General features: G+C 66.4%; 48 protein-coding genes (1 of these 48 running past the window's edge). 29 read left to right on the forward strand and 19 right to left on the reverse strand.

Annotation, left to right across the window (positions count from 1 at the left end; all coding sequences use genetic code 11):
* Positions 1-935 (forward strand): electron transfer flavoprotein-ubiquinone oxidoreductase (locus M3A49_RS34850; RefSeq protein ID WP_266232946.1); only part of this gene is annotated, 935 nt, incomplete at its 5' end.
* Between the two features lie 96 nt (positions 936-1,031).
* Here the strand turns inward: M3A49_RS34850 and aroC are convergent.
* From aroC to M3A49_RS34865, 3 genes are all read right to left on the reverse strand, one after another.
* Positions 1,032-2,132, reverse strand: coding sequence for a chorismate synthase (gene aroC / locus M3A49_RS34855; protein ID WP_254356984.1), 1,101 nt, complete (start codon positions 2,130-2,132; stop codon positions 1,032-1,034).
* A gap of 80 nt (positions 2,133-2,212) precedes the next feature.
* On the reverse strand, positions 2,213-4,198 hold the full coding sequence (locus M3A49_RS34860; protein WP_266232947.1) for an MFS transporter: 1,986 nt from the start codon (positions 4,196-4,198) through the stop codon (positions 2,213-2,215).
* A 105-nt stretch (positions 4,199-4,303) separates the two neighbouring features.
* Positions 4,304-4,759, reverse strand: coding sequence for a CBS domain-containing protein (locus M3A49_RS34865; RefSeq protein WP_158757482.1), 456 nt, complete (start codon positions 4,757-4,759; stop codon positions 4,304-4,306).
* A 295-nt stretch (positions 4,760-5,054) separates the two neighbouring features.
* Here M3A49_RS34865 and M3A49_RS34870 point away from each other — a divergent pair, with 295 nt between their 5' ends.
* The 3 genes from M3A49_RS34870 (at position 5,055) to M3A49_RS34880 (ending at position 7,653) form a co-directional block, all read left to right on the forward strand.
* Entirely contained in the window at positions 5,055-6,401 is a 1,347-nt protein-coding gene (locus tag M3A49_RS34870) for an O-acetylhomoserine aminocarboxypropyltransferase (protein WP_266232987.1), read from the forward strand.
* Complete coding sequence (locus M3A49_RS34875) at positions 6,398-7,237, forward strand: alpha/beta fold hydrolase (protein ID WP_266232948.1); 840 nt, start codon at positions 6,398-6,400, stop codon at positions 7,235-7,237. Before M3A49_RS34870 ends, M3A49_RS34875 begins: the two co-directional genes overlap by 4 nt.
* Before the next feature lie 95 nt (positions 7,238-7,332).
* Positions 7,333-7,653 (forward strand): Mpo1-like protein, encoded by a 321-nt coding sequence (locus M3A49_RS34880; RefSeq protein WP_266232949.1) that lies wholly within the window; start codon positions 7,333-7,335, stop codon positions 7,651-7,653.
* Between the two features lie 45 nt (positions 7,654-7,698).
* Here M3A49_RS34880 and M3A49_RS34885 read toward each other — a convergent pair whose 3' ends face one another.
* Positions 7,699-9,000, reverse strand: a complete 1,302-nt coding sequence (locus tag M3A49_RS34885; RefSeq protein WP_266232950.1) for a YihY family inner membrane protein — start codon at positions 8,998-9,000, stop codon at positions 7,699-7,701.
* A 218-nt stretch (positions 9,001-9,218) separates the two neighbouring features.
* On the opposite strand from M3A49_RS34885, the gene wrbA reads away from it, so the two are divergent.
* The 4 genes from wrbA to M3A49_RS34905 all read left to right on the forward strand — a co-directional run bounded on the left by wrbA (position 9,219) and on the right by M3A49_RS34905 (position 12,666).
* Positions 9,219-9,836: an NAD(P)H:quinone oxidoreductase gene (gene wrbA, locus M3A49_RS34890; RefSeq protein WP_254356980.1), complete on the forward strand. Its 618-nt coding sequence runs from the start codon at positions 9,219-9,221 to the stop codon at positions 9,834-9,836.
* Between the two features lie 68 nt (positions 9,837-9,904).
* Positions 9,905-10,249: a DUF2069 domain-containing protein gene (locus tag M3A49_RS34895; RefSeq protein WP_051481968.1), complete on the forward strand. Its 345-nt coding sequence runs from the start codon at positions 9,905-9,907 to the stop codon at positions 10,247-10,249.
* A 143-nt stretch (positions 10,250-10,392) separates the two neighbouring features.
* Positions 10,393-11,829 carry an FAD-binding oxidoreductase gene (locus tag M3A49_RS34900; protein ID WP_266232951.1) on the forward strand — a complete coding sequence of 479 codons (1,437 nt, stop codon included), beginning with the start codon at positions 10,393-10,395 and terminating at the stop codon, positions 11,827-11,829.
* A gap of 30 nt (positions 11,830-11,859) precedes the next feature.
* Positions 11,860-12,666, forward strand: coding sequence for a metallophosphoesterase (locus tag M3A49_RS34905; RefSeq protein ID WP_266232988.1), 807 nt, complete (start codon positions 11,860-11,862; stop codon positions 12,664-12,666).
* Between the two features lie 22 nt (positions 12,667-12,688).
* On the opposite strand, the gene M3A49_RS34910 is transcribed toward M3A49_RS34905, so the two are convergent.
* Together M3A49_RS34910 and M3A49_RS34915 are read right to left on the reverse strand one after the other, a co-directional pair.
* Positions 12,689-12,832: a hypothetical protein gene (locus tag M3A49_RS34910; RefSeq protein ID WP_199272076.1), complete on the reverse strand. Its 144-nt coding sequence runs from the start codon at positions 12,830-12,832 to the stop codon at positions 12,689-12,691.
* A 161-nt stretch (positions 12,833-12,993) separates the two neighbouring features.
* The gene (locus M3A49_RS34915; RefSeq protein ID WP_266232952.1) at positions 12,994-13,932 is read right to left on the reverse strand and encodes a LysR family transcriptional regulator; all 939 of its coding nucleotides are present in this window, start codon (positions 13,930-13,932) and stop codon (positions 12,994-12,996) included.
* Positions 13,933-14,088: 156 nt separating this feature from the next.
* Here M3A49_RS34915 and M3A49_RS34920 point away from each other — a divergent pair, with 156 nt between their 5' ends.
* The 6 genes from M3A49_RS34920 (at position 14,089) to M3A49_RS34945 (ending at position 22,067) form a co-directional block, all read left to right on the forward strand.
* Positions 14,089-15,717 carry an efflux transporter outer membrane subunit gene (locus M3A49_RS34920; protein ID WP_266232953.1) on the forward strand — a complete coding sequence of 543 codons (1,629 nt, stop codon included), beginning with the start codon at positions 14,089-14,091 and terminating at the stop codon, positions 15,715-15,717.
* Between the two features lie 11 nt (positions 15,718-15,728).
* Entirely contained in the window at positions 15,729-17,975 is a 2,247-nt protein-coding gene (locus M3A49_RS34925; RefSeq protein ID WP_266232954.1) for an FUSC family protein, read from the forward strand.
* Positions 17,965-18,165: a DUF1656 domain-containing protein gene (locus tag M3A49_RS34930; protein ID WP_028208049.1), complete on the forward strand. Its 201-nt coding sequence runs from the start codon at positions 17,965-17,967 to the stop codon at positions 18,163-18,165. Before M3A49_RS34925 ends, M3A49_RS34930 begins: the two co-directional genes overlap by 11 nt.
* 40 nt (positions 18,166-18,205) lie before the next feature.
* Positions 18,206-19,069, forward strand: a complete 864-nt coding sequence (locus M3A49_RS34935) for an HlyD family secretion protein (RefSeq protein ID WP_266232955.1) — start codon at positions 18,206-18,208, stop codon at positions 19,067-19,069.
* A gap of 264 nt (positions 19,070-19,333) precedes the next feature.
* Positions 19,334-19,969 (forward strand): hydrogenase maturation protease, encoded by a 636-nt coding sequence (locus M3A49_RS34940; protein ID WP_266232956.1) that lies wholly within the window; start codon positions 19,334-19,336, stop codon positions 19,967-19,969.
* Positions 19,970-20,168: 199 nt separating this feature from the next.
* On the forward strand, positions 20,169-22,067 hold the full coding sequence (locus M3A49_RS34945) for a propionate--CoA ligase (RefSeq protein ID WP_266232957.1): 1,899 nt from the start codon (positions 20,169-20,171) through the stop codon (positions 22,065-22,067).
* A 19-nt stretch (positions 22,068-22,086) separates the two neighbouring features.
* Here the strand turns inward: M3A49_RS34945 and M3A49_RS34950 are convergent, their stop codons facing one another.
* Together M3A49_RS34950 and M3A49_RS34955 are read right to left on the reverse strand one after the other, a co-directional pair.
* Positions 22,087-22,905 (reverse strand): 5'-methylthioadenosine/adenosylhomocysteine nucleosidase, encoded by an 819-nt coding sequence (locus tag M3A49_RS34950; RefSeq protein WP_266232958.1) that lies wholly within the window; start codon positions 22,903-22,905, stop codon positions 22,087-22,089.
* 43 nt (positions 22,906-22,948) lie between these two features.
* Positions 22,949-25,330: a UvrD-helicase domain-containing protein gene (locus tag M3A49_RS34955; RefSeq protein WP_266232959.1), complete on the reverse strand. Its 2,382-nt coding sequence runs from the start codon at positions 25,328-25,330 to the stop codon at positions 22,949-22,951.
* A 258-nt stretch (positions 25,331-25,588) separates the two neighbouring features.
* On the opposite strand from M3A49_RS34955, the gene M3A49_RS34960 reads away from it, so the two are divergent.
* Both M3A49_RS34960 and galU read left to right on the forward strand, forming a co-directional pair.
* On the forward strand, positions 25,589-28,456 hold the full coding sequence (locus M3A49_RS34960) for a valine--tRNA ligase (protein WP_266232960.1): 2,868 nt from the start codon (positions 25,589-25,591) through the stop codon (positions 28,454-28,456).
* Positions 28,457-28,535: 79 nt separating this feature from the next.
* Entirely contained in the window at positions 28,536-29,417 is an 882-nt protein-coding gene (gene galU / locus M3A49_RS34965) for a UTP--glucose-1-phosphate uridylyltransferase GalU (RefSeq protein WP_028208043.1), read from the forward strand.
* Positions 29,418-29,500: 83 nt separating this feature from the next.
* Here the strand turns inward: galU and M3A49_RS34970 are convergent, their stop codons facing one another.
* The 4 genes from M3A49_RS34970 to M3A49_RS34985 all read right to left on the reverse strand — a co-directional run bounded on the left by M3A49_RS34970 (position 29,501) and on the right by M3A49_RS34985 (position 32,855).
* Entirely contained in the window at positions 29,501-29,728 is a 228-nt protein-coding gene (locus M3A49_RS34970) for a sulfurtransferase TusA family protein (protein WP_028208042.1), read from the reverse strand.
* A gap of 118 nt (positions 29,729-29,846) precedes the next feature.
* Positions 29,847-30,902: a Gfo/Idh/MocA family oxidoreductase gene (locus tag M3A49_RS34975; protein ID WP_266232961.1), complete on the reverse strand. Its 1,056-nt coding sequence runs from the start codon at positions 30,900-30,902 to the stop codon at positions 29,847-29,849.
* 47 nt (positions 30,903-30,949) lie between these two features.
* Positions 30,950-31,972 carry an inositol 2-dehydrogenase gene (gene iolG / locus M3A49_RS34980; protein WP_266232962.1) on the reverse strand — a complete coding sequence of 341 codons (1,023 nt, stop codon included), beginning with the start codon at positions 31,970-31,972 and terminating at the stop codon, positions 30,950-30,952.
* Positions 31,965-32,855 (reverse strand): MurR/RpiR family transcriptional regulator, encoded by an 891-nt coding sequence (locus tag M3A49_RS34985; RefSeq protein ID WP_266232963.1) that lies wholly within the window; start codon positions 32,853-32,855, stop codon positions 31,965-31,967. The genes iolG and M3A49_RS34985 overlap by 8 nt, the downstream gene beginning before the upstream one ends.
* 275 nt (positions 32,856-33,130) lie before the next feature.
* On the opposite strand from M3A49_RS34985, the gene M3A49_RS34990 reads away from it, so the two are divergent.
* From M3A49_RS34990 to iolB, 7 genes are all read left to right on the forward strand, one after another.
* A complete protein-coding gene (locus tag M3A49_RS34990) occupies positions 33,131-34,192 on the forward strand; it encodes a sugar ABC transporter substrate-binding protein (protein ID WP_266232964.1) in 1,062 nt (353 codons plus the stop codon).
* 237 nt (positions 34,193-34,429) lie between these two features.
* Positions 34,430-35,593, forward strand: coding sequence for an ABC transporter permease (locus M3A49_RS34995; protein ID WP_028208037.1), 1,164 nt, complete (start codon positions 34,430-34,432; stop codon positions 35,591-35,593).
* A gap of 13 nt (positions 35,594-35,606) precedes the next feature.
* A complete protein-coding gene (locus M3A49_RS35000; protein ID WP_254356964.1) occupies positions 35,607-36,416 on the forward strand; it encodes an ATP-binding cassette domain-containing protein in 810 nt (269 codons plus the stop codon).
* 37 nt (positions 36,417-36,453) lie between these two features.
* Complete coding sequence (locus tag M3A49_RS35005; protein WP_266232965.1) at positions 36,454-38,454, forward strand: bifunctional 5-dehydro-2-deoxygluconokinase/5-dehydro-2-deoxyphosphogluconate aldolase; 2,001 nt, start codon at positions 36,454-36,456, stop codon at positions 38,452-38,454.
* Positions 38,451-40,451: a 3D-(3,5/4)-trihydroxycyclohexane-1,2-dione acylhydrolase (decyclizing) gene (gene iolD / locus M3A49_RS35010; protein WP_266232966.1), complete on the forward strand. Its 2,001-nt coding sequence runs from the start codon at positions 38,451-38,453 to the stop codon at positions 40,449-40,451. The genes M3A49_RS35005 and iolD overlap by 4 nt, the downstream gene beginning before the upstream one ends.
* Positions 40,452-40,475: 24 nt before the next feature.
* Positions 40,476-41,390, forward strand: coding sequence for a myo-inosose-2 dehydratase (gene iolE / locus M3A49_RS35015; RefSeq protein ID WP_266232967.1), 915 nt, complete (start codon positions 40,476-40,478; stop codon positions 41,388-41,390).
* A complete protein-coding gene (gene iolB, locus M3A49_RS35020; protein ID WP_254343056.1) occupies positions 41,387-42,190 on the forward strand; it encodes a 5-deoxy-glucuronate isomerase in 804 nt (267 codons plus the stop codon). Before iolE ends, iolB begins: the two co-directional genes overlap by 4 nt.
* Before the next feature lie 74 nt (positions 42,191-42,264).
* Here the strand turns inward: iolB and M3A49_RS35025 are convergent, their stop codons facing one another.
* Positions 42,265-43,947 carry a methyl-accepting chemotaxis protein gene (locus tag M3A49_RS35025; protein ID WP_266232968.1) on the reverse strand — a complete coding sequence of 561 codons (1,683 nt, stop codon included), beginning with the start codon at positions 43,945-43,947 and terminating at the stop codon, positions 42,265-42,267.
* A gap of 540 nt (positions 43,948-44,487) precedes the next feature.
* Between M3A49_RS35025 and M3A49_RS35030 the strand changes: the two genes are divergently transcribed.
* From M3A49_RS35030 to M3A49_RS35040, 3 genes are all read left to right on the forward strand, one after another.
* Entirely contained in the window at positions 44,488-45,744 is a 1,257-nt protein-coding gene (locus M3A49_RS35030) for an MFS transporter (protein ID WP_266232969.1), read from the forward strand.
* Between the two features lie 195 nt (positions 45,745-45,939).
* A complete protein-coding gene (locus tag M3A49_RS35035) occupies positions 45,940-46,425 on the forward strand; it encodes an adenosine-specific kinase (RefSeq protein ID WP_266232970.1) in 486 nt (161 codons plus the stop codon).
* Positions 46,426-46,431: 6 nt separating this feature from the next.
* On the forward strand, positions 46,432-47,355 hold the full coding sequence (locus M3A49_RS35040) for an ATP adenylyltransferase family protein (protein WP_266232971.1): 924 nt from the start codon (positions 46,432-46,434) through the stop codon (positions 47,353-47,355).
* Positions 47,356-47,418: 63 nt separating this feature from the next.
* Here the strand turns inward: M3A49_RS35040 and M3A49_RS35045 are convergent, their stop codons facing one another.
* The 3 genes from M3A49_RS35045 to M3A49_RS35055 all read right to left on the reverse strand — a co-directional run bounded on the left by M3A49_RS35045 (position 47,419) and on the right by M3A49_RS35055 (position 49,765).
* Complete coding sequence (locus M3A49_RS35045; protein WP_266232972.1) at positions 47,419-47,859, reverse strand: acyl-CoA thioesterase; 441 nt, start codon at positions 47,857-47,859, stop codon at positions 47,419-47,421.
* A 52-nt stretch (positions 47,860-47,911) separates the two neighbouring features.
* A complete protein-coding gene (locus M3A49_RS35050; protein ID WP_028208026.1) occupies positions 47,912-48,442 on the reverse strand; it encodes an NUDIX domain-containing protein in 531 nt (176 codons plus the stop codon).
* Positions 48,443-48,535: 93 nt separating this feature from the next.
* On the reverse strand, positions 48,536-49,765 hold the full coding sequence (locus M3A49_RS35055; protein ID WP_416339075.1) for a YbfB/YjiJ family MFS transporter: 1,230 nt from the start codon (positions 49,763-49,765) through the stop codon (positions 48,536-48,538).
* Positions 49,766-49,862: 97 nt separating this feature from the next.
* Between M3A49_RS35055 and M3A49_RS35060 the strand changes: the two genes are divergently transcribed.
* On the forward strand, positions 49,863-50,801 hold the full coding sequence (locus M3A49_RS35060) for a LysR family transcriptional regulator (protein WP_266232974.1): 939 nt from the start codon (positions 49,863-49,865) through the stop codon (positions 50,799-50,801).
* An 84-nt stretch (positions 50,802-50,885) separates the two neighbouring features.
* Here M3A49_RS35060 and alaS read toward each other — a convergent pair whose 3' ends face one another.
* The gene (gene alaS, locus M3A49_RS35065) at positions 50,886-53,510 is read right to left on the reverse strand and encodes an alanine--tRNA ligase (protein ID WP_266232975.1); all 2,625 of its coding nucleotides are present in this window, start codon (positions 53,508-53,510) and stop codon (positions 50,886-50,888) included.
* Positions 53,511-53,836: 326 nt separating this feature from the next.
* Between alaS and M3A49_RS35070 the strand changes: the two genes are divergently transcribed.
* On the forward strand, positions 53,837-55,057 hold the full coding sequence (locus tag M3A49_RS35070) for a CaiB/BaiF CoA transferase family protein (RefSeq protein WP_266232976.1): 1,221 nt from the start codon (positions 53,837-53,839) through the stop codon (positions 55,055-55,057).
* 42 nt (positions 55,058-55,099) lie between these two features.
* Here M3A49_RS35070 and M3A49_RS35075 read toward each other — a convergent pair whose 3' ends face one another.
* Positions 55,100-55,663, reverse strand: coding sequence for an RBBP9/YdeN family alpha/beta hydrolase (locus M3A49_RS35075; protein ID WP_266232977.1), 564 nt, complete (start codon positions 55,661-55,663; stop codon positions 55,100-55,102).
* Between the two features lie 150 nt (positions 55,664-55,813).
* Between M3A49_RS35075 and M3A49_RS35080 the strand changes: the two genes are divergently transcribed.
* Complete coding sequence (locus M3A49_RS35080) at positions 55,814-57,532, forward strand: glutamine--tRNA ligase/YqeY domain fusion protein (RefSeq protein WP_266232978.1); 1,719 nt, start codon at positions 55,814-55,816, stop codon at positions 57,530-57,532.
* A gap of 90 nt (positions 57,533-57,622) precedes the next feature.
* Here the strand turns inward: M3A49_RS35080 and M3A49_RS35085 are convergent, their stop codons facing one another.
* Positions 57,623-57,671: the 3' end of an NUDIX hydrolase gene (locus M3A49_RS35085; RefSeq protein WP_254356948.1), read on the reverse strand. It continues 401 nt past the right edge of the window; only the last 49 of its 450 coding nucleotides appear in the window; its start codon lies off the right edge, out of view; the stop codon is at positions 57,623-57,625.

Here is a 57,671-nt window from a genome sequence, read left to right on the forward strand (position 1 = left end):
GGCCGCTGGAAAGCGACACCTACGGCGGCTCATTCCTGTACCACATCGACCACAACCAGGTGATGGTGGGCTTTGTCGTGGGTCTGGCGTACCAGAACCCGTATCTCTCGCCGTTCGAGGAATTCCAGCGTTACAAGACGCATCCGGAAATCCGCAAGTACCTCGAAGGCGGCAAGCGCGTGTCGTACGGCGCGCGCGCGATCACGGCGGGCGGCCTGATGTCGCTGCCCAAGCTCGTGTTCCCGGGCGGCGCGCTCGTGGGCGACGACGCGGGCTTTTTGAACGCCTCGCGTATCAAGGGCAGCCACGCGGCGATCAAGACCGGCATGCTGGCCGCGGATGCGGCATTCGAAGCCGTGCAGGCAGGCCGCCAGAGCGATGAACTCGCGGCTTACCCGGAAGCGTTCAAGCAGTCGTGGCTTTACACGGAGCTGTACAGGGCGCGCAACTTCAAGCAGTGGATGAGCAAGGGTCTGTACCTGGGCACGCTGATGGTGGGCATCGAGCAGAAGCTGCTGGGCGGCAATGTGCCGTGGACGCTGCATCACCAGCATCGCGACCACGAGATGCTCAAGCCCGCTTCGCAGTGCAAGCCGATCGAGTATCCGAAGCCTGACGGCAAGCTCACGTTCGACCGGCTTTCCTCGGTGTTCATCTCGAACACGAACCACGAAGAGAACCAGCCTGCGCACCTGACGCTCAAGGACGCGAGCGTGCCCGTGAACGTGAACCTGCGCACCTACGCGGGCCCCGAAGCGCGCTTCTGCCCGGCCGCGGTGTACGAGTTCATGAAGAACGACGACGGCAGCGACCGCCTGCAGATCAACGCGCAGAACTGCGTGCACTGCAAGACCTGCGATATCAAGGACCCGACGCAGAACATCGTGTGGGTCACGCCCGAAGGTGGCGGCGGCCCGAACTATCCGAACATGTAAGTCAGGCAGGCGAAAAAAAGCCGCTTCAGGTGTGAGCCTGAAGCGGCTTTTTTGTTGCCCGCGCAACGCGTGCGGCTTACGCCGCACCGATCGACATCACTCGTCGCTGGCTGCGATCTTCGGCGTCGTCACGACGACGTCGGCATTCTGCGCGCGGTGGCGCAGCGCGTGATCGATCAGCACGAGCGCGAGCATGGCTTCGGCGATCGGTGTCGCGCGGATGCCCACGCACGGGTCGTGGCGGCCGAAGGTCTCGACCGTTGCGGGCTCGCCCGTCTTGTCGATCGAGCGCCGCGGCGTGCGGATGCTCGAGGTCGGCTTGATGGCGATTGAGACGGTGATGTCCTGCCCCGTCGAAATGCCGCCGAGCACGCCGCCAGCGTGGTTACCGTGGAATCCATTGGGCGTGAGTTCGTCGCCGTGCACCGAGCCGCGCTGTGCGACGCTCGCGAAGCCTGCGCCGATCTCCACACCCTTCACCGCGTTGATGCCCATCATGGCGTGCGCGATGTCGGCATCGAGCCGGTCGAACAGCGGCTCGCCCCAGCCCACCGGCACCCCGCTCGCCACCACGTTCACGCGCGCGCCGATCGAGTCGCCGTCCTTGCGCAACGCGTCCATGTAGTCCTCGAGCTGCGGCACGACGTCGGCGTTGGGCACGAAGAACGGGTTCTCGTGCACGTGCTCCCAGCTCACGAACGGCACGTCGATCTCGCCGAGCGCGCGCATGTAGCCGCGCACTTCCACGCCGAAGCGCTCGCGCAGCCACTTCTTCGCCACGGCGCCCGCCGCGACCGTGGGCGCCGTGAGGCGCGCCGACGAACGGCCGCCACCGCGATAGTCGCGAATGCCGTATTTCTGCCAGTAGGTGTAGTCGGCGTGACCGGGACGGAAGGTCTCGACGATGTTGCCGTAGTCCTTGCTGCGCTGGTCGGTATTGCGGATCAGGAGCGCGATGGGCGTGCCCGTGGTGCGCCCTTCGAACACGCCCGAGAGAATCTCGACCTTGTCCTCTTCCTGGCGCTGCGTCACGTGACGCGACGTGCCGGGGCGGCGGCGGTCCAGGTCGATCTGGATGTCGGCTTCGGTGAGCGCCATGCCGGGCGGGCAGCCGTCGATGACGCAGCCAATGGCCGGGCCGTGGGATTCGCCGAAGGTGGTGACGGTGAAAAGCGTACCGAGCGTGTTGCCGGACATGGCGGTCGTCCAAAGTGAATCGGGTAATCCAATATTATGCCAGCCCGCGCGCGGCGACGCCCGACCGGGCGGTTGGCCCGTCAGCGCCGCGCGCCGCGCAGTTCCGCCACCGTCTCCTGCAAGCGCGCCAGCGTGGCGTCCGCCGCCGCGATCGGCTCGCCCACCGCGAGCGTCAAACGGCTGGTCAGCCCGCGTCGCAGTGGCCGCTCCTGGCCGGACCCCGCAAAGCGCGAGAACGTACTGCCCCAGAGCCCGCGCAACGCCATCGGCACGACCGGCGCGGGCGAGCGCTTCAAGATTTCGCTCACGCCGTGGCGGAACGGGTTCATCTCTCCGCTGCGCGTGAGCTTGCCCTCGGGAAAAATGCAGACGAGGTCGCCCTCGGCCAGTGCGGCCGCGCACGCGTCGTAGGCAGCGGCGAGCGCGGCCGGGTCCTCGTGCGCTGGCGCAATCGGAATCGCCTTGGCGTGGTGGAACACCCAGCCGAAGAACGGCGAGCGGAAGATCTGCTGATCCATCACGAAGCGGATCGGCCGCGGGCTCTCGGCCATGATGACGATCGCATCGACATAGCTCACGTGATTGCAGACGAGCACTGCCGCGCCCTCGGCCGGTATGCGTTCGGTGTGCACGAGCCGCACGCGGTAGACCGTATGCACGAGCACCCACGCCACGAAGCGCAGCAGGAACTCGGGCACCAGCGTGTAGATATAGGCCGCCACGACGATATTGAGCAGCGCCGTGGTCAGAAAGATGCCGGGAATGCCGACGCCCGCGGACGTGAGCGCCATCGCCATGAGCGCCGAGACGATCATGAAGAGCGAATTGAGGATGTTGTTCGCGGCGATGATGCGCGCGCGGTGGCTGGGCGCGCTGCGGCTCTGGATCAACGCGTAGAGCGGCACGCTGTAGAAGCCGCCGAACATGGCGAGCAGGAACAGGTCGGCGAGCACGCGCCAGTGCGCGGCGGTGCGCAGGAATTCGCCTACCGAAAGCAGATGGGACGCGGCAGGCAACGCATGGCTTGCAAAGAAGAGATCGATGCCGAACACGCTCATGCCGATCGAGCCGAGCGGCACGAGGCCCACCTCGATGCGCCGCCGGGAGAGCCGCTCGCAGAGCAGCGAACCCGAGCCGATGCCGAGCGAAAACATCGCGAGCAACACGGTCACGACGTCGGGGTCGGCTGACATCACGTCCTTGGCGAAATTGAAGAACGAGGCGAGAAACGTCGCGCCCACGAACCAGAGCCACGAGATGCCGAGCAGGCTCAGAAACACGGTGCGGTTGCCATGCGCGAGACGCAGGTTGCGCCAGGTCTCGGAAACCGGATTCCAGTTGATGCGCAGGTCCGGTTGCGACGGCTCGCACGGCGGCACGAAAGCCGAAGCCACGCGCCCCACGAGCGCGATCGCGATGCACATGCCGCCGAGCCACCATGCGCCGAGTGGCGGCCCGACGTCCGCGTGCGCAGACGCGCCATCCATCGCCCCGATACTCGCCGCCACGCCCCCGGCGATCGTGCCGAGCAGAATCGCGACGAACGTGCCCATCTCGACGAGCCCGTTGCCGCCAACCAGTTCATCGGGCGCGAGGCGCTGCGGGAGGTACGCGTACTTGACCGGCCCGAACACGGTGGAATGCACGCCCATCAGGAAGGTGCACGCATACAGCAGCGGCGCGCTGTGCATCCAGAAGCCGGCCGCGCCGATCAGCATGACCGCGATCTCGAAGGTCTTGACCCAGCGCGTGAGCATCGCCTTGTCGTACTTGTCGGCGACCTGGCCCGAGGTCGCGGAAAACAGCACGAACGGCAAGATGAAAATGGCCGAGATGAGGAACGCGACTGTCTTCGGATCGACGCCCGAAAAGCGCGCGGCCTGATAGGTGACGAGCGAGGTGAAGCCGATCTTGAAGACGTTGTCGTTCATCGCCCCGAGGAACTGCGTCCAGAAAAACGGGGCGAAACGACGCTGGCGCAGCAGCGCGAACTGCGAAGGGTGGTCACCCTCATGGTGCACTTTGCGCTTGTCACGCTGCGCCGCGGGCATCGGTCTATCGTTCATCGAACAGGAATCGCACTGACGGAATTCATGGGGGCCCAGACGCGAAAAAGCGCGCCAGACGCGCGCTTTTTCATGCTGACCGACCAGGCGTTAGAGGGGCTACGCTCAGCGCGCCGGCTGACGCTCCTCTTCGGGCCAGTCGCGAATATAGGCCTTGAGCAGCTTGTTCTCGAAGCCCTGCGCTTCGACCACGGCCTTCGCCACGTCGTAGAACGAGATCACGCCCATGAGCGAGCGGCTTTCCATGACCGGCAGGTAGCGCACATGGTGCTCGAGCATCATGCGGCGCACTTCGTCGACCTCGGTTTCCGGCGTGCAGGTGATGGGATGATCGTCCATGACCTTGCGGATCGTCGTGGTGCCGACGCTGCCGCCGTTTGCGCGCAGCGTGAGGATGATCTCGCGGAACGTGAGCATGCCGACCAGATCGCCGTACTCCATGACGACGAGCGAGCCGATATCGTGCTCGGCCATGGTGTTGACTGCCTCGTGCAGCGCAGTGTCGGGCGTGACGGTGTAGAGCGTGTTGCCCTTCACCTTGAGGATGTCGCTGACACGCATGATGTGTCTCCAGGAATGCCGCTAGTAATGGGGGAAATGCTGAAAAGATGCCTACCTGATTCGATCCTAGCGGAAAGATTGTTAAAAGGAAAGCCGCGCGGCGGGCGCTCCACGGCGCACCGAAACGTCTGCCGAAAGCCGTGGCGAGGGGTTTTGCGGCACGAATCCGGCCACGCGGGACGCGCTCGATCAGGCCCGAAAAAGGCCCGGCCGGGCGTCCCCGCGCCCCGCCGCCGGTGTTACGATGCCCTTCACCCTCGACACCAGGCCGGTTCGCGCCGGCCGCGCCGCCACGATGTCATCGAATCCCGCGTCAAATCCCGATAGCCGCTTCGACACGCTCGCGCTGCATGCGGGCGCGGCGCCCGACCCCGCCACCGGCGCCCGCGCGACGCCGATCTACCTCACCACCTCGTTCTCGTTCCGCGACACCGACCACGCCGCCGCGCTCTTCAACATGGAGCGCGCGGGCCACGTGTACTCGCGCATCTCGAACCCGACCGTCGCCGTGTTCGAAGAGCGCGTGGCTGCGCTCGAAGGCGGCGCGGGGGCGATCGGCACTGCGAGCGGCCAGGCGGCGCTGCATCTCGCGATCGCGACGCTGATGGGCGCGGGCTCGCACATCGTCGCCTCGGCGGCGCTCTATGGCGGCTCGCACAACCTGCTGCACTACACGCTCAAGCGCTTCGGCATCGAAACGACCTTCGTGAAGCCCGGCGACCTGGACGCCTGGCGCGCGGCGCTGCGGCCCAACACGCGCCTGCTGTTCGGCGAAACCCTCGGCAACCCGGGCCTCGACGTGCTCGACATCGAAGCTGTCGCCCAAATCGCCCACGGACATGGCGTGCCGCTCCTCGTCGATTCGACGTTCACCACGCCTTACCTGCTGCGCCCTTTCGAGCATGGCGCGGATCTCGTCTATCACTCGGCCACCAAGTTCCTCGGCGGCCATGGCACGACGATCGGCGGCGTGCTGGTCGATGGCGGCACCTTCGACTTCGAAGCGTCGGGCCGCTTTCCCGAACTCACCGAGCCCTATGCGGGCTTTCACGACATGGTGTTCAGCGAGGAAAGCACGGTCGCTCCCTTCCTGCTGCGCGCGCGCCGCGAGGGCCTGCGCGACTTCGGCGCGTGCCTGCATCCGCAGGCCGCGTGGCAACTGCTGCAAGGCATCGAAACGCTGCCGCTGCGCATGGAGCGGCATGTGGCGAACGCGCGGCGTATCGTCGAATATCTCGCCGCGCACGAGGCGGTCGAATCGGTCGCGTGGCCGGAGTTGCCGAGCCATCCCGATTACGGGCTTGCGAAGCGTCTGCTGCCGCGCGGCGCGGGCGCCGTGTTCAGCTTCAACCTGCGCGGCGGCCGCGCGGCAGGCAAGCGCTTCATCGAATCGCTCACGCTGTTCTCGCATCTGGCCAACGTCGGCGACGCGCGCTCGCTGGTCATCCACCCCGCCTCGACTACGCATTTCCGCATGGACGCCGCCGCGCTTGCCGCCGCCGGCATTGCGGAGGGCACGATCCGGCTCTCGATCGGGCTCGAAGACCCCGCCGATCTGGTCGACGACCTCAAGCGCGCGCTGAAGGCGTCGCAAAAAACGGGAGCGTCGATTGCCAGGCCCACCGGCAAGGAGGCGTCATGATCGTCGATGTCGCCGGCAAGCCGGTCTATGCCTACACGGCCTCGCGCGCGATCGACCGCGCTCTGCCGTTCGCGGTGTTCGTCCACGGCGCGCAGCACGACCACAGCGTCTGGGCGCTGCAATCGCGCTATTTCGCCAACCACGGCTTCAACGCGCTGGCCGTCGATCTGCCCGGCCACCTGCGCAGCACGGGCCCCGCGCTCACGAGCATCGGCGCGCTCGCCGACTGGCTCGCCGCGCTGCTCGACACGCTGAACGCCCCGCAGGCCTTCGTCGCCGGCCACAGCATGGGCTCGCTCGTCGCGCTCGAATTCGCCGCGCGCCATCCGGAGCGCGCGCAGCGCATCGCCCTGCTCGCCACCGCATTCCCGATGACGGTCGCGCCAACCCTGCTCGAAGCCGCGCGCGACCGCGAGCCGGAGGCGATCGCGCTCGTCAACGCGTGGTCGCACTCGACGCTCGCCGCCAAGCCGTCGAGCCCCGGGCCGGGCTTCTGGCTGCGCGGCATGAACCAGCGGCTCATGGAGCACGTCGCCGCGCGCGGCGAGCCGCAGCTTTTCCATACCGATTTCGCGGCGTGCAACGCTTATGCGGACGGCCTCATCAGCGCCGCGAAAGTCCGCTGCCCGGTGCGACTGATTGTCGGCAAACGCGACGCGATGACGCCCCCGCGCGCAGCGCGCGCCCTCGCCGAGGCCTTTGCGCAAGCGGGCACGCCCGTGGACACGGTCACGCTGGAGGCGGGCCACGCGTTGATGACCGAGCAGCCGGATGCGACGCTCGACGCGCTCTATGCTTTTGCAACGCAGCAAACGCCGCGTGTGGGCAACGGCTGACGGTTCACGCCAGCCCTGGTTGCACGGTCGTTCGGAACGCCGGAAAATGGCTGAATCAACCATCCCCTGCGTGCCCACGCAGAAAGGAGGAGGCGATGCAACCCACCACGCATACCGAGCATTTTTCGAGCTTCGCGCAGTTCTATCCGTTCTACCTGAGCGAGCACAGCAATATCATGTCGCGGCGGCTGCATTTCATCGGCTCGCTTGGCGTGATCGGCTTCGTCTGCATGGCGATCGCCACCGGCAACTGGCTCTGGCTGCCGCTTGCCATCGTGTGCGGTTACGGCTTCGCGTGGATCGGACATTTCAAGTTCGAGAAGAACCGCCCGGCCACCTTCCGCCACCCGATCTACAGCCTGATGGGCGACTGGGTCATGTTCGCGGATATCTGCCGCGGCAAGATTTCCCTCTGATCGAATCCGATGCGACGGCGCGCCTCTCATGGGCGCGCCGCATCGTCACGCCGCCGGATGCGGGAGCACCGGCGGATGTTCCTCCGTGAGCGCCGGGAAGCGTCGCGTCGCGAGCAGCGACGCGAGTGAAATCGAGAGCTTGTCGTTGTCGAGCGCACCCAGCAGCAGGTGCGCGTCGATACTGCTCGACTTGAGCTGATATGACAGTTCCTTGCGATCGATCGCGAAGCGGTCGAAGATGCGCGTCACCGAAATCCGCGCGGGATTGCCGATCAGCAGGAACAGCGTTTTCGCGCGCTCCTCCTGCTCGAGACGCCCCACGAGTTCATCCTCTTCGAGGCCGTCGATCAGGCGCGTTACCGTGGCCAGGTCGCGCCGCAGCAGCTGCGCGAGTTGTTCGGTCGTGCGGCCCGGCTCGCCCGCCTCTCGCGCATCGGCGAGACCCGCGAGCAGTTCGAGCGCGTCGAGCAAATCGCTGCCCGGAAAGCGCGGCCGGTCGAAGCGCCCGGTGCGGATTTCGGGCAGCGCCGAGGTGATCATCGCGCCCACGAGCGTGATGAACCAGCTCAGGTACATCCAGAGGAGGAACATCGGCGCGGCCGCGAAGGCGCCATAAACCGCCGTGTAGGTCGGAATGCGCCGCACGTAGTAGCCAAAGCCGCGCTTGGCCGCCTCGAAGGCGATCGCCGCGGCAATGCCGCCCACCAGGGCGTCGCGCCACTGCACGCGGCAGTTCGGCAGATACACATAGAGCATCGTGAACGCGAGCGCCGTAAGCGGCAGCGAGGCGCCGAACAGCATCCAGTCGAGGAGGCCCGAAACGTGCTGCTCGGTCGCGATCACGGCCGAACGCGTGAACACATACGAGGAGATCGACAGGCTCACGCCGATCAGGATCGGCCCGAGCGTGAGGATGGCCCAGTAGACGAGCACGCGCTGCGCGAACGGGCGCGCCTTGCGCACGCGCCAGATCAGGTTGAAGGCCGACTCCACGGTCATCATCGTCATGACCGACGTGACGAAGAGCACGATCATGCCCATCGTCGTGAGACCCTTGGCCTTCGAGGCGAACTCATTCAGGTACTTGAAGATCTGGCTGTTGATCTGCGCCGGCATGAGGTGGTCGGCGAGAAAGGCCTGCAGCGAGTTCTGGAACGAGGCGAAGATCGGGAACGCGGTGAAGAGCGCAAATGCGACCGTGGCGAGCGGCACGAGCGAGAGCAGCGTGGTGAACGTGAGGCTGCCCGCGACCTGCGGAATGCGATCTTCGCGACTGCGCCGCACCGCGAAACGCGCGAGGCGCTTCACGATGTCCAGATCGATCTTCACTGTCGACAGCACATCCATTGGCCCGCTTTCCTCGCCACCGTGATCACTTTGATTGCCGCGCTTTCTTGACGCCGCTTCTTCCTGCCGCGATTGACGCCGCGTTTTGCCGCAGATTCCGCGCGCACGCAGTGTACCTATTTGCGCATGCTTTGCACGTGACGCGCGCCTCGCTCGCCGCTGCGCCGCTGCGGCGGCAGACCCAACCCCTATAATATCCCGTCCACCGACGAGGCCCGATGAAACCGATTCTTGTGCTCTATTACAGCCGGCATGGCGCAACGCGCGAACTCGCGCGCGCCGTCGCCCAGGGTATCGACAGTGTTCCCGGCGCCGAAGCGCGCGTACGCACGGTGCCGCCCGTCTCGACGGTCTGCGAGGCCACCGCGCCCGACATCCCCTCCGACGGCCCGCCCTACGTCGAGCTGCGCGACCTCGAAGAATGCGCGGGTCTCGCGCTCGGCTCGCCCACACGCTTCGGCAACATGGCCGCGCCGCTCAAGTACTTTCTCGACGGCACCACGCCGCAGTGGCTTTCGGGTGCGCTCGCGGGCAAGCCCGCTTGCGTGTTCACGTCGACAGGCAGCCTGCACGGCGGCCAGGAAAGCACGCTGCTCTCGATGATGCTGCCGCTGCTCCATCACGGCATGCTGCTCGTGGGCATCCCCTACACGGAAAGCGCGCTCACGACCACGCAGGGCGGCGGCACGCCCTACGGCGCCTCGCATCACGCGCGCCAGGACGCGCGCGGCCACGGTTTGAGCGCCGACGAAAAGATGCTCGCGAGCGCGCTGGGCGTGCGGCTTGCGCGCGCGGCGCTCGCGCTCGCGACCACCGGGGAGGGCCAGCGGCTGTGAACACCCGTGTGGACGGCGTCACTGAGCCCATCGCCCAGCGTCGCGGCGCCGCGCTCGGCGCCTTTGCGATGCTCGCTGCGCTCACGCTGCTGTGCATCGCGTGGGAATGGCGGCTCGCACCGCTGCGCCCCGGCGGCAGCGCGCTCGTGCTCAAGGCCGTGCCGCTCGCCATCGCCCTGCCTGGCGTGCTGCGACGCAGGCTTTACACGCTGCAATGGGCGGCAATGCTCGTTCTGCTCTACTTCGCGGAAGGCATCGTGCGCGGCATGACCGATCCCGCGCCCGGCAACCGGCTAGGCTGGGTGGAAGTCGCGCTGGCTCTAGGCTTCTTCGCATGTGCGCTTGCCTATGTCGCGCCGTACAAGCGCGCCGCGAAACGTGCCGCAAAGCCCGCGAAGCGCGAGTCGGCCTAAGCGACTCCTTCCACGCCGCAACCGCCTTGTTCGCGAGCACTGCGTGAAGGCTATCGCCGTGTCAAACTAACCGTTTGAGCCTCGCGATTTCACGACAATCGCGCCGCGAGCAGCCCAGCCCAGGCGCGAATTTTCGAGACACCATGACCGACTCCACCCCGACCGCCTGCCAAGCCTTTCTCGACGCCTGTGTCGCCGCCATCGGCGTGCCGTACGTGCTGACCGACGCGCACGACACCGCGCCCTACCTCGCCGACTGGCGCCGTCGCTACCAGGGCGCGGCCTTCGCCGTGCTCTGCCCGGCCAATGCGCAGGAAGTCGCCGCTGTCGTGAAGCTCGCGCACGAGCATCGCGTGGCACTCGTGCCGCAAGGCGGCAACACGGGCCTCGCGGGCGGCGCGACGCCGGACGTGAGCGGCAACCAGGCGGTGCTGAGCCTGCGCCGCCTGAACCGCGTGCGCGAAATCGATCCACACAACAACACGATCACCGTCGAAGCCGGCGTAATCCTCGCGGAAGTGCAGGCGCGCGCAAAGGATGCGGGCCGACTGTTCCCGCTTTCGCTCGCGGCCGAAGGCAGCTGCACGATCGGCGGCAATCTCTCGACCAACGCGGGGGGCACCGGCGTGCTGCGCTACGGCAACACGCGCGAGTTGTGTCTCGGTCTCGAAGTCGTGACGCCGCAAGGCGAGATCTGGGACGGTCTGCGCGGGCTGCGCAAGGACAACACCGGCTACGATCTGCGCGACCTCTTCATTGGCGCGGAAGGCACGCTCGGCATCATCACCACCGCGGTGATGAAGCTGCATCCGCTGCCGGCCGCGCGCGTCACCGCGCTCGCCGCGCTCGGCTCGGCACATGCGGCGCTCGACTTCCTCGCGCTCGCACAGCGCTACGCCGGGCCGCTGCTCACAGGCTTCGAGCTGATGTCGGACTTCTGCATGGCGCTCGTCGGCCGTCACTTCCCGCAACTGCGCTATCCGTTCGCGGAGCATCACGCGCAGGTGGTGCTGCTCGAACTGTCGGACAACGAAAGCGAAGAACACGCGCGCGCGCTCTTCGAGCGGCTCATGGAAGAAGCGCTCGAACAAGGTCTCGTGGAAGACGCCGTGGTCGCGGAAAGCCTCGCGCAGTCGCAGGCGTTCTGGAATATCCGCGAGCACATTCCGCTCGCGCAGGCGCAGGAAGGGTTGAACATCAAGCACGATATCGGCGTGCCGATCTCGCGCATCGGCCATTTCATCGAGGAAACCGACGCCGGAATCGCCCGCGCGGTGCCCGGAGCGCGCATGGTCACCTTCGGCCATCTCGGCGACGGCAATCTGCACTACAACGTGCAGGCGCCCGAAGGCGGCGACCCGAAGCGCTTCCTCGCCGAAAACGAGAAGACGCTGAACCGCATCGTCTACGACAGCGTGGATCGCCATCGCGGCACGATCAGCGCGGAACACGGCCTCGGGCAGTTGAAGATCGACGAGAACATGCACTACAAGAGCGAGGTCGAACTCGCGCTGATGCGCGCGATCAAGACCGCGCTCGATCCGCTGAACCTGATGAATCCGGGGAAAGTGCTGCGCTGAACGCGCGGGACGCAAGGAGCCGACATCGTGTTGAAGATCCGCGTGCTGTCCGACCTGCATCTGGAAAACGACGAGCCCGACACGATCCCGCATGCACAGGCCGATCTCGTCGTGCTCGCGGGCGACATCCACAATCATGGGCTAGGGCTGCGCTGGGCGGCGGAAACGTTCGATCCGCAGGTGCCGGTGGTGTACGTGCCCGGCAATCACGAGTACTACGACGGCGATCTCGGCGCGCTGGAAACGGCGATGCGCGACGCCGCCTCCACGCTCGACAACGTGCACTTCCTCAACGACGGCGTATACGTCGATCCGGCGGGCCACTTTCGCGTGCTCGGCACGACGCTATGGGCCGACTTCGCACTCTTCGGCGCCGATGATGCCGCGCGTGAGGCCGCCATTACGGCTGCGATGCGCGTGATGCTGGACTTTCGCGGATTGATCCAGGTGTCCTGGCCGGATAGCCCGCAAGCGCTCGCGCGCGACTTCACGCCGGCCGACTCGCTCGCGCTCCATGCGCGTTCGCGCGCGTGGCTCGAAGCGGAACTGGCGAAGCCCTTCGCGGGCGAGACGATCGTCGTCACACACCACGCGCCGCACAGGCAGAGCCTCGCGCCGCGCTACGCGGAAGATCGGGTGTCGGCGGGATTCGTGAGCGATCTCGACGCGCTGGTGCGCGCGCCAGTCGCGCTATGGATACATGGCCACACGCATACGTGCTTCGACTACACGGTCAACGGCACGCGCGTGGTCTGCAATCCGCGCGGCTATCGTGACCGCCGCACGGGGCAGCCGGAGAATCCGGCCTTTGCGTGGGACAAGGTGGTGGAAGTCTAGCGAGGCGAACGCGCCCGCAGCCTTAGTGCATGCGTGCGTCGTCGCGGCGCACGCGCAGCGTCACAGGCTGAAGCTGCGCGCGGCGCATGCGCAGCAGATCGCGCGATGCCGCGATGCCGATCAGGCCCATCATCACGGCGATGCCGATCATCAGATGCGTATCCATTCGAGTTCCCGGTGTTGGCAAAAAGAGGTTGCGTGAAACAGTCCCGCTACCTTACCAAGCCGCCGCGCCGCCGGGCGTAAGGAAGTGTTGCCATCTGCGCAAGCTGTAACAGACCGTCACAGCCCGCGCGCGCCCTTTGATCGGGCGCAAGCGCCGCCGCCTCAGGTGCGCGCGAACTGCCGCAGTTCGTTCTGATCCCGCGCGAGCGTCGAAGGCATGCTCTCGCGCAGCAGCTCGACCCATGTGCGGATCTTCGCGTCGAGATACTGACGCGACGGGTACACCGCAAAGACATTCATCTCCTGCGACTTGTACTCCGGCAGGATCCATTGCAGCGCGCCGCTGCGCAGACCGCTGATCGCCGAATAGATCGGCAACAGGCCCACGCCCATGCCCTCGCGCACGGCCACCGCCATCGCCTCCGCCACGTTCACCTGGAAGGTCGCCGGGCCGAGATCGACCGCGGTCTCGCCTTCGGGGCCCGTGAACTGCCACTGCGCGGTCGGGAACACGGGCGTCACCATCTGCAGGCAGGTGTGGTTCGCGAGATCGGCGGGCTTTTGCGGCACGCCGCGCTTTTCCAGATACGCCGGCGAGGCAACCGCGATGCTGAACGCGCTCGTGAGCCGCTGCGACACGAAACCGGAATCCGGCAGATCGGTTGCGACCACGAGGGCCACGTCGTAGCCCTCGTCGAGCAAATCCGGCATGCGCTGCGCGAGTGTGAGTTCCACGTGCACGTCCGGATAGAGTTGCTGATACTGCCCCACCGCCGGCACCACGTAGTGCTGGCCGAAGCTCGTCATCGCATGGACCTTGAGCTTGCCCGAAGGGCGCGCATGCGCGTCGCCGGCTTCCGCTTCGGCCTGATCGACGTAAGCCAGGATCTGCTCGCAGCGCTGCAGGTAGCGCTCGCCCGCCTCGGTGAGCGCGATGCGGCGCGTCGTGCGGTTCAAGAGGCGCGTGCGCAGATGCGCCTCCAGATCGGAAACCGCGCGCGACGCGTAAGCCGTGGTCGTGTTCAGGTATTGCGCCGCGCCCGTGAAGCTGCCCGCCTCCACCACCCGGACGAATACACGCATGTTTTGAAGCGTATCCATACCAATCCTCTTTCTGACACACGAATTGTTTCATATTTCGCAAGATCGATTGTCTCACGTTTCGTAAAAATGCCTTGCATCCTTACCGGTTATTCATCAATCGCGCAAAAAATATAATGACGCACAGTGATTCATAGCCAAGATAAGGAGTAAATCGTGCAGTCTCCGGTACCGAAAGGACTAGCCGCACTCACGGTTCTTACGTTCTCGTTGATAATCGCGGGCTGCGCCAGTACCGGGGGCATCGCACCGCAAGCGAAACAGGCCGAAGCCGCGCAACTCGACGCCGGCTCGGCGATCCGCGCGGCCAATACCGACGCCGGCTGGCCCGCCAGCGACTGGTGGCGCGGCTATAACGACCCTCAACTGAACGCCTGGATCGAAGCCTCCGTGGCCGGCAACCCCTCGCTTGCCGCCGCCCAGGCGCGCGTGCGCGAAGCGCGCTCGATGGTGGGCGTGGCCCAGGCGGGGCTCCTGCCGCAAATCAACGGCAGCATGTCCATCCAGCGCCAGCAATGGTCCGACAACGTCTACTACGGGCCGGGACCGCTCGCGGGCGCGAACACGTGGAACAACACGGCTACGCTCGGCCTGTCGTATCACCTCGACCTCTGGGGCCAGGACAAGAACAACGCCGAGCGCGCGCTCGACGTGGCCCACGCCAGCGCCGCCGACGCGCGCGCGGCGCAGCTCGAACTCGAAGTCAATGTCACGCGCACCTACATCGAGATGTCGATGAACTACGCGTTGCTCGACATTGCGAAGCAAACGCTCGGCCAGCAGCAGCGCATTCTCGCGCTCGCGCAAAAGCGCCTCGCGGGCGGCATCGGCACCCAGCTCGAAGTGAGCCAGGCGCAAACGCCGCTGCCCGAGTACGAACGCCAGATCGACGCGCTCGAAGAATCCATCGCGCTCGGCAAGAACCAGCTCGCGGCGCTCGCGGGCAAGGGCCCGGGCGCCGGTGAGTCGATCGAGCGCCCTGCGCTCTCGCTCGCCGCGCCCGCGGGCCTGCCCTCGGCATTGCCCGCCCAGTTGATCGGCTATCGCCCCGACGTAGTCGCGGCGCGCTGGCTCGTCGCCGCGCAGGCGCGCGGCATCGACGTCGCGAAGGCCGACTTCTATCCGAACGTGAACCTGCTCGTCTCGATGGGCGGCTACGCGGCGGCCGGCCCGCTGTTCCAGTTCCTCAAGTCGATGAGCGGCAGCTATGCGGCGGGCCCCGCGTTCTCGCTGCCGATTTTCGACGGCGGACGCCTGCGCGCGCAACTCGGCGCGCAGTCCGCCGCGTACGACATCGCTGTCGATCAGTACAACCAGACGATCGTCACCGCGCTCAAGGAAATCGCCGATCAAGTGGTGCGGATGCGCTCGCTCGCGACCCAGGAAGACGACGCGCACCGCTCGGTCGCCGCCGCGCAGCGCAATTACGATCTCGCGCAGGAAGGCTTCCGCCGCGGCCTGACCGACTATGTGAACGTGCTGATTGCGCAAACGCAGTTGCTGCGCGCGCAGGAAGGCGTCGCGCACATCCAGGCCGAGCGGCTGGCCGCGCACGCCACGCTCGTCGCGGCGCTCGGCGGCGGTATGATCGACGCCTCGAGCGATGCCGCAGCGAAAGGCCCGACCGAAGCCGAGCAACTCCCCGCGCACGGCAAAAAGACGCGCGACGTGCCGCTCATGCCCGCGGCGCTGCTCGCGCCGCGCGGCTCGCACGCTTCGTCCGGACCCGACGCCGCCGATGCAAGCGCGTCCGGCAACGCCAGCGCAACCGGCGCGGCGCACTGAGGCAGCCGACGATGCAAGCGTCCACCTCCTCACCCTCGCAGCCGGGCGGCCAAAGCCTCTACGCCGCGCTCGCCGACTGGGCACGTACCGACGGCCTCGTCTGGATCTATCTCTTCAAGGCGATTGCCGCTGCGCTGCTCGCGCTCGGCATCGCCATGAAGCTCGATCTGCCGCAGCCGCGCACGGCCATGACCACCGTGTTCATCGTGATGCAGCCGCAAAGCGGTCCCGTGTTCGCAAAGAGCTTCTACCGGCTGTGCGGCACGCTTGTGGGCCTCGTCGTGATGCTCGCGCTGATCGGCCTCTTCGCGCAGCAGCCGGAGCTCTTCATCGTCTCGACGGCGCTGTGGGTCGGCCTGTGCACCGCGGGCGCCGCGCGCAACCGCAACTTCCGCTCGTACGGCTTCGTGCTTGCGGGCTATACGGCGGCGCTGATCGGCATTCCGGCCTCGCAGCATCCCGACGGCGCGTTCATGTCCGCGATGACGCGCGTGGGCGAGATCTCGATCGGCATCCTTTGCTCGGGCTTCGTCAGCGCCGTGGTGTTTCCGCAGTTTACGGGCGAGTTGCTGCGCTCGAGCGTGCGGCGCCGTTTTTCGTCGTTCGTCGACTACGTTTCGGCGGCGCTTGCCGGACGTATCGATCGTTCGCACATCGAAGCGAGCAATGCGCGCTTCGTCGCCGACGTCGTGGGCCTCGAAGCGAGCCGCAGCATGGCCGTGTTCGAGTCGCCCGACGCGCGGATGCGCTCGGGACGTCTCGCGCGCCTGAATACCGAATTCATGACGGTCTCCACACGCTTTCACGCGCTGCATCAGTTGATGAACCGTCTGCGCGCGGATGGCTCCCCGGCCACCGTCGCTGCGCTCGAACCGTACTTCCGCGAGATCGCGCCGCTGTTCGCCAAAGCGGGCGAGCCGGTACTCACGGCCGCCGACGCGACGCATGTCTCGAAGCAGCTCGACGACTACCGCTCGGCGCTGCCGAGGCGCGTGCGCGCCACGCGCGCCGGACTCGAAGCGCAAGGCGATGCACGCCTGCTCGAGTTCGACACCGCCACGGAACTGTTCTACCGCTTCGTGCACGAGATGACCGAGTACACGGCCACCTACGCGTCGCTCGCCGTCGATACGCACTCGCGCGAAAAATGGATCGCGCGCTACGTGCCGAAGACGAACCTGATCGCGGCGGGCGTGGCGGGCCTGCGCGCCGCCATCGTGATGACGCTGCTCGGCGCGTTCTGGATCGCCACCGCGTGGCCGAGCGGCACGAACCTCGTGCTCAATGCCGCCGCGACCTGCGCGCTCGCATCGTCCGCGCCGCAGCCCTCGCGCATGGCGACGCAGATGGCGCTCGGCACCGTGCTCGCCTCGGTCGTCGGCATGATTCTCACATTCGGCGTGTTTCCGCATATCGACGGTTTTGTCATGCTGTGCGTCGCGCTCGCCCCTGCGCTCGCGTTCGGCGTGTTCCTCACGACGCGCCCGAAGTACGCGGGCTACGGCGTGGGCTACTGCATTTTCCTGTGCTTTCTCGCGGGGCCGGACAACCTCGTGCAGTACAACCCGAGCAGCTATATGAACGACGCGCTCGCACTCATCGCGTCGATGGCGGTCTCGGCACTGGCGTTCGCCGTGCTCCTGCCGCCTTCCACGCCGTGGCTGCGCCGGCGTCTGCTCGCCGACCTGCGCGGCGGCGCCGTGCAGGCTTGCCGCGCGCGCCTGAAGGGACTGCGCAACCGCTTCGAGAGCGGCGCGCGCGACCTGATGTTCCAGCTCTCGGCGATCGCCGGCAACGACGACGCGCAACGCCGCGACACGCTGCGCTGGCTCTTCTCGACGCTCGAAGTGGGCAACGCCGCGCTCGATCTGCGCCACGAACTCGCCACCTTGCCCACGCATCCGCAGTACGCGCAGGGGACCGCATGGCGCGTGGCGATCGACGCGACGCTCAAGGCCGTGAGCGCACTCTTCGATCGCCCGAGCGAGGCGCGCTACCGCGACGCGCTTGCGGCAACGGCGCGCGCCATCGACGCAAGCCAGGCCGTGCTGCAAGGCATGTGGAAGCCTGAAGCGACGAACGCCACCGAGCGTGGCGACGCGCCGCCGCGTGAAGAGCGCCACCAGTTGCAGCGCATCCAGAGCCATCTGCATTTCATCCGCACCGCGCTGATCGATCCGCAATCGCCGCTCGCGGCGTATGCGGGCAACGAAAGCGCGAACCCTGGCGTGAGCCAAGGAGCCAACCATGCCTCGTGACGTCGCGTTTCTCGACGCCTATATCCCGGCGATCGTGCTGCTCTTCATTCTGGGCGCGGCGATCACCTGGGTGCTCGATTCCGTACTGGCCCGAACCGGCCTCTACCGGGTCGTGTGGCACCCGTCCCTCTTTCGCGTGAGCCTGCTCGTGGTCGTGTGCTGCGTGCTCGGTCTCGCGGTCTATCACTAAATGCGTCACTGAATGCATCGCTGAACGAATCAACCGAATCATGACAATCCGCAACCTCATTGGCTTTATCGCGACGGCCATCATCTTCGTCGTCGCCATTCTGGTCGGGCGCGTCCTGTGGGTTCACTACATGGACGAGCCGTGGACCCGCGACGGCCGCGTGCGCGCCGAAGTGGTGAACATCGCCCCCGACGTCTCGGGCGCCGTGGTCGAGCTGCCCGCGAAGGACAACCAGTTCGTGCACAAGGGCGACCTGCTCATGCAGATCGATCCGTCGCACTATCAGATCGCCGTGGAGCAGGCCGAGGCCGCCGTGGCCGCGCGCAAGGCCGAGCTGACGATGCGCCAGGACGACGCGCGCCGCCGCGCCGACATGGACAGCGAAGTCGTCTCGGCCGAAAACCGCGAAAACGCCTCGCATACGGCGAACTCGGCACAGGCGCAGTACCAGCAGGCAATCGCCGCGCTCGACGCCGCAAAGCTCAATCTCGAACGTACCCGCGTGGTCTCGCCGGTGGACGGCTACATCACGAACCTGCAGGTGTTCCGTGGCGACTACGCGATCTCGGGCCAGGCCAAGCTTGCCGTGGTGGACAGCCATTCGTTCTGGGTCTACGGCTACTTCGAGGAAACCAAGCTGCCGCACGTGAAGGTGGGCAACAAGGCCGACATCAAGCTGATGAGCGGCGGCACGCTGGAGGGCCACGTCGAGAGCATCTCGCGCGGCATTTACGACCGCGACAATCCGCAAAGCCGCGAGTTGCTCGCCGACGTGAACCCGACCTTCAACTGGGTGCGCCTCGCGCAGCGCGTGCCGGTGCGCATCCACATCGACAAGGTGCCGGACGACATGGTCCTCGCCGCGGGCACGACCTGCACGGTGGTCGTCAAACCGGGCACGTGATGGAGCAGTGACAGCGCGTACCGCCAGCCGGGCTACGCAAAAGCGCACGCAAAAAGGGAACGCCAGTTTGACGTTCCCTTTTTTGTTGCTGTGCGCACACGGAGTGTTAGCGATTGCCGCACAGTGCGCCGACAGCGAATCGATGAGCATTGCAAAACATTGTCTTTATCACGTTAAAGCCTATCTCGATTGATCCATATCAACGGAAATTTGTCGAATTACTCGGATTATTCCTATTCCCCACTCTCCCAGCCAGCCATCAACGTGATCCTTCGCCTCCATCGACTTCACGAAATCGGCGCCATACCGCGGACAACGCGCGACGACGGCGCGGTGCGCGCCTTCGCGCGCCGCGCACTGACCGGGTTCGCGAAGCGCCAGGCCCACGCGCCGCAACGGGTGGTCGTGCTCGCCCTAGGCAATGTTCAATGGGGCGACGCCGGCGTGGGCGTGCTCGCGCTCGAGCGGCTGAAGGCGACCTGGCAATGCCCCGCGCAGGTCGAACTCGTGGAAGGCGGCACGTGCGGCAGTGCGCTGCTGCCCGTCGTCGAATCCACGCAGCGTTTGATCGTGCTCACCGCAATCGATTTTGGGCTCGAACCGGGCGCGCTGCGCGTCCTCACCGGCGATGCGGCGGCCGAACACCTCTACAGGCGCCGTCCGAGCCGGCCCGGCATGGGCTTCGCCGCCGCGCTCGCCTGCGCGCAGTTGAGCGGCCGCTCGCCGCGCGAAATCGTGCTGATCGGCGTGCAGCCGCAAGGCAGCGACTGTTACGGCGCGGGCTTGTCGAGTACGGTGCGCGCGCAACTCGATGCGACTGTCGATGCCGCACGGCTGTGGCTGCGCCGCTGGCGCGTCGCACCGCTGCCGCGTCTCGAGCATCCCGAAATCGGCGGCTGAGCGCCGCGCACGGGCTGCGCGGGCTTTGCGCGAGCCCGGCGGGCGCGCCGCATGCGCCCGTACGTGGAAATCCGCGGGAGAACCCGCGTTGCCCGCGCGCATTGCACTGCACTATCCTGAAAAACTGCGCCAGATCCGGCCAGCGGCATAGGCCGGTTGCGGCGGCAGCCTGCACCATCAGCACGGGAGGAAGGTAGTCATGCGTTACCGCGATTTTCACCGCGAGTCGGTCGCGAACCCCGACGACTTCTGGCGCCGCGAGGCCGAGCGCATCCATTGGGAGACGCCGTTCGACCAGGTGCTCGACCGCTCGAACCCGCCGTTCGCGCGCTGGTTCTGCGACGGCCGCACGAACCTTTGCTTCAACGCCGTGGACCGTCACCTCCCGTCACGCGCGCACCAGAACGCGCTCGTCTATGTCTCGACCGAGACCGGCATCGAGCGGCGCTACACCTACGCCGACCTGCACGCCGAAGTGAACCGCATGGCCGCCGTGATGCGCTCGCTCGGCGTCGCGCGCGGCGAGCGCGTGCTGATCTATTTGCCGATGATTCCCGAGGCCGTGTTCGCCATGCTCGCCTGCGCGCGCCTCGGCGCAATCCATTCGGTGGTGTTCGGCGGATTCGCCGCGCCGAGCCTCGCTGCGCGCATCGACGACGCGAAGCCCGTGCTGCTCGTGACCGCCGACGCCGGCGCGCGTGGCGGCAAGGTGATCGACTACACGCCGCTCGTGGACGAAGCCATGGCGCGCGCCGAATACGCGCCACCCAAGGTGCTGCTGATCGACCGCCAGCTCGCGCCCGAGCGGCTGAACGCGCCGTATCTCGTCGACTACGAGCCGCTGCGCGAGCAGCACTACGACGTGCAGATTTCCTGCGAGTGGCTCGAATCGAACGAGCCTTCGTACATTCTCTACACCTCGGGCACGACGGGCAAACCCAAGGGCGTGCAGCGCGACGTGGGCGGCTACGCAGTGGCGCTCGCGGCATCGATGGAATACATCTTCGAAGGACGCGCCGGCGACACCATGTTCACGGCGTCGGACATCGGCTGGGTGGTAGGTCACAGCTACATCATCTATGCGCCGCTGCTCGCGGGCATGACCACGGTGATGTACGAAGGCACGCCGGTGCGCCCCGACGGCGGCATCTGGTGGCGCCTCGTCGAGCAGCACCGCATCAACCTGATGTTCACGGCGCCGACGGCCATTCGCGTGCTCAAGAAGCAGGACCCGGCGCTGCTGCACTGCGCCGATCTTTCGAGCCTGCGCACGCTCTTTCTCGCGGGCGAACCGCTCGACGAGCCCACGGCCGAATGGATCTCCGGGGCGCTCGGCAAACCCGTCGTCGACAACTACTGGCAGACCGAGACCGGCTGGCCGATGCTGGCCATCCAGCGCGGCGTCGATCCGCTGCCGCAAAAGCTCGGCTCGCCGGGCGTGCCCTGCTACGGTTACGACCTCGTGCTGCGCAACGAACATACGGGCGAGCCCTGCGCGCAAGGCGAGAAAGGCGTGATCACGCTTAGCTATCCGTTGCCGCCCGGCTGCATGCAGACCGTGTGGGGCGACGACGCGCGCTTCGTGAAAACGTACTGGGAAAGCGTGCCCGGCCAGCAGGTGTATTCGACTTTCGACTGGGGCGTGCAGGACAGCGACGGCTACGTGACGATCCTCGGCCGCACCGACGACGTGATCAACGTGGCGGGCCATCGTCTCGGCACGCGCGAAATCGAAGAAGCGATCTCGTCGCACGCGGCAGTCGCGGAAGTGGCTGTGGTGGGCGTGAACGACGCGGTGAAGGGTCAGGCGGCGCTGGCGTTCGTCGTGCTGCGCGACGCGAATGCGGCAGCCAGTCCCGCCGATGCACAGAAGCTCGCGGCTTCGCTCACCGCGACGGTGGACCGCCAGCTCGGCGCGATCGGCCGGCCCGCGCGCGTGCACTTCGTGCCGATGCTGCCCAAGACGCGCTCCGGCAAGCTATTGCGCCGCGCGATCGCGGCGCTCGCGGAAGGGCGCGACCCGGGCGACCTGCCGACCATCGAGGATGCCTCGGCGCTGCAGTCGATTCGCGAGGCGGTGAGCGCAGGTGACAGCTGAGGCCTGCGCGCGCGCCCGCTCAGCGTGCGAGCGGGCGGTACCCCGCCAGAAAGCGCTTGAGGATGCCCGTCGAGTACGTGCCCGCGATATCGGTGAGGAAGCTCGAGAACGAGGTGCTCGCGTGCTCGTCGGCGGTGTCGGAGATCGTGCGCACGATCGCGCACGGTACGTCGTACTCGTGGCAGACCTGGGCGATCGCCGCGCCTTCCATCTCGACAGCGAGCGCATCGGGCAGCAGCGCGCGCAGCGCGCCCACGGCCGCCGCGCTCGCCACGAACTGGTCGCCGCTGATCACGAGCCCGCGATGCACCTGCGGCAACGCCGTCTCGAAGCGCGGCAACGCGGCCTTGAAGCGCGCGGTCAACTCCGGCCCCTCCTCCGCGATGAAACGCTCGCATGCGGCGGCGAGCGCCTGCGCCAACGCGTGATCGGCATCGAAGCGCGAGCGCGCGAGCAGCGGGATCTCGTGTCGCGGGAATAGCGGCTCGGCGTTCATGTCGTGCTGGAGCAGCGTTTCGCCCACCACCACGTCGCCCACGTGGACGCCCGAAGCCACGCCGCCGGCAACACCCGTAAAGACGATCGCTTCGACATCGAACGCGTGAATCAGCGCGCTCGCGGTGGCGGCGGCGGCCACCTTGCCGACACGCGCGAGCGTCACCACGCACGGCGCGCCGTGCACGGTACCGAGGTGATAGTCACGCCGGCCGAACGTGCGCGTCACGACACCCGATTCGGCCTGCATGGCCGCGATCAGATCGCCGAGTTCCTGGGGCAGCGCGGCGAGCACGCCGAGCGGGCGGGCGGTCGTGCCGCCCGCCTGGATCGAGAGGTTCATCTTCGAATGATTTCCGTCTGAGTCGTTTGAGGCTGACGCGCGCTCACTCCACCGGCTGCAGCTTGGCCACCGCCAGCGCAAGCCACTTCTCGCCGTGACGCTTGAAGCGCACCTGCGCCTTGGCGTCGGTGCCGCTGCCTTCGAGCGCCGTGATCGTGCCTTCGCCGAACTTCGTATGGAACACGCCCTGGCCCACACGGAAGCCCGTCTCGGCGGCGCGCTGCTCGTTGGCGAACGCGGGCGCCGGGCTCTTGTCCGCGATATAGGCGTCGCGTTCGCGACGGCCGCCTTCGCTGCTGCCGCCACTGCCGCCGCCCGGACGCGAGAACCAGTCGCGGCCCCAGCCTGCGTTGTCGGAACGTCCGCCCCAGCGCGCGCCCGCCTCGACCTTGGGCGTGAGCCATTTGAGCGACTCCTGCGGCAGTTCGTCGAAAAAGCGCGAGCGCACGTTGTAGCGCGTCTGGCCGTGCAGCAAGCGGCTCTGCGCGAACGAGATATAGAGCCGCTCCTTCGCACGCGTGATCGCCACGTACATCAGGCGGCGCTCTTCCTCGAGGCCGTCGGCTTCCATCGCGCTGTTCTCGTGCGGGAACAAGCCCTCTTCGAGACCGGTCATGAAAACCGCCGTGAATTCGAGGCCCTTCGCGGCGTGCACCGTCATCAGTTGCACGGCGTCCTGGCCTGCCTGCGCCTGGTTGTCGCCGGCTTCGAGCGACGCATGCGAGAGGAAGCCCGCGAGCGGCGTCATGACGTCGGGGTTCTGCGCGGGGTCGGTGATCGTGGGCGCGTCGAGCACTTCGATCTCGCCGTCCTGCGAGACGATCTCGGGCACCGCGCTCGCGCCCGGGCGCAGCGGAATCGAGCGCGCGGGCGTGTCGAGGCCGTAGCCTTCTTCGCTCACGAACGCCGTGGCCGCGGTCACGAGTTCCTGCAAGTTCTCGAGGCGGTCCTGACCTTCACGCTCGTTCTGGTAGAACTCGGCGAGACCGCTCATGCGCACCGTGTATTCGACGGTTTCCGGCAGGCTCATCTGGGCGGTCTCGGCGCGCATCTTCGCGACCAGATTGGCGAACGAACCGAGGCTCGTGCCCGCCTTGCCCGTGACGTACGGGATGGCCGCAGCCATCGAGCAGTTGTAGAGGCGCGCGGCATCCGCCAGCTGCTCGATCGAGCGCGCGCCAATGCCGCGCGTGGGGAAATTCACGACACGCGCGAACGCCGTGTCGTCGTTCGGGTTGTCGATGAGACGCAGATACGCGAGCGCATGCTTGACCTCCTGACGCTCGAAGAAGCGCAAGCCGCCATACACCTTGTACGGCACGCCCGCATTCACGAGCGTGTGCTCGATCGTGCGCGACTGCGCGTTGCTGCGATAAAGGATGGCGATCTCGTTGCGCGCCAGCCCCTGGTTGATCAGCGCGCGAATTTCCTCGACGATCCAGCCGGCTTCCTGCGAGTCGGTGGCCGCTTCGTACACGCGCACCGGCTCGCCGTGGCCCGCATCGGTGCGCAGGTTCTTGCCCAGACGCCGCGAGTTATGTGCGATCAGGTAGTTGGCCGCGTCGAGAATATGGCCGTGCGAACGATAGTTCTGCTCCAGCTTGATCATGTGCTTCACGCGGAACTCGTTCTCGAAGTCGCGCATGTTGCCGACGTTCGCACCCCGGAACGCGTAGATCGACTGGTCGTCGTCGCCCACCGCGAAGATCGCGTTGCCCGGCCCCGCGAGCAGCTTGAGCCACGCGTACTGGAGCTTGTTGGTGTCCTGGAACTCGTCCACCAGAATGTCGCGAAAGCGCCCCTGGTAGTGCGCGCGCAGCGGCGGGTTGTACGCGAGCAGCTCGTAGCAGCGCAGCAGCAGCTCCGCGAAATCGACCACGCCTTCGCGCTGGCACTGCTGGTCATAAGCCTCGTAAAGCTCGACGAATTTGCGGTTGAAGTCGTCGCTCACGTCCACGTCTTTCGGACGCAGACCCTGCTCCTTCGCGTTGTTGATGAAGTACTGCAGGTTCTTGGGCGGGTACTTCTCGTCGTCGACGTTCAGGCCCTTCATCAGACGCTTGATGGCCGAGAGCTGGTCTGCGCTGTCGAGGATCTGGAAGGTCTGCGGCAGGCCGGCGTCGCGGAAATGCGCGCGCAGCATGCGGTTGCACAGGCCGTGGAACGTGCCGATCCACATGCCGCGCGTGTCGATGGGCAGGAGCGCCTGGAGGCGCCCCATCATTTCGCGCGCGGCCTTGTTGGTGAAGGTCACGGCCAGGATGGTCGAGGGCGAGGCCATGCCCTGCTGGATCAGCCACGCAATGCGCGTGATCAGCACGCGCGTCTTGCCGCTGCCGGCCCCGGCCAGAATGAGCGCCGGTTCGTTGGGCAACGTGACGGCGGCGAGTTGTTCGGGGTTCAGGTTCGCGAGCAGTTCGGGCATGGGCTGAAAAGGAGCGTGACCCCAGGGCGGGACCCCGGGGACTTGGCGCGCGGCAAAGGCGCGCCGTTGAATGGCAGACCGCCATTATAAGTGCGCACGCACGCCGCGGCTCGGGCGACCCCGGCGCGGCGCGCCTCCCGCACACAACGCCCGTACCATGGCCCACGCGTCGCCCCAGCTCGGCTGGCGCGTCGGCTCCGACAGGACTTCCCCTTATAATCGAGCGTTTCCGCATCCTTTTTTCGGCAGATTCCACCCATGAGCGACAGCACGCTAGCGAAAAGCTTCGAGCCCCAGACGATCGAGGCCCAATGGGGCCCCGAATGGGAGCGTCGCGGCTACGCCGCCGCGACCTTCGAGCCCGGCCGCAACAATTTCTCGATCCAGTTGCCGCCGCCCAACGTCACCGGCACGCTGCACATGGGGCACGCGTTCAACCAGACGATCATGGACGGCCTCGCGCGCTACCACCGCATGCTCGGCGACAACACGCTGTGGGTGCCGGGCACGGACCACGCGGGCATCGCCACGCAGATCGTGGTCGAGCGCCAGCTCGACGCGCAGAAGATCTCGCGCCACGACCTGGGCCGCGAGAAGTTCGTCGAACGCGTCTGGGAATGGAAGCAGCAATCGGGTTCGACCATCACGGGCCAGGTGCGGCGCCTGGGCGCCTCGATCGACTGGTCGCGCGAGTACTTCACGATGGACGACAAGATGTCGGCCGCCGTGCGCGACGTGTTCGTGCGCCTCTACGAACAGGGCCTGATCTACCGCGGCAAGCGCCTCGTGAACTGGGACCCGGTGCTGGGCACCGCCGTCTCGGATCTCGAAGTCGTGAGCGATGCGGAAAACGGCAACCTGTGGCACCTGCGCTATCCGCTCACGGACGGCTCGGGCCACCTCACGGTCGCGACCACGCGCCCGGAAACCATGCTCGGCGACACGGCCGTGATGGTCCACCCGGAAGACGAACGCTACGCGCACCTGATCGGCAAGACCGTGAAGCTGCCGCTCGCGGAGCGCGAGATTCCCATCATCGCCGACGAATACGTGGACCGCGAGTTCGGCACGGGCGTCGTGAAGGTCACGCCCGCGCACGACTTCAACGACTACCAGGTGGGCCAGCGCCACGGCCTGCCGATGATCGAGATCCTCACGCTCGACGCGAAGGTCAACGACAACGCACCTGAAAAGTACCGCGGCCTCGACCGCTTCGAAGCGCGCAAGCGGGTCGTGGCCGACTTCGAAGCGCTCGGCCTGCTCGACTCGGTGCAGCCGCACAAGCTGATGGTGCCGCGCGGCGACCGCACGGGCGTGGTGATCGAGCCGATGCTCACGGACCAATGGTTCGTGGCAATGACGAAGCCCGCCCCCGAGGGCACGTTCAACCCCGGCAAGTCGATCACCGAAACCTCGCTCGACGTGGTGCGCAGCGGCCAGATCAAATTCGTGCCGGAAAACTGGACCACGACCTACTACCAGTGGCTCGAGAACATCCAGGACTGGTGCATCTCGCGCCAGCTCTGGTGGGGCCACCAGATCCCGGCGTGGTACGGCGAGAACGGCGAAATCTTCGTCGCGAAGAGCGAGGAAGAAGCACGCGCACAGGCCGAAGCCAAGGGCTACACGGGCGCATTGAAGCGCGACGAAGATGTGCTCGACACGTGGTTCTCGTCGGCGCTCGTGCCGTTCTCGTCGCTCGGCTGGCCGCAGGAGACGCCTGAACTGAAGGCCTTCCTGCCCTCTTCCGTGCTGGTCACGGGCTTCGACATCATCTTCTTCTGGGTGGCGCGCATGGTCATGATGACCACGCACTTCACCGGCAAGGTGCCGTTCGACACGGTGTACGTGCACGGCCTCGTGCGCGACGCCGAAGGCCAGAAGATGTCAAAGAGCAAGGGCAACACGCTCGACCCGATCGACATCGTCGATGGCATCGGCCTCGAAGCGCTGGTCGCCAAACGCACGACCGGCCTCATGAATCCCAAGCAGGCCGCGACCATCGAAAAGAAGACGCGCAAGGAGTTCCCGGACGGCATTCCCGCGTTCGGCACCGACGCGCTGCGCTTCACGATGGCTTCCATGGCCACGCTCGGCCGCAACGTGAACTTCGACCTCGCGCGCTGCGAAGGCTATCGCAACTTCTGCAACAAGCTCTGGAACGCCACGCGCTTCGTGCTGATGAACTGCGAGGGCCACGACTGCGGCTTCAGCAAGCCGGGTCCCTGCGCGCCGGGCGATTGCGAGCCGGGCGGCTACACGCACTTCTCGCAGGCCGACCGCTGGATCGTCTCGCTCCTGCAACGCGTGGAAGCCGAAGTCGCGAAGGGCTTCGCGGGCTATCGCTTCGACAACGTGGCCAACGCCATATACAAGTTTGTCTGGGACGAATACTGTGACTGGTATCTGGAACTGGCGAAGGTGCAGATCCAGACGGGTACGCCCGAGCAGCAGCGCGCCACGCGCCGCACGCTGCTGCGCGTGCTGGAGACGGTGCTGCGCCTCGCGCACCCGGTGATACCGTTCATCACCGAAGCGCTGTGGCAGAAGGTGGCGCCGCTCACCGACGCATACCCCGAGGGTGCCGCCGAAGGCGCAGTATCGATCATGGTGCAGCGTTACCCGATAGCGGAAGCAAAGAAGATCGACGAAGCCGCGGAACAGTGGGCCGCCGACCTGAAGGCCGTGATCGACGCGTGCCGCAACCTGCGTGGCGAAATGGGCCTCTCGCCCGCCACCAGGGTGCCGCTGCTCGCCACGGGCAACGCCGCGCGGCTCACGACGTTCGCGCCCTATGCGCAGGCGCTTGCAAAGCTTTCGGAGGTCCAGATCATCGCTGACGAAGCGGCGCTCGACGCGGCCTCGGCAGGCGCGCCAGTTGCTATCGTAGGGACGGACAAGCTCGTGCTGAAGGTGGAGATCGACGTAGCCGCCGAACGCGAACGCCTGTCGAAGGAAATCGCTCGCCTCAGCAATGAGGTAGCGAAGTGCAAGGCCAAGCTGGGCAACGACAGTTTTGTAGCAAAGGCACCGCCCGCAGTCGTTGAGCAGGAGCAGAAAAGACTGGCAGAATACCAGGCAACGCTGGACAAGCTGACCGCGCAACTCACGCGGTTGCCGGCCTGAGCGCCATATCGGCCAAAGGCTGTAACGCGTGGCGCCGCACCCGCGGCATCACACGAGCACCAGGACAGGGACAAAAGACATGCTGAAAGTGACAAAAGCGGTATTCCCGGTAGCGGGCCTCGGCACGCGCTTCCTTCCGGCCACGAAAGCCAGTCCGAAGGAAATGCTGCCCGTAGTCGACAAGCCGCTCATCCAGTACGCGGTCGAAGAAGCCGTGGCTGCGGGCATCACGGAAATGATCTTCGTGACCGGGCGCAGCAAGCGCGCGATCGAGGACCATTTCGACAAGTCGTATGAGATCGAGGCCGAACTCGAAGCGCGCGGCAAGGCCAAGCTGCTCGAACTGGTGCGCAACATCAAGCCGAACAACGTCGACTGCTTCTACGTGCGTCAGCCCGAGGCGCTCGGCCTTGGCCACGCCGTGCTGTGTGCAGAAAAGCTCGTGGGCGACAACCCGTTCGCCGTGATTCTCGCGGACGACCTGCTCTATGGCACGCCGCCCGTCATGCAACAGATGGTCGAGGTGTTCGACCACTACCATAGCTCGGTGCTCGGCGTGGAAGAGATCCCGCCCTCGGAAACGCGCTCGTACGGCATTGTCGACGGCAAGGAGTGGGAAGACTCGATCGTCAAGCTCTCGGGCATCGTCGAGAAGCCGGCGCCGGAAGTCGCGCCGTCGAACCTCGGCGTGGTCGGCCGCTACGTGCTCAAGCCGCGCATTTTCGAGCATCTGAAGTCGATCAAGCCGGGCGCGGGCGGCGAGCTGCAGCTCACCGACGCGATCCAGTCGCTGCTCGCCGACGAGCAGGTGCTCGCCTACAAGTACCACGGCACGCGCTTCGACTGCGGCAGCAAGCTCGGCTACCTGAAGGCGACGGTGGAGTTCGCGCTGCGTCACCCGGAAGTCGGGGCGGATTTCGACGAATATCTGCGCACGCGCAAGCCGGTGCTGGAAGGCTAAGGCGCCCCCCGACCAAGCCCTCCCGGCGCCGCACAAATGAAAAAGGCCCGCATTCTCATGCGGGCTTTTTTCTGCCGATGCGCTTAGCGCCGGCGCATCAGGAACACGAACGTCTTGTCCTGTTGCGAGCTTTCCACGATCTCGTTGCCGGTTTGCTTGGCGAAGGCGGCGAAATCCCGCTGCGAGCCGGGATCGGTCGCGAGCACCTTGAGGATCTGGCCGCTTTCCATGTCGGCGAGCGCCTTTTTGGCGCGCAGGATCGGCAGCGGGCAGTTTAGCCCGCGCGCATCCACTTCCTTGTGAACCTGAATCTGCATCGGGGTTGGATCCATCGGTGGCGCGCCGTCACGGCGTGAGACGGCGCTGGCAATAGCATCGATTTTACCGCAGCCACGCCAGCCGCCGCTTGCGTCCCGATCACGGTACGGCTTACAGCTCGACCGCCGCCCCCGTGTGCAGCGATTCGCGCAGCGCCTGGCCGATGCGCGTGGCTTCCAGGGCGTCTTCCAGCGTCGCGCCGAGGCTCCCCTTCTGCGCTCCACCCGCCTTGCGCGCCGCAACTTCGGCGACGAACGCCTGCGCTTCGATCAGGAACGCCTCTTCAAAACGGTCGAAGAACGTGGGCGTGCAAACGCTGCGCACGCCCGTCGCGTCGTACACATCGACGCGATTCGCGCGCGGGATGCGGCCGATCGCCAGCGCGCCCGCCGTGCCGATCACTTCGCTCGACGTGTCGTTGCCGTGCGCCATCGTGCGCGAGGCGTAAAACATCGCGAGGCGCCCGCCCTCGAACTCGCAGATCGCCACGCCGTTGTCCACGTCGCCCGATTCGCGCAGGCCTTCGTGCAGCGCGATCGCGCCCGCGGCATACACACGCGTGGCGCGCGGCTTGCCGAGCAGCCAGCGCGCGACGTCGATGTCGTGGACCGTGCAGTCGAGGAAAATGCCGCCCGAAGTCGGCGCGAAGCGCACGAAGAAACCTTCGGGATCGTTGAGATCGCAGGTCTGCGAGCGCACCAGAAACGGCTTGCCGATCGTGCCGGCCTGCACTTTTGCGTAGGCATCCTGATAACTCGGATCGAAGCGGCGCATGAAGCCGATGGTGACCTGCCGGTCGGCATGACGACGCGACACATTGACCACCCGCTCGCATTCGGCCACGTCGAGCGAGAGCGGCTTCTCGCAGAACACGTGCTTGCCCGCTTCGAGCGCCTGCACGATCTGCTCGGCATGCAATGCCGAAGGCGTGACGAGCCACACCGCATCGACCGATTGATCGGCCAGCAGGTCGGCGTACTCGCCATACAGCCGAGCGGCAGGCAGCGCCTCGCGCGCCCATGCGAGATCCGCTTCGAGCGGACTGCACGCGGCCGCGAGCGTTGCACCCGGCACGCGATACGCCAGGTTCTGCGCATGCCGCCGCCCCAACCTCCCAAGTCCCGCCACGCCCACGCGCAACGGCTGGGCACGATCGATTGCCTGCATCCTTGCACTCCTCGCTTGATCCGCGCTCGATTTGCGCTCGTTCCGTTTCAGTCGCCCAGCGTCACCACACGGCCCTCGCGCCACGACAGCGAGGCGGCTTCGGCCAGCTCCAGCGCCTTCAGCCCGTCGGCGACCGACGTGCGAACCGGCACTCCCTGCGTCACCGCTTCGTGAAAGTGCGCCATTTCGCGCGCGTAGGCCGCACGATAGCGTTCGAGGAAGAACGCCTCGGGCACGTCCTGCGCGACAGCGGTCTTCGACCACGCAACCACTTCGGTCGGCTTCATGTTGCCCGCCTGCAGCATGCCGTCGCTGCCGAGCACCTCGAAGCGCTGGTCGTAGCCATAGGCCGCGCGCCGCGCCGTGTTGATCTGGCAAAGGCGCCCGCGCTTCGTGCGGATCGTCACCGCTGTCGAATCGATGTCGCCCGCGTCGGCAATCGCAGGGTCGGACAGGCAGCTGCCCGTGGCGTGCACGCTCAGCGCCTCGTCGTCGAGAATCCAGCGGAAGATGTCGAAGTCGTGGATCAGCATGTCCTTGAAGATGCCGCCAGAGTGCTTGATGTACTCCACCGGCGGCGCGCCCGGATCGCGGCTCGTGACGATCAGCATTTCCGCCGTGCCGATCTCGCCCGCATCGAGACGCGTCTTGAGCGCGGCAAACGTGGGATCGTAGCGGCGCTGGAAGCCGATCATGGCCACGACGCCCGCGCGTTGCACCGCTTGCGCGCAGGCACGTGCGCGCTCGATGGTCAGGTCGACGGGCTTTTCGCAGAAAATATGCTTGCCCGCCGCGGCCGACTTCAGGATCAGTTCGGAATGCGTATCGGTGCTCGAGCAGATCACCGTGGCGCCGATCGAAGCGTCGCCGAACGCGGCGTCGACGTCCACGACCTGCGCACCGTGCTGTGCGGCGAGCGCGGCGGCGGCTTCGCGATTGACATCGATCACATACTTGAGACGCACGCCCGGCTGGCGCGCGAGATTGCCCGCATGAATGCGGCCAATGCGCCCCGCGCCGAATACCGCCACATCCAGCGTTGTCGCTGCGCCGCTTGCTGCACTAATCATCGTATCCTCCGGTGTCGGTCGATTCTTCCACGTTGAGTTCGAGCCGGTACGCAAGCGCAATGAAGAGCGCCTGGCACAGGCAGAAGGTGCTGGTGAGCGAGCGGAACGCGAACGCGCTCCCCTCCTTCACATAGAGTTGCGCGTTCGCGTGGCGCGCGAGCGGCGAAAGCTGGCTGTCGGTGATGACGAGCGTTTTGGCGTGATGCTGCTGCGCCACGCGCAGGCAGTACTGCGTCTCTTTGCCATAGGGCGCGAAGCTGATGGCGATCACCACGTCGCCCTTCTTCACGCTGCGAATCTGTTCGTGGTACATGCCGCCGAGCCCCGAGACGAGATGCACGCGTTTGCGCGTGTGCTGCAAGGCATAGACGATGTAGCTCGCCACCGGAAACGAGCGGCGCACGCCGATCACGTAGATGTTGTCCGCCTGCTCGAGCATCTTCACGGCCTCGTCGAACTGCGCGCCATCGAGGCCGGCTTCGAGTTCGTCGAGCCCGCTGCGGCACGCGCCGATGAACTCGCGCGCCACGGCACCGCCCATGTCCGGGCTCGCCTCGCCCTCCTTGGCGTCGATCAGCTGACGAATGCGCTGCTGATAGCTCGTGGCCGAGGCGCCCTGCCCCGCGTACGCCTGACGGAACACGGCCTGCAGGTCGGAGAAGCCCGAGAAACCGAAGCGCTGCGCGAAGCGCACCACCGCCGAAGGATGTACGCCACAACTCGCGGCAATGTCGCTCGTGCGGTCCATCATCACGCTCGCGCGGTGCTGCTCGATGTAGGTCGCGATGCTTTTCAGCTGACGCGGCAGCGCCTCGTAATCCCGCGCGATGCGCTGCATCAATTCGTCTACGCCCGCTACGGCGTCGGTTGTGTCATCCGCCATGATTGTTTTCCTCGGCTGGTTGCCGCACTGCCGCAAAGCCTTACCAGGCCTCGATTCCACGGCATGCCGACGGAGCCGATTATAGGCAGCGTGTCACACGAATGGAACAGATTTTCCATTTTTATTTCCAATGAAATTTTCGTTGCAAGTCGCGAGGCGATGTCCTACTCTTGTCGATGAGCGCGGCAGCTGGTGCGTGTAACAGGCGGCATGAAAAAAGCGCGGCTGCGGCAATCACCCCAAGAACGAACGACAGACCGAGAAAGGTGGAGACAATGACTCAACGCAAGGGCAAGACCATGCTCCGAAAGTTGGCCGCAGTGCTCGCGCTGGCAGCGGGGCTGACCGGTGCGAGCGTGCTCAGCGCGCAAACGGCACAAGCCGCCGACGCGCATTTCGTGCTGATCAGCCACGCGCCCGATTCCGACTCATGGTGGAACACGATCAAGAACGCCATCAAGCAGGCCGACGAAGACTGGAACGTCGAGACCGACTACCGCAATCCGCCCAACGGTGACATCGCCGACATGTCGCGCCTGATCGAACAGGCCGCCGCGCGCAACTACGACGGCGTGATCGTCACCATTGCCGACTACGACGTGCTCAAGAGCTCCATCGGCAAGGTCACGGAAAAGAAGATCCCGCTCGTGACGATCAACTCGGGCACCGAGGAACAGAGCGCGAAGCTCGGCGCGATCATGCACGTGGGTCAGCCTGAATATGTGGCGGGCCACGCAGCCGGCGAGAAGGCCAAGGCTGCGGGCGTGAAGTCGTTCCTGTGCGTGAATCACTTCGCGACCAACGCCGTGTCGTTCGAACGCTGTCGCGGTTTTGCCGATGCGCTCGGCGTGGACTACAAGAGCTCGACGATCGACTCCGGCCAGGACCCGACGGAAATCCAGTCGAAGGTGAGCGCGTATCTGCGCAACCATCCGAACACGGGCGCGATCCTCACGCTCGGCCCGGTGCCGGCGGCCGCTACGCTCAAGGCGGTCGACCAGATGGGCCTCGCGGGCAAGATCTACTTCTGCACGTTCGACTTCTCGGATGACATTGCCAAGGCGATCCGCGCGGGCACCATCCAGTTCGCAATCGACCAGCAGCCGTACCTGCAGGGCTATATCCCCGTGGCCGTGCTCGCGATCGTGAAGAAGGAGCACACCACGGACCCGCAGAAGATCCGCCAGATTCTCGAAGCGAACCCGAAGTTCAAGCAGCGCCTTGAAACCTATGGCCTGCAGCCCTCGTACGGCCCGAAGAATATCCGCTCGGGTCCGGGCTTCATCACCAAGGAGAATCTCGACAAGGTTGTGAAGTACGCAGGTCAGTACCGCTAAGCGTTTTTCGTCAGCCACGCGCGGCGGTGGCTAGCATCTTCCGATGCCCATCGCCTCTCGCCAGCCTCGCCGCGCGCCATTCACCGTGTTGCTTCTACTGCAAGGCAGTGGCTTGCAGGGAATGCGCTCGGGCATTTGAGCCAATGCAGATGCGAACGCGCCTGCCACGGCCGATCGCCTTGCATAGGACCAGCGTAAGGCGCTAAAGCACCAACTCTGGTCGATACAGGAGACATCATGGGTGTAGCCGGCAAACACTTCCCCTCGCACGCTCAGGAAGACGGCGCGCAAGACGCGCCCGCGCCGCAGCCAGGCGCCAGCGACGAACGCGTGCGCCGCGAATCGTGGTTTGGCCATTTGCTCGGCCGCCCCGAATTCGCCGCGATTTCCGGCGCCGTGCTGGTCTTCGCCGTCTTTGCGATCGGCGCGGGCGGCTCGGGCATGTTCGATCTCGACGGCGTGATGAACTGGTCCCAGGTCGCTGCCTACCTTGGCATCCTGAGCGTCGGCGCGTGCCTGCTGATGATCGCCGGCGAGTTCGACCTCTCCATCGGCTCGATGATCGGCTTCGCCGGCATGATGGTGGCGATCCCCACGATGTACTTCCACTGGCCCATCGCGCTTTCCATTCTGTTCGCGTTCGTGGGCTGTACCGCGCTCGGCGCGCTCAACGGCTACCTCGTGATGCGCACGCGGCTGCCATCGTTCATCGTCACGCTCGCCTTCCTCTTCATTCTGCGCGGCCTGACGCTTGCGCTCTCGATCATGTTCGCCGACCGCACGATCGTCTCGGGCGTGGGCGACGTGGCCAAAGCCGACTTCGTGACCAACCTGCTCTTTCACGGCACGGCGTTCAAGGGCCTGTTCGCGGCCCTCGCGCATATCGGCATCGGCAAGATGCTCGACAACGGCCAGCCGCTCGTGCCCGGCGTACCGAAGGTGATTCTCTGGTGGTTCGCGCTCGTCGCAATCGGCGCGTTCGTGCTCGCCAAGACGCGCTACGGCAACTGGATTCTTGCCGTGGGCGGCGACTCCAATGCCGCGAAGAACGTGGGCGTGCCCGTGAAGCGCGTCAAGATCTCACTCTTCATGCTCACCGCGTTCTGCTCATGCCTGTTCGCCGTGCTGCAAGTGTCCGACATCGGTTCGGCCGCTGCCGACCGCGGCCTTCAGAAGGAGTTCGAAGCCATCATCGCCGCGGTGATCGGCGGCACGCTGCTCACGGGCGGCTATGGCTCGGTGATCGGTGCGGCATTCGGCGCGCTTATCTTCGGCGTCGTGCAGATCGGCATCACTTACACGAACATCGATTCGGACTGGTTCCGCGTGTTCCTCGGTGTGATGCTGCTCATTGCCGTGCTCTTCAATCACTATGTGCGCCGCCGCGTCGCGCAATCGTAAGCCGGAGGCTCAAATGTCCGATATCCAGAATACCGCAGACGGCGACACGATTCTCGCGCTCGAGAACGTCAGCAAGTACTTCGGCAAGGTCATCGCACTGAACGGCGTCACGCTGCGCCTGAAGCGCGGCGAGGTGCACTGCCTGCTCGGCGACAACGGCGCGGGCAAGTCCACGCTCATCAAGACGCTCGCCGGTGTGCACCAGCCAACCTCCGGCCAGTATTTCGTGGACGGCAAGCCTGTGACGTTCGATTCACCGAAAGACGCGCTCGATCTCGGCATCGCCACCGTCTATCAAGATCTCGCGCTCGTGCCGCTGCTCTCGGTCGCGCGCAACTTCTTCATGGGCCGCGAACCGCAAAAGAAGCTGTTCGGCTTCATCAACGTGATGGATCTCGATGCGAGCGCGGTGATCGCGAAGGATCGCCTCGCCGGAATGGGCATCAATGTGCGCGACCCGCATCAGGCCATCGGCACGATGTCGGGCGGCGAGAAACAGTGCCTCGCGATCGCGCGCGCCATTCACTTCGGCGCACGCGTGCTGATTCTCGACGAGCCGACCGCCGCGCTTGGCGTGAAGCAGAGCTTCAACGTGCTCAGGCTGATTCACGCCGCGCGCGCCAAGGGCATTTCGGTGATCTTCATTACCCACAACGTGCACCACGCCTACCCCATCGGCGACTCGTTCACGCTGCTCAATCGCGGCCGGTCGCTGGGCACCTACACGAAGGACACGATCAGCAAGAACGAAGTGCTCGACATGATGGCGGGCGGCGCGGAGATGCAGAAGATGATCGCCGAACTCGACGGCGCGACCATCTGAGGACGCCCGCACTGCACAGCACCCAACAGGAATACACATGGCTCTGACCCGTTCCACTCCAAGCCGTTTCGCCGCCGGACGCAGCCGCGACATCGTCTGCCTCGGACGCCTGGGCGTCGATCTCTACGCTCAACAGGTGGGGGCGCGGCTCGAAGACGTCTCCACCTTTGCGAAGTATCTGGGCGGCTCTTCCGCGAACATCGCCTTCGGCTGCGCGCGTCTTGGCCTGAAGTCGGCCATGCTCACGCGCGTGGGCGACGATCATATGGGGCGCTTCCTCGTCGAAACGCTCACGAAGGAAGGCTGCGACACGAGCCATGTGTGCGTGGACCACGAACGCCTCACGGCGCTCGTGCTGCTGGGCCTGAAAGACCGCGACACGTTCCCGCTCATTTTCTATCGCGAGAACTGCGCCGATATGGCCGTCGATTCGAGCGACTTCGACGAAGCCTTCGTCGCCTCCTCGAAAGCGCTGCTCATCACCGGCACGCATTTCTCGACCGAACAGGTGAACCGCACGAGCCTCACCGCGCTCGACTACGCGCGCCGCAACAACGTGCGCACCGTGCTCGACATCGACTACCGTCCCGTGCTCTGGGGCCTCACGGGCAAGGCGGACGGCGAGACGCGCTTCGTCGCGAGCGAAGGCGTGAGCGCGCATTTGCAGCGCATCCTGCCGCATTTCGATCTCGTGATCGGCACCGAGGAGGAGTTCCGCATTGCAGGCGGCAAGGAATCGCTCGTCGATGCGCTCAGGCGCGTGCGCGAAGTCACGGGCGCGACGCTGCTCGTCAAGCGCGGGCCGCTCGGCTGCCAGATCGTGGAAGGCGCGGTGCCCGCCTCGATGGACGATTTGCCGATGCAGCGCGGCGTGGAAGTCGAAGTGCTCAACGTGCTCGGCGCGGGCGACGCTTTCGCCTCCGGCTTTCTTTCCGGCTGGCTGCGCGACGCCTCACTCGAAGACTGCGCGCGCTCGGCCAACGCGTGCGGCGCCCTCGTCGTCTCGCGGCATGGCTGCGCGCCCGCCATGCCCACGCCGGTGGAACTCGACTACTTCCTGCGCGAAGCGGCCGCCGACCCCGTGCGCATGCGCCGCCCCGACCGCGACGCGACGCTTGCGCGCCTGCATCGCGTCACGCCCGCGCGCAAGCGGCACGACGAAGTGCTCGGCTTCGCGTTCGATCACCGCAACCAGTTCTTCGATCTCGCGCAGCAGACCGGCGTAAGCGAAGCGCGCATTTCGTATCTGAAGAATCTCTTCGTCGAGGCGGTGGCGCAGACCGAACGCACGCTCGGTTTGCAGGGACGCATCGGCGTCCTGATCGATGACCGTTACGGCCAGGATGCGCTCAACGCCGCAACCGGCCGCGGCTGGTGGATCGGCCGCCCGGTCGAGTTGCCGGGCTCTGTGCCGCTCGTGTTCGACCATGGCCGCTCGATCGGCACGACGCTCGCGTCCTGGCCCATCGACCACACAGTGAAGTGCCTCGTGCAGTTCCATCCCGACGAGCCCATCGAACAGCGTCTCGAGCAGGAAGCGCAACTGCGCGCGCTCTACGACGCCACCCAGGCGAGCGGCCACGAACTGCTGCTCGAAGTGATTCCGCCGAAGCTGGGCGGCAAGCCGAATGCCCCCGATACGGTCTATCGCGCGCTCAAGCGGCTCTACAACATCGGCCTCTATCCGGAGTGGTGGAAGCTCGAACCGACGGGCGCCGCGCAATGGCGCGAGATCGACGCTCTGATCGCCGAGCGCGACCCGTATTGCCGCGGCGTCGTGCTGCTCGGGCTCTCCGCGCCGATCGACCAGCTCGTGGAGGGCTTCCGCGCCGCGGCCGCCTCGAACACGTGCCGGGGCTTCACGGTCGGCCGCTCGATCTTCTACGAACCGAGCCTCGCCTGGCTCGCAGGCGAAATCGGCGACGATGAAGTGATCATCCGCGCGCGCCGAGCCTTCGAAACGCTGATCGGCGCGTGGCGCGCCGCGCGCGTCGACGCTCAAGGCGCGCACGACAATCATGAGGAGAAGGCGGCATGAATCAACGCATTGCTCCTGGCGATGACGCCTCGCTGGAAAGCGCGCGGAACACGACGCCCGCAGCGCACGCGAGCACCGTGCGGCTCACGGCGGCGCAGGCGCTCGTGCGCTATCTCGCTGCGCAGCGCGTGGCGAGCGAGGACGGTTCGGGCCGCACCGAGCCGCTATTCGGCGGCGTGTTCGCGATCTTCGGTCACGGCAACGTGGCCGGCATCGGCGAGGCGCTCTATCAATATCGGCACGAACTGCCCACGCTGCGCGCGCACAACGAGCAGGCCATGGCGCACAGCGCGATCGCTTATGCCAAGGCCCACTTTCGCCGCCGCATGATGGCGGTGACGACCTCGATTGGCCCGGGCGCGACGAATCTCGTCACGGCGGCCGCGCTGGCGCACGTGAACCGCTTGCCGGTGCTGCTGTTGCCCGGCGATATCTTCGTTTCGCGCGAACCCGATCCGGTGCTGCAGCAGATCGAGGACCTGCACGACGGCGGCATTTCCGCGAACGACGCGCTGCGCCCCGTGTCGCGCTACTTCGACCGGATCGTGCATCCCGCGCAGTTGCTCACGGCGCTGCCGCGCGCGCTGCGCGTGCTCACCGACGCCGCGCTCTGCGGCCCGGTCACGCTCGCGCTACCGCAGGACGTGCAGGCGATGGCGTGGGACTATCCGGCGAGCTTCTTCACGCCGCGCCTCGTGACGTTCCACACGCCCGCGCCTATACAGGCCGAGATCGACGCGGCGCTTACGCAGTTGCACCGCGCGAAGCGCCCGCTCATCGTGGCGGGCGGCGGCGTGCTCTATGCGCGCGCCTCGCAGGCCTTGCAGACGCTTGCGGCCTCGCGCGGCATTCCCGTGGCCGAAACGCAGGCGGGCAAAGGCTCGCTCGCGTGGGACGATCCGCTCAACGTCGGCGCGCTCGGCGTGACGGGCTCGCCGGCCGCCAACGAACTGGCGCGCGACGCCGACTGCGTGCTCGCCGTGGGCACGCGCTTGCAGGACTTCACGACCGGCTCGAACTCGCTCTTTGCGAACGCACATGTGATCGGCGTGAACGCCAACGGCTTCGACGCACTCAAGCACGACGGCCTCGCCGTGCAGGCCGATGCTCGCCAGGCGCTCGCTGCGCTCAACGACGAACTGATCAACTGGCGCGCCGACGCGAACTGGACCGCCCGCGCCCAGCGCCTCGCGGGCGACTGGCGTGCGAGCATCGAACGCCTCACCCATGCGCCGCAGGAACGCAACCGCCTGCCCTACGATGCCGATGTGATCGGCGCCGTCCAGCGTTCGTCGAGCCGTTCGTACACCGAAGATATCGTCGTCTGCGCGGCCGGCACGCTGCCCGCCGAGCTGCACAAGCTCTGGCGCGCGGGCCAGCCCGGCGCCTATCACGTCGAATACGGCTACTCGTGCATGGGTTACGAGATCGCGGGTGGCTTGGGCGCGAAGCTTGCGCGGCCCGATCGCGAGGTCATCGTCATGGTGGGCGACGGCAGCTATCTGATGATGAACAGCGAGATCGCCACCTCGGTCATGCTGGGCGCGAAGCTCATCGTCGTCGTGCTCGACAACCGCGGCTATGGCTGCATCAACCGGTTGCAGCAGGCTTGCGGCGGCGCGCCGTTCAACAACCTGTTCGACGACTGCGCGCAAGGGCCGCTCGGTGCGCCGCGCATCGACTTCGCCTCGCATGCGCGCTCGCTCGGCGCGCAGGCCGAGCACGTGGCGAACGTCGCGGAACTCGAAGCGGCGCTGCAACGCGCGCGCGCTGCGTCGCGCACTTATGTGGTCTGCATCGACACCGACCCCGCGCGCACGACCGAGGAAGGCGGCTGGTGGTGGGAAGTCGCCGTGCCCGAGGTGTCCACGCGCGCTGGCGTGCGCGAGGCGCGCGAACGCTATGAAGAACATGTCGCGCAGCGCGGCGCGCGCGCACAAGCGACCGAAGACACGCCCGCCAGCGACGACGAACCCGGCAACGCATCACGCGTCTGACGACACAGACATCGAGGAGCGCACATGAGCGCATTTGAAGTACGGATCGGCATCAACCCGCTGTCGTGGATGAACGACGACCTGCCCTCGCTCGGCGGCGAGACGCCGCTATCGCAGGCGCTGACCGAGGGCCGCGAGATCGGCTATGAGGGCTTCGAGCTAGGCAACAAGTTTCCGCGCGAGCCGCAGGCGCTCAAGGCGCTCCTCGCGCAATACGACCTTTCGCTCGTCTCCGGCTGGTACTCGGGCATGCTCGCGCGGCGCAGCGTGGAAGAAGAGATCGCCGCGGTAGAGAAGCATCTGGACCTGCTCGCGCAGAACGGCGCAACCGTGATGGTCTACGGCGAGGTCGCCGATTCGATCCAGGGCGCGCCGCGTCCGCTCTATCAGCGTCCGCGCTTTTTCAGCGACAAGCAGTGGGACGAATACGCCGCGCGCGTGGACGCGTTCGCGCGCCACACGCTCTCGCGCGGCGTGCGGCTCGCGTACCACCATCACATGGGCGCTTATGTCGAAACGCCCGCCGACGTCGACAAACTCATGGCGCGCACGAGCGACGCCGTCGGCCTGCTGTTCGACGCGGGCCATATGACGTTTGCGGGCGGCGACCCCGTCGTCGAACTCGACAAGCACATTGCGCGCGTGTGTCATGTGCACTGCAAGGACGTGCGCCCCGCCGTCATGAAACTCGCTCGCAACCGCAACTGGAGCTTTCTCGACGCCGTGCTCGCAGGCGCGTTCACCGTGCCGGGCGACGGCGCCGTCGATTTCCCCGCGATCATCGCGCGGCTGAGGCATCACGGCTATCGCGGCTGGCTCGTCGTCGAAGCCGAGCAGGACCCTGTGATCGCACCGTCTTACGAATATGCGCAAAAGGGTTACCGTACGCTGCGCACGCTCGTCGAAGCTACGGGCACCCAATCGAAGGAGGCAGCATGACTCTGCTGGTCAAGGCCGCGCGCGAAGGCCAGACAATCGCGCGCGTCACGCCCGACACCGCGGGCTGGCGCTATGTCGGCTTCGCCGCCTATCGGCTCGAGGCGGATGAAGTCGTCTACGTCTGCGAGCCCGATCGCGAAAGTTGCATCGTCGTGCTCTCGGGCGCGGTGGATATCGAGGCGGGCGGCGAGCGCTGGTCGAGCCTGGGCTCGCGCGACAGCGTCTTCGAAGACGCCGCGCCGTATGCCCTTTATGTGCCGCCCGGCGTGAAAGCGACCGTGCGCGCCACACGCAACGCCGAAGTGGGCGTGGCGAGCGCGCCCGCCAAAGGCACGCTGCCCATTCGCCTCATCGAGCCCGCGCAGATGAAGCGCTCCACGCGCGGCAAGGGCGCGAATACGCGCTACGTATGCGATATCCTGCCGCAAGACGCGCCCGCGGAATCGCTGCTCGTGGTCGAGGTGCGCACGCCATCGGGCCATTCGTCGAGCTACCCGCCGCACAAGCACGACGCCGACCGCTTGCCGCAGGAAAGCGCGCTCGAAGAAACCTATTATCACCGGCTCAATCCGCAGCAGGGTTTCGCATTCCAGCGCGTGTACACCGATGCGCGCGATCTGGACGAAACGATGGCCGTGGAAAACCACGACGTCGTGATGGTGCCGCGCGGCTATCACCCGGTCGTCGTCCCGTATGGCTACGACTCGTACTACCTGAACGTGATGGCGGGCCCCACGCGCGAATGGCACTTCCACAACGACCCGGCGCACGAATGGATCATCGAGCGCGACGCGAAGTGACGCGTCCTTAAAAAAACGCCGCGTGTATAACCACGCGGCGTTTTTCGTTGTGACCGCAATGAACTGCAGGAGCGTCAAGCCAGCCGGAATTTCCCCACCAGCCGCTTGAGCACCTTGGCTTGATCGTCGAGCGATTGCGCAGCCGCGGTCGCCTCTTCCACGAGCGCCGCGTTCTGCTGCGTGCCGGCGTCCATCTGCGTGACCGCGCGGCTGATTTCCTCGATGCCCGAGCGCTGCTCGCGCGACGCCGCCGAAATTTCGCCGATGATGTCGTTCACGCGCCGCACGGCCTTCACGACTTCGTCCATCGTCGAGCCCGCGTCCTGCGCGAGCGTCGAGCCATTGGATACGCGCTCGACCGATGCGCCGATCAGCGTCTTGATCTCCTTGGCCGCCGCCGCGCTGCGCTGCGCGAGGCTGCGCACCTCGCCCGCCACCACGGCGAAGCCGCGCCCATCCTCGCCCGCACGCGCCGCTTCCACGGCGGCGTTGAGCGCGAGGATGTTGGTCTGGAACGCAATGCCCTCGATCACGCCAATGATGTCCGCGATGCTCTTCGCGCTGTCGTTGATCTCCTGCATCGTCGCGACCACGCGCCCCACCACCGAGCCGCCCTTCTCCGCGATTGCCGAGGCATTGCCCGCGAGCGTGCTGGCCTGCTCGGCGTTTTCAGCGTTCAGGCGCACCGTGGACGTGAGCTGCTCCATGCTGCTCGCCGTGCGCTCGAGCGCCATGGCCTGTTCTTCGGTGCGGCGCGACAGATCGAGATTGCCGGTCGAGATTTCGCCGGAGGCCGAGGCGATCGCCTCGGCGCTCGCCGCGATCTCGGCAACCGTGCTCGAGAGACCCTTCTGCATGTCGCGCAGCGCGCCCAGCATGCTCGCCGCGTCGCGTGCGTGAACCGTGACGGGCTGTGCGAGATCGCCGGCCGCGATCCGGGCCGCGATGGCCTTGGCGTGCGCGGGCTCGCCGCCCAGTTGCCGCGCGATGCGGCGCACGACCCATTCGCTCACGAAGAACGCGAGCACGAACATGGCCACCGTCGCCACGGCCATCATCACGAAGGACGACTTGAAGATGAACTCGGCCTTCGCGATGGTCGCCTTCGCGGCCGTGCCGCGCTGCGCGACGAGGTCGTTGACGAGCGTTTCGAGCTTGCCGGTTTCCACGAGCAGCGAGACGTCCTGCGTGCCCACCTGCCAGCTCATCTGCGAGAGATCGAGCGGCTGCTGCTTCACGAGCGTGACGAACTCGCGCAGATGGCCGCTCCACGCCGTGGTCGCATCGGCGAGCTTCTTTTGCAGGGCGAGCGCGTCGCCGCCCTGCTCCTGCGCGTATTGCTGCAGCTGACTCATGCCGCGCTCCAGCGCGCCGAGATCCTTGTCGATGTCCTGGCCCAGTTCGTCGCGCTCGCGCGCCGTGGTCGCGGTGAGCAGCATCTTCTGCGCGCGGCTCGCGCGCAGCACGTGGCCGCGCGCTTCCTCGGCGGCGCGGCTCGCGACGTAGCCTTGCTCGTAGATCGATTGCGTCGAGCCGTTCAGACGGCTGATTTGCGCGAGCGAAATCGCGCCGATGGCGAGCGTGCCGACCAGCACCAGCGCGAAGGCGAGGCGCAGTGTGGCCTTCACGGAAAGCCGCGAGCTGCGCGTCGCCGCGCCGGCGCGTCCCGTTTTACGTTGCTGCGCGTTCGCCGCGCTGCCTGCCGGATCCTGCGGCACGAAGCCCGCGTGCCTGCCGCCTTGCGATACTGCTTTCATCTTTTCGGATCTCCTGTCGGTGGCACTTGGCGCTTTAGCTGTCGGCCGGAGTTACCGCTTCAGCGCTTACTCCGGGCCCATGCAAAGCACTTAGTGCCATCCCATGCAAAGCTATGCGTCTCTGCTTGTTGTTCGACGTAACGCCATCGTTCGTGATCTGCGTTACGCCTCAACTCCGGTCAACGGCACACCGGCGCACAATCTTTAACCCCGCTTTTGACCTGTATCGCGCGCGGTGTGGCTCGTATTCCGGCCCCGTATTGCACACCTCGTGGGCGCACATATCGGCGGTTTATACACGGCCAAAATGAGATGCCAAAATTCCCGGATCAATTTTGAGTATTGGCTCCAGCCCCTTGCGGCATTGCGCCGCAGGGTGACGGCGCGCCGCTCATGTCCGATTCTCGACAAACCTTGTCCGTACAGTTCGAGCAAGACACATTACACTGCGCTCATAACTCTTATACATGTCCTTTCATGCCGTCGCCGCTGCCCGCCTGGCGTGGTGCCCGCTGAAAACTCTCTGCTGCTACCGAAAACATGGAAACCAGTCTCGACAAGCGCGCCCTGCCGGGCGCCGCCACGGGTTCGTCCGCGGCCGCTTCCGCCCCCGCGGCGGTGCAACGCACCGTCTATTCGGTGCTGGGTGCGATCAGCTTCTCGCACCTGCTCAACGACATGATCCAGTCGCTGATCCTCGCCATCTACCCGATGCTCAAGGACAACTTCTCGCTGTCGTTCACGCAGATCGGCCTCATCACGCTCACCTACCAGATCACGGCGTCGATGCTGCAGCCGCTGGTGGGCGTCTTCACCGACAAGCGGCCCCTGCCGTACTCGCTGCCCGTCGGCATGGGCTTCACGCTGTGCGGCCTGCTGCTGATGTCGGTCGCGCCGACCTTCGGCGTGCTGCTCGTGGCGGCCGCCCTGGTGGGCTGCGGTTCGTCGGTGTTCCATCCGGAATCGTCGCGCGTGGCGCGCATGGCGTCGGGCGGGCGTCACGGTCTCGCGCAGTCGCTCTTCCAGGTGGGCGGCAATGCGGGCACGTCGCTCGGGCCGCTGCTCGCCGCCGCGATCGTCATTCCGCACGGTCAGCGCAGCATCGCGTGGTTCTCGGCGGCGGCGCTCGTCGGCATGGTCGTGCTCACGCAGATCGGCCGCTGGTACAAGGCCCATCCCGCGATGAAGAAAAAGCGCGCCGAGGTGCCGCACGTCGTGCTTTCGCGTGGACGCGTGGCGGGCGCCATCGGCGTGCTCGTGCTGCTCGTGTTCTCGAAGTACTTCTATCTCGCGAGCATCAACAGCTACTTCACGTTCTATCTGATCGACCGCTTCCACCTCTCCGTGCAGGCCGCGCAGATCCATCTGTTCGTGTTCCTCGCCGCCGTTGCCGCTGGCACGATCATCGGCGGTCCGGTGGGTGACCGCATCGGCCGCAAGTACGTGATCTGGGTCTCGATTCTCGGCGTGGCGCCCTTCACGCTGCTACTGCCCTACGCCAACCTGTTCTGGACCGGCGTGCTCACGGTGATCATCGGCGTGGTGCTCGCTTCGGCGTTCTCGGCCATCCTCGTCTACGCGCAGGAGCTGATTCCGGGCAAGGTGGGCATGGTCGCGGGTCTTTTCTTCGGTTTCGCGTTCGGCCTTGGCGGCATCGGCGCAGCGGTGCTCGGCCAGTTGGCGGATGCGACCAGCATCGGCTTCGTCTACAAGGTCTGCTCGTTCCTGCCGCTCATCGGGATCCTCACCGTGCTGCTGCCCGACGTGGAAGGCAAGCGCGCGAAGAAGACCGCATAAGCGCAGCGGCGCGCGCGGCGCTCTGCAAAACGGCCGGACGCCCCTCGGGGCTCCGGCCGTTGTTCGTTGTGCGCCTGCACACGCTTTGCCTCGCCGCGACTTCGTACTAGGCTTGTGGTTGGCCGCCGCCGCCCGCCAGCCCCTTCGGCCCGGCGAACGGCGGCGCGTTCGAGACGCCCGCGCGCGAGGTTCGCCATGCAACTGTCCACGGTAGAGATCGAAAAGCCCGAAGCCACCAACTTCATCCTTGGCCAGACCCACTTCATCAAATCCGTCGAGGATCTGCACGAGGCGCTTTACGGCGCGGTGCCGGGCATCCAGTTCGGCATCGCGTTCTGCGAGGCGTCGGGCAAGCGGCTCGTACGGCGCTCGGGCACGCAGAACGCGCTCATCGAGATGGCGACGCAAAACGCGTTGCGCATCGCGGCGGGTCACTGCTTCATCGTCTTTCTCGGCGACGGCTTCTTCCCCGTCAACGTGCTCAATACGATCAAGGCCGTGCCCGAGGTCTGCCGCATCTTCTGCGCCACCGCGAACCCCACCCAGGTGCTGATCGCGGAGACGGACCAGGGGCGCGGCATCGTCGGCGTGGTGGACGGCATGCCGCCGCTGGGCGTCGAGGCCGAGGACGACGTGCGCTGGCGCAAGGACCTGTTGCGCGCGATCGGCTACAAGGCCTGAGCGCCGATGACGACGCTGTGCGCGGCGATCGGGCGGCAGACGGCGCACGCGCTCGCGTGCGGCGCGCTCCATCCCATCGAGACGGCGCATACCTTCATCGACGATGGCGGCATGCGTTTCTCCGTGCGCGTGGCCGAGAATCTCGCGCGCAAGGAGGCGGCGCGGCTCACGCCGCAGACTTCAATTTCATCCACTGGGGCGGCGCCGCGCGATCCGTTCCTGCCTTACGAGCCCGATCTCTTCGTCGGCGACCTCTCGCCCACCCACGTCGCGCTGCTCAACAAGTTCAATGTGATCGACCGGCATCTGCTGATCGTGACGCGCCGCTACGAACCGCAGGAAGCGCTACTCGACGCGGCGGACTTCAGCGCGCTGATCGCGGCGTTGCGCGAGATCGACGGACTCGGGTTCTACAACGGCGGCGCAGCCGCGGGCGCGAGCCAGCCACACAAGCATTGGCAGATGGTGCCGCTGCCGCTCGCAGGCGATGCGCCTCACGTGGCGCCTCACGTGGCGCCGCTCGAAGCGCTGCTCGGCGGCGCGCAGGCGGTCCACGGCGCGCGTCCCATCGCGATCGTGCCGGGGCTCGCGTTTCGCCATGCGTTTGCGCGCCTCGATCTCGGCACCGACATCGGCACGGCGGAAGATGCCACGCATTTCGCACTCGACTGCTATCGCGCGCTGCTGGACGCGGCGGGCGTGCCCGCAATCGACGTGGGCGGCGTCGCGCATCAGGGCGCGCCGTACAACCTGCTCGTGACGCGCCGGTGGATGCTGGTGGTGCCCCGCGCGACAGAATGTGTCGAAGGGATTTCGGTGAACTCGCTCGGCTTTGCCGGCTCGTTCTTCGTGCGTAACGCGGCGCAGTTGCAGACGCTCGCGCAGATCGGCCCGATGACGGTGCTCGAACGCGTAAGCGTGCCGCGCTGAGGCGCGTCTGGCCGACCGCGTCTAGCCGACCGCGTCTGGCCGACCGCGTCTGGCCGACCGCGTCTAGCCGACGACGAGCGGCTCGAGCGCCGCGCGCAGTGCGTCGGGCAACGCGCTCACGGGCCGGCGCGTCGCCCGGTCGACGTAGACGTGCACGAAACGACCCTGCGCCGCGGGCGCGTCCTCGCCTTCGCGAAAGATTCCGACCTCGTAGCGCACGCTCGACGACCCGAAGCGCGCAACGCGCAGCCCCGCCTCCACGCGCTCCGGAAACACGAGCGGCGCGAAGTAGTTGCACTGCGTTTCGACGACGAGCCCGATGGTTGTGCCGTGCTCGATGTCGAGCGCGCCCGCGCGAATCAGATACTCGTTCACCACGGTGTCGAAGTAGCTGTAGTAGACGACGTTGTTCACGTGGCCGTAGACATCGTTGTCCATCCAGCGCGTGCCGATCGGCAGGAAATGACGATACCCGGAGCGGGCGACGGTGACGGGTCGGCTCATCGAAGAGATCCAGGGAAGGCGTGGCGGGAAAGCGTCGCTTGGCGCGCGGCGATCACTGGCCCGGACGCTCGACGAACTCGAACGGCAGGCCGCGCCGGCGCATCCATTCGCCGAGCGCCTGGCCGGTGCCCGCGCGCCACGGCCGCAGCTTCGCGGGCTCGACGAGGCGGTATTCGAGCAGTTCCGGCGAGAGCGCGATCGTGCCCGACGCCTTCACGTGATACGCGATGATGAGCTCGTTCTTGCGCATGAACTCGTACACGCCAACCAGTTCGACGCTCTCGGCGCGCAGTGCGGTTTCTTCATGCACTTCACGCGCGATGCCCTCTTCGGGCGTCTCGCCGTTTTCGAGAAAGCCGGTGACGAGCGCGAACATGCCCTCGGGCCAGGCCGCGTTACGGGCCAGCAGAATGCGGCCCTCGTACTCGACGATCGCCGCCACGACGGGCAGCGGATTGTTCCAGTGGACATAGCCACAAGCGTGGTCCGGGCAGGCAAGACGCACACGGCCGCCTTCGTGGGCGGGATCGGCGCGCTCGGTCAGGCGCGTGGCGCAGCGCGGGCAAAACTGGTAGTCGCTCATGGGGGAAAAGACACAGGTCGATGGCGCTGGGAACCGGCCGCGCGGCCCGGCGGACACGCTCGCGGCTTGCGCGAAAGCGTCCATTCTAGTGTGCTATCGGAGTCCGCGTGCGGCCTCGCGCGTATGCCAGGCCCGCCATACGAGCCCGATTGCGCCGGCCACGAGCGCAGCCGCCGCGAGCCACAGCGAAGGCGAAAACGAGCCCGTCGACGCCGCGAGCGGCGCGGCCACGAGCGGCCCGGCGATCTGCCCGACGCCATAGGCGGCCGTCGCATAGCCCATCAGCGCGGCGGCATGCTCGCCGCGCAGCAGACGCGCCTCGCGCATCGCGAAGAGCGTGATCGCCGTGAACGGCAGGCCGATCAACACACTGCCGAACGAGAAGCCCGCGGCGTTGGGCCAGATGATGCCGAGCGCGATGCCCACGGCCTGCAGCACGTAGGCGCCCGCCAGCATCAGGCGGTTGTCCCAATGCAGCGGGAGGCGCGCAGCCAGCAGCGCGCCGGCGATCAGCGCCGCGCCGAGCATCGGCCAGAACAGGTCGGGCCAGGCCGAGCCGGGCAGCGCATGGCGTGCGATCACGGGCAGGAACGTCGCCGTGATGATGTAGCCGAAGCCGGGCACGCCGTAGAGCAGCACGAGCCAAAAGGCGTCGGCGCGGCGGCTGTCGCGCTCCTTGTGCGCGACGCTAGCCGCAGCACGCGCGGCGGGACGCGGCGCGAGCGCGCGCATGTCTTCCCCAAACGTCGACCAGACGACGGCGGCGAGCAGCGCGCTGATCAGCCCGAAGCCGATCCAGCCCGCGCGCGCGCCGAGACCGCCGGCCGCGCTCACGAACAACCCGGTCGCAATGATGCCGACGCCAGGACCGGTGTAGATCACGCCGCCCCACTCGTTCGCGCCGAGCTGCGCGAGCCGCCGCAGGCCCCACTGCGAGGCGAATACGAACGTCCACGCGCTCACCGCGCCCGCCACGAAGCGCACCACGGCCCAGATCCAGAACTGCTGGGTGAGGCCCATCGCGAGCGTGAGGAGCACCGTGGCCACGAGGCCCGCGCGCACGATCTTCGCGGGCGCCATGCGCAGCGCGACGCAGCTGATCGCGCCAACGAAGTAACCCGCGTAGTTCAGCGAGGCGAGCCAGCCGCCGTGACGCAGGTCGAGCGCGCCGCCGTGCAGCATCAGCGGCAACAGCGGCGTAAAGGCGAAGCGCCCGACGCCCAGCGCGATGGCGAGCGTCACCATGCAGGCCAACGCCGCGCGCCGACCGGCATGCGGGCGGGGTTCGGAAACGTGGACGGCGCGGGAGACGTAATCGTTCATGAGATCAGCGGATTAAGCGACTGCCTACCATCGTAGGCGATTCTATCGTTCACGAAAAATGAATTATCATGAATCGATTCATTCCGAGGAGAGAACTATGGACCTCGCCGAACTGGCGATTTTCCGGGCGGTCGTGCGGGAAAACGGCGTGACGCGGGCCGCTGCCAAGCTCAACCGCGTGCAGTCGAACGTGACCACGCGCATCAAGCAGCTCGAAGATCAACTCGGCACCCCGCTCTTCACGCGCGAGGGCCGGCGCCTCATTCTCACGCCCGCTGGCGAAACCCTGTTGCCCTATGCCGAGCGCCTGCTCGCGCTCGCGGACGAAGCGCGCCACGCGCTGAAGGCCGGGCGCCCGGCGGGACGCCTGCGCCTCGGCACCATGGAGAGCGCTGCAGCAAGCCGTCTGCCTGGCCCGCTCGCGCACTATCACCAGATGTGGCCCGAAGTCACGCTCGAACTGGAAACGGGCACAACCGGCACGATGATCGAGCGCCTGCGCGAATACGCAGTCGATGCGGCGCTGATCGCCACGCCGCTCGACGGACTGCCGGACCCTGAAATATTCGAGCACGTGCCGGTCTATCGCGAAGAACTCGTGATGATCACGCCGCGCGGCCACCGGCCGATCCGCCAGCCCGACGACATCGCGCTCTCCACGCTCGTCGCGTTCGAACGCAGCTGCGCGTATCGCGCCTATGTCGAGCGCTGGTATCTGGAGCATGGCATCCGGCCTTCGCGCGTGCTGGAACTGGGCTCGTATCACGCGATCATTGCGTGCGTGGCGGCGGGCGCGGGTGTGGCCGTCGCGCCGCGTTCGGTGCTCGAACTGCCACGCAGTGCCGACGACGTCACGATTCATTCGCTTGGCAAGCTCGGTCAGATCGACACGCTGCTCGCCTGGCGGCGTGGCCACTATTCGCCTGCGCTCGGCGCGTTGAAGGACGCGCTGCTGGAGGATGCGCAACGCACGGGCAGCACGGCGGCGCCATTGGCGGCTGAAGCGGCAGCCACGCCTGCAGGACTTCACGCCTGATAAGCCGCGCGGGAAACAAAAAGGGCCGCCCTCACGGACAGCCCTTCTTCGTCGCAAAGCGGCGTTCACACCGCGACGCGCGGGTTACAGCTTCGCTTCGACCCAGCCCTTCACGCCGGCGAGCGCGGCCGGCAGGTTGGCCGGCTCGGTGCCGCCCGCCTGCGCCATGTCGGGACGGCCGCCGCCCTTGCCGCCGACCTGCTGGGCGACGAAGTTCACGAGTTCGCCGGCCTTGACCTTCTTGCTCGCCTCGGCGGTCACGCCCGCGATCAGGCTGACCTTGCCGCCGTCCACAGCCGCCAGCACGATCGCCGCGCTCTTGAGCTTGTCCTTGAGCTTGTCCACGGTCTCGCGCAGCGTCTTCGAATCGGCGCCATCGAGCGTCGCGGCCAGCACGTGCACGCCGTTGACTTCGATGGCCTGCCCCACGAGCTCGTCGCCCTGGCTCGAAGCGAGCTTCGACTTGAGCGCGCCCAGTTCCTTCTCGAGCGACTTCACCTGGTCCTGCACCTGCGCGATACGTTGGGTCAGTTCCGAAGGTTGCGCCTTGAGTGCCGCCGCTGCCGCATTCACGCGCGCATCGAGCTCCTGCACGAAGCGCACGGCGTTGTCGCCCGTGATCGCTTCCACGCGGCGGATGCCTGCGGCCACGCCGCCTTCCATCACGATCTTGAAGAAGCCGATATCGCCGCTGCGCGTGACGTGCGTGCCACCACACAGCTCGCGCGAGAAGCCGAGATCGAGCACGCGCACTTCGTCGCCGTACTTCTCGCCGAACAGCGCCATCGCGCCGCCCTTCACCGCGTCGTCGTACGACATCACGCGCACAATGCCGGGCGCGTTCGCGAGCACTTCCGCGTTGACGATCTGCTCGACGCGGCGGATCTCGTCGTCCGTCATCGGTGCGTTGTGCGCGAAGTCGAAGCGGGTTTTATCCGCGTCGACGAGCGAGCCCTTCTGCTGCACGTGCGAACCGAGCACTTCGCGCAGCGCCTTGTGCATCAGGTGCGTGGCCGAGTGATTGCGCGCGGTGCGGGCGCGGCGAATGGCGTCGATTTCCGCCTTCACGACGTCGCCAACCTTAAGCGTGCCCTGCTCGAGCGTGCCGTGGTGGCCGCTCACATCGGCCTGAACCTTGAGCGTGTCGGCCACGGCGAAACGGATGCTCGCGTTCGAGATCACGCCCTGGTCGCCCACCTGGCCGCCCGATTCCGCGTAAAACGGCGTGTGGTCGAGCACGACCACGGCGTCCTGGCCCGCCTTCACTTCGGTGACCGACGCGCCGTCCACGTAGAGCGCGACGACCTTCGCGTCGTCGAACGCGATTTCCTCGTAGCCGTGGAACGCCGTCTTCGCGCCCGAGTATTCGAGGCCCTGCGTCATCTTGAACTTGCCTGCCGCGCGCGCCTGCTCGCGCTGACGCGCCATGGCTTCGTCGAACGCCGGCTCGTCGACCGTGACGTTGCGTTCGCGGCAAACGTCGGCCGTGAGGTCGAGCGGGAAGCCGTACGTGTCGTGCAGCTTGAACGCGAGTTCGCCCGAGAGCGTCTTGCCGCCCTTGGCTTCGAGGTCGGCGAGTTCGGCTTCGAGAATCGACATGCCGTGCTCGATGGTCTCGAAGAAGCGCTCTTCTTCCTGGCGCAGAACGTCCGTCACGCGCTGCTGCGCTTCGGCGAGTTCCGGGTAGGCGGCGCCCATTTCCGCGACGAGATCCGCCACCAGCTTGTGGAAGAACGCGCTCTTCTGGCCGAGCTTGTAGCCGTGGCGGATCGCTCGGCGCACGATACGGCGCAGCACGTAGCCGCGGCCTTCGTTGCCGGGAATCACGCCGTCGACGATCAGGAACGAGCACGCGCGGATATGGTCGGCAATGACCTTCAGCGAGTTGTTCGTGAGGTCGGGCGTGTTCGTTTCGCGCGAAGCCGCCTTGATGAGATTCTGGAACAGGTCGATCTCGTAGTTGCTGTGCACGTGCTGCAGCACCGCGGCGAGACGCTCGAGACCCATGCCCGTGTCGACGCACTGCTTGGGCAGCGGCGTCATGTTGCCCTGGGCGTCGCGGTTGAACTGCATGAACACGAGATTCCAGATCTCGATAAAGCGGTCGCCGTCTTCCTCAGGCGACCCCGGGGGCCCGCCCCAGATTTCCGGGCCGTGGTCGTAGAACACTTCCGAGCACGGACCGCAGGGGCCGGTGTCGGCCATCTGCCAGAAGTTGTCCGAGGCGTAGCGCGCACCCTTGTTGTCGCCGATGCGGATGATGCGCTCCACTGGCACGCCGATTTCCTTCGCCCATATGTCGAAGGCTTCGTCGTCTTCCTTGTAGACGGTGACCGTGAGCTTGTCTGCCGGCAGCGCGTAGACCTTGGTCAGCAGTTCCCAGCAGTAGTGGATCGCGTCGCGCTTGAAGTAGTCGCCGAACGAGAAGTTGCCGAGCATCTCGAAGAACGTGTGGTGACGCGCCGTGTAGCCGACGTTTTCGAGGTCGTTGTGCTTGCCGCCTGCGCGCACGCTGCGCTGCGCGGTCGTGGCGCGCGAGTACGGCCGCTTTTCGGTGCCGAGGAACACGTCCTTGAACTGCACCATGCCCGAGTTGGTGAAGAGCAGTGTCGGGTCGTTGCCCGGCACGAGGCTCGACGAGCGCACGATCGTGTGGCCCTTCGATTCGAAGAACTTGAGAAATTTCTCGCGGATGTCGGCGGCTTTCATGGCGTGCGTTGGGTCCTTCCTGGGGCGTACGGTGCTGAATCTTTGTCGTGGTCGCGCTCGGGGCCCACGCTGCTCACGAAAACCCCGGTGCTGAATCGAACGATTATACGGGATCGCCGCGCGCTCGCGGCGGCGCGTCCGGCGTGGTTTGCATGGGTGCGACAGGGCGCGCGGCAACATAACGAGACGAGCAATTTTGTTCCGCACTGCGGAACCTTGTACCGAATATTGACGCATCCCGCGCCTTTTCGCTTACTATGGGCGGCATCGGCCGGCGCGCCACGCGCGCTCGCGGCCCGCTTTAGAACGACATTGGAAGACACAGCATGGGCGCTCTCAGCCATATCCGCGTACTCGATCTCACCCGCGTCCTCGCCGGACCGTGGTGCGCACAGACTCTCGCCGACTTCGGCGCCGACGTGATCAAGGTGGAGCGCCCCGGCGCCGGCGACGACACCCGCCACTGGGGGCCTCCGTACCTGAAGACGCCCGACGGCGCGGACACAGCCGAGGCCGCCTACTACCTCGCCGCGAACCGCAACAAGCGCTCGGTAACGGTGGATATCGCCACGCCAGAGGGGCAGCGCATCGTGCGCGAGCTGGCCGCGCAAAGCGATGTCGTGCTGGAGAACTACAAGGCCGGTCAGTTGAGGAAATACGGCCTCGACTACGCGTCGCTGCGCGAGGTGAAGCCCGACCTCATCTACTGTTCGGTCACCGGCTTCGGCCAGACCGGGCCCTACGCCTCGCGCGCGGGCTACGACTTCATCGTGCAGGGCATGGGCGGCTTCATGAGCATTACGGGCGAGCGCGACGCGCTGCCGGGCGGCGGCCCGCAAAAGGCGGGCGTCGCGATCGCCGACCTCATGACCGGCATGTATTCGACCATTGCGGTGCTGACGGCGCTCGCGCACCGCGACCGCACGGGCGTGGGCCAGTACATCGACATGGCGCTGCTCGACGTGCAGGTGGCGATGCTCGCGAACATGAATTCGAACTACCTGGCGAGCGGCAATGCGCCCGCACGCTGGGGCAACGCGCATCCCAACATCGTGCCCTACCAGGCGTTCCAGACGAGCGATAGCTGGATCATCCTCGCCGTCGGCAACGACGGGCAGTTCCGCAAGTTCGTCGAGGTGGCGGGCCAGCCCGGGCTTGCCGACGACGAGCGCTTCGCGACCAATCCGGCGCGCGTGCGCCATCGCGATACGCTCGTGCCGATCGTCGCCGATCTGATCCGCACGCGCACGAAAGCCGACTGGATCGGCGCGCTCGAAGCGGCGGGCGTGCCGTGCGGGCCGATCAACAACCTCGCGGAAGTGTTCGAGAACGAGCAGGTGATCGCGCGCGGGCTGCAGGTGGACGTGCCGCACCCTTCGGGCGGCACGGCGCGGCTCGTGGGCAATCCCATCCGCATGAGCGAAACGCCGCCGCGCGTGGCGAGCCATCCGCCCACGCTCGGCGAGCATACCGATGCGGTACTGCGCGAAGTGCTTGGCTACGGTGACGAGCAAGTGGCGGCGTTGCGCGGCAAGGGCGTGGTGTAACCGCAAGGTCCCGGGGCGGCCCTTAGGGGCCCTTAGGGGCCCTTAGCCGCCCTCTTTCCCCATCGACATCAGCCATTCCAGCCCTTGCGGCCAGTCGTCGAGCCCGCTGTCCGCATTGATGTGCCCGCGCGCGCCGATCTCGATCCAGCGGCTGCCCCACGCCTGCGCGCAGCGCTGCGAAAACCCCACGCCGCCATACGGATCGTCGCTGCTGGCGACCACGACGCTCGCAAACGCCAGCGCCGTGAGCGGAACCGGATCGAAGCCCCGCGCGTCGCGCGGAAATTCGGGACCGTGCGGATCGGGTAGCGCCACCAGCAGCGCGCCGGCCACCTTCGCGCGCGTCGCCGCGCTCGCGTGATGCGCGGCCCAGTGCGCCACGGTCAGGCAGCCGAAGCTGTGAGCGGCCAAGCGCACGCCAGCCGGCGCGCGTTGTACGGCAGCCTCCAGCGCCGCGCACCACGCCTCGCAGTCCGGGTGCATCCAGTCGGGCATCTGCACCCGTGCAAAGCCCGCGTGCGCGGCTTCCCAGCGCGTCTGCCAGTGCCCCGGCCCCGAATCCATATAGCCCGGCAGCACCAGCACAGCCGTTTCGCTCGTCGTCACGTTTTCCCCTCGCTTGTTGTGATCCGCGCGACGATCCGGCACCGGGACTGGCACGGCGGGTCGCGTCAGGTAGAATGGAAGACACCATCGGGTGCCCAGTTACGCGCTGTTATCCTTTTGACGGGCGCCCTCGAACGACTCCCTTTTCGCATGAATACCGAACGTAAAGACGCCGACCGCACGGAAGCGCCTGCGGCATCCAATTTCATCCGCAACATCATCGACGACGACAACCGCTCGGGCAAGTGGGCGCAGCGTGTGGAAACGCGTTTCCCGCCGGAGCCGAATGGCTATCTGCACATCGGCCACGCGAAGAGCATCTGCCTGAACTTCGGCGTCGCGAAAAGCTACGGCGGCGTGTGCCACCTGCGCTTTGACGACACGAACCCGGAGAAGGAAGACGTCGAGTACGTCAACTCGATCATCGACGCCGTCGAATGGCTCGGCTTCGAGTGGAAGAAAGACGATCAGGAATACCTCTTCTACGCGAGCGACTACTACGACAAGCTCTACGAGTTCGCCGAACTGCTGATCCAGCGCGGCCGTGCGTATGTCGATAGCCAGTCGCCGGAAGAGATGCGCGCGAACCGCGGCTCGGCCACCGAAGCCGGCAAGACCTCGCCGTTCCGCGATCGCTCCGTCGACGAAAACCTCGACCTCTTCCGCCGCATGAAGGCGGGCGAATTCGAGGAAGGCGCACATGTGCTGCGCGCGAAGATCGACATGGCGTCACCGAACTTCAACATGCGCGATCCGGTGATCTACCGCATCCGCTTCGCACATCACTACCGCACTGGCGACAAGTGGTGCGTGTACCCGATGTACGACTACACGCACTGCATCTCGGACGCGCTGGAAAACATCACGCATTCGCTGTGCACGCTCGAGTTCGAGGACCATCGCCCGCTGTATGACTGGGTGCTAAGCGAACTGGCCGACGCCGGTGTCTTCACGCGCCCGCTGCCGCAGCAAATCGAGTTTTCGCGCCTGAACCTGACCTACGCGATCACGAGCAAGCGCAAGCTGCTGCAACTGGTGACCGAAGGCCACGTGGAAGGCTGGGACGACCCGCGCATGCCGACCATCGTCGGCGTGCGCCGCCGCGGCTTCACGCCCGAAGCGATCCAGCTGTTCTGCGAACGCATCGGCGTGACGAAGGTCGATTCGTGGATCGACATGAGCGTGTTCGAAGGCGCGCTGCGCGACGACCTCGACGACAAGGCGCCGCGCACGGCCGCCGTGCTCGACCCGCTCAAGCTCATCATCGACAACTATCCCGAAGGCCAGAGCGAGGACTGCACGGCCCCCGTGCATCCGCATCATCCGGAGCGCGGCCTGCGCACGTTCCCGATCTCGCGCGAGCTGTGGATCGAGCGCGAGGACTTCAACGAGACGCCGCCGAAGGGCTATTTCCGCCTGTTCCCGGGCAACAAGGTGCGTCTGCGCTATGGCTTCGTGATCGAATGCACGGGCGCGGACAAGGACGAGAACGGCAACGTGATCGCCGTGCACTGCAACTACTTCCCGGACAGCAAGTCGGGCACGGAAGGCGCGAACAACTACAAGGTCAAGGGCAACATTCACTGGGTCAGCGCAGCGCATGCGTGCCCGGCGGAAGTGCGCCTCTACGATCGCCTGTTCCGCGAAGAGCAGCCCGACGCGGGCGGCCGCGACTTCCTCGAAGCGCTCAATCCGGATTCGAAGCGCGTGGTGCAGGCGTATCTGGAACCGGGCGCACGCGACGCCGCGCCGGAAGACCGCTATCAATTCGAGCGTCATGGCTACTTCGTCGCCGACCGCTACGATTCGAAGCCGGGTGCGCCGGTATTCAACCGCATCGTCGGTTTGCGCGACAGCTGGGGCAAGTAAGCCTCGCGCGCGCCTGCAGGCAAACAAAAAGCCCGCACAGATTCGTGCGGGCTTTTTTCATTTCGGCGGCGGCCGGCTAGCAGGACCGGCTTACAGTCTGCGATGCAGCTCCGCGAGCGAGAGCGACGTGCGAAAGAGC

Origin of the sequence: Paraburkholderia sp. CNPSo 3076 (assembly GCF_026343935.1) — a bacterium.
GTDB lineage: Bacteria > Pseudomonadota > Gammaproteobacteria > Burkholderiales > Burkholderiaceae > Paraburkholderia > Paraburkholderia nodosa.

Bases quoted from the DNA above. Each gene is read 5' to 3' on its own strand.
- M3A49_RS35030 (WP_266232969.1), top strand. From the start codon at position 44,488: ATGGAAACCAGTCTCGACAAGCGCGCCCTGCCGGGCGCCGCCACGGGT.
- M3A49_RS34995 (WP_028208037.1), top strand. From the start codon at position 34,430: ATGGGTGTAGCCGGCAAACACTTCCCCTCGCACGCTCAGGAAGACGGC.
- M3A49_RS34895 (WP_051481968.1), top strand. From the start codon at position 9,905: ATGCTCGCTGCGCTCACGCTGCTGTGCATCGCGTGGGAATGGCGGCTC.
- M3A49_RS34930 (WP_028208049.1), top strand. From the start codon at position 17,965: ATGCCTCGTGACGTCGCGTTTCTCGACGCCTATATCCCGGCGATCGTG.
- M3A49_RS35025 (WP_266232968.1), bottom strand. From the start codon at position 43,947: ATGAAAGCAGTATCGCAAGGCGGCAGGCACGCGGGCTTCGTGCCGCAG.
- M3A49_RS34955 (WP_266232959.1), bottom strand. From the start codon at position 25,330: ATGCCCGAACTGCTCGCGAACCTGAACCCCGAACAACTCGCCGCCGTC.
- M3A49_RS35050 (WP_028208026.1), bottom strand. From the start codon at position 48,442: ATGAGCGACTACCAGTTTTGCCCGCGCTGCGCCACGCGCCTGACCGAG.
- M3A49_RS35040 (WP_266232971.1), top strand. From the start codon at position 46,432: ATGACGACGCTGTGCGCGGCGATCGGGCGGCAGACGGCGCACGCGCTC.
- iolE (WP_266232967.1), top strand. From the start codon at position 40,476: ATGAGCGCATTTGAAGTACGGATCGGCATCAACCCGCTGTCGTGGATG.
- M3A49_RS34865 (WP_158757482.1), bottom strand. From the start codon at position 4,759: ATGCGTGTCAGCGACATCCTCAAGGTGAAGGGCAACACGCTCTACACC.
- M3A49_RS34880 (WP_266232949.1), top strand. From the start codon at position 7,333: ATGCAACCCACCACGCATACCGAGCATTTTTCGAGCTTCGCGCAGTTC.
- M3A49_RS35000 (WP_254356964.1), top strand. From the start codon at position 35,607: ATGTCCGATATCCAGAATACCGCAGACGGCGACACGATTCTCGCGCTC.
- M3A49_RS34960 (WP_266232960.1), top strand. From the start codon at position 25,589: ATGAGCGACAGCACGCTAGCGAAAAGCTTCGAGCCCCAGACGATCGAG.
- iolB (WP_254343056.1), top strand. From the start codon at position 41,387: ATGACTCTGCTGGTCAAGGCCGCGCGCGAAGGCCAGACAATCGCGCGC.
- M3A49_RS35035 (WP_266232970.1), top strand. From the start codon at position 45,940: ATGCAACTGTCCACGGTAGAGATCGAAAAGCCCGAAGCCACCAACTTC.
- M3A49_RS34860 (WP_266232947.1), bottom strand. From the start codon at position 4,198: ATGAACGATAGACCGATGCCCGCGGCGCAGCGTGACAAGCGCAAAGTG.
- M3A49_RS35080 (WP_266232978.1), top strand. From the start codon at position 55,814: ATGAATACCGAACGTAAAGACGCCGACCGCACGGAAGCGCCTGCGGCA.
- aroC (WP_254356984.1), bottom strand. From the start codon at position 2,132: ATGTCCGGCAACACGCTCGGTACGCTTTTCACCGTCACCACCTTCGGC.
- M3A49_RS34915 (WP_266232952.1), bottom strand. From the start codon at position 13,932: ATGGATACGCTTCAAAACATGCGTGTATTCGTCCGGGTGGTGGAGGCG.
- iolD (WP_266232966.1), top strand. From the start codon at position 38,451: ATGAATCAACGCATTGCTCCTGGCGATGACGCCTCGCTGGAAAGCGCG.
- M3A49_RS35070 (WP_266232976.1), top strand. From the start codon at position 53,837: ATGGGCGCTCTCAGCCATATCCGCGTACTCGATCTCACCCGCGTCCTC.
- M3A49_RS34990 (WP_266232964.1), top strand. From the start codon at position 33,131: ATGACTCAACGCAAGGGCAAGACCATGCTCCGAAAGTTGGCCGCAGTG.
- M3A49_RS34950 (WP_266232958.1), bottom strand. From the start codon at position 22,905: ATGAACCTCTCGATCCAGGCGGGCGGCACGACCGCCCGCCCGCTCGGC.
- M3A49_RS34900 (WP_266232951.1), top strand. From the start codon at position 10,393: ATGACCGACTCCACCCCGACCGCCTGCCAAGCCTTTCTCGACGCCTGT.
- M3A49_RS34945 (WP_266232957.1), top strand. From the start codon at position 20,169: ATGCGTTACCGCGATTTTCACCGCGAGTCGGTCGCGAACCCCGACGAC.
- iolG (WP_266232962.1), bottom strand. From the start codon at position 31,972: ATGATTAGTGCAGCAAGCGGCGCAGCGACAACGCTGGATGTGGCGGTA.
- M3A49_RS35060 (WP_266232974.1), top strand. From the start codon at position 49,863: ATGGACCTCGCCGAACTGGCGATTTTCCGGGCGGTCGTGCGGGAAAAC.
- alaS (WP_266232975.1), bottom strand. From the start codon at position 53,510: ATGAAAGCCGCCGACATCCGCGAGAAATTTCTCAAGTTCTTCGAATCG.
- M3A49_RS34935 (WP_266232955.1), top strand. From the start codon at position 18,206: ATGACAATCCGCAACCTCATTGGCTTTATCGCGACGGCCATCATCTTC.
- M3A49_RS35045 (WP_266232972.1), bottom strand. From the start codon at position 47,859: ATGAGCCGACCCGTCACCGTCGCCCGCTCCGGGTATCGTCATTTCCTG.
- M3A49_RS34875 (WP_266232948.1), top strand. From the start codon at position 6,398: ATGATCGTCGATGTCGCCGGCAAGCCGGTCTATGCCTACACGGCCTCG.
- M3A49_RS34975 (WP_266232961.1), bottom strand. From the start codon at position 30,902: ATGCAGGCAATCGATCGTGCCCAGCCGTTGCGCGTGGGCGTGGCGGGA.
- M3A49_RS35005 (WP_266232965.1), top strand. From the start codon at position 36,454: ATGGCTCTGACCCGTTCCACTCCAAGCCGTTTCGCCGCCGGACGCAGC.
- galU (WP_028208043.1), top strand. From the start codon at position 28,536: ATGCTGAAAGTGACAAAAGCGGTATTCCCGGTAGCGGGCCTCGGCACG.
- M3A49_RS35055 (WP_416339075.1), bottom strand. From the start codon at position 49,765: ATGAACGATTACGTCTCCCGCGCCGTCCACGTTTCCGAACCCCGCCCG.
- M3A49_RS34925 (WP_266232954.1), top strand. From the start codon at position 15,729: ATGCAAGCGTCCACCTCCTCACCCTCGCAGCCGGGCGGCCAAAGCCTC.
- M3A49_RS34885 (WP_266232950.1), bottom strand. From the start codon at position 9,000: ATGGATGTGCTGTCGACAGTGAAGATCGATCTGGACATCGTGAAGCGC.
- M3A49_RS34910 (WP_199272076.1), bottom strand. From the start codon at position 12,832: ATGGATACGCATCTGATGATCGGCATCGCCGTGATGATGGGCCTGATC.
- M3A49_RS34985 (WP_266232963.1), bottom strand. From the start codon at position 32,855: ATGGCGGATGACACAACCGACGCCGTAGCGGGCGTAGACGAATTGATG.
- M3A49_RS34870 (WP_266232987.1), top strand. From the start codon at position 5,055: ATGTCATCGAATCCCGCGTCAAATCCCGATAGCCGCTTCGACACGCTC.
- wrbA (WP_254356980.1), top strand. From the start codon at position 9,219: ATGAAACCGATTCTTGTGCTCTATTACAGCCGGCATGGCGCAACGCGC.